The organism is Phaeobacter sp. JH20_02 (assembly GCF_048056915.1).
Taxonomy (GTDB): domain Bacteria; phylum Pseudomonadota; class Alphaproteobacteria; order Rhodobacterales; family Rhodobacteraceae; genus Phaeobacter; species Phaeobacter bryozoorum.
The window spans coordinates 113,482-169,859 of the sequence record NZ_JAYMVP010000023.1 but is presented as its reverse complement, the minus strand read 5'-3'; the positions used below and the strand labels follow the sequence as shown (position 1 = coordinate 169,859).

General features: G+C 60.2%; 57 protein-coding genes (2 of these 57 only partly in view). 27 read left to right on the top strand and 30 right to left on the bottom strand.

Annotated features, from left to right (window positions below; translation table 11 throughout):
• Nucleotides 1–227, top strand: the final stretch of a protein-coding gene (gene lysA, locus VWY34_RS13020; RefSeq protein ID WP_340544278.1) for a diaminopimelate decarboxylase. Its footprint begins 1,039 nt before the window's first position; the window shows 227 of its 1,266 coding nt (coding positions 1,040–1,266); its start codon lies beyond the left edge, outside the window; the stop codon is at nt 225–227.
• A 52-nt stretch (nt 228–279) separates the two neighbouring features.
• Nucleotides 280–3,108 (top strand): DUF4175 domain-containing protein, encoded by a 2,829-nt coding sequence (locus VWY34_RS13015; protein WP_416545573.1) that lies wholly within the window; start codon nt 280–282, stop codon nt 3,106–3,108.
• Nucleotides 3,109–3,176: 68 nt separating this feature from the next.
• On the opposite strand, the gene VWY34_RS13010 is transcribed toward VWY34_RS13015, so the two are convergent.
• Nucleotides 3,177–4,037 carry a zinc-ribbon domain-containing protein gene (locus VWY34_RS13010; protein WP_416540722.1) on the bottom strand — a complete coding sequence of 287 codons (861 nt, stop codon included), beginning with the start codon at nt 4,035–4,037 and terminating at the stop codon, nt 3,177–3,179.
• Nucleotides 4,038–4,253: 216 nt separating this feature from the next.
• Here VWY34_RS13010 and VWY34_RS13005 point away from each other — a divergent pair, with 216 nt between their 5' ends.
• The 4 genes from VWY34_RS13005 to VWY34_RS12990 are packed head-to-tail and all read left to right on the top strand — an operon-like array spanning nt 4,254 to nt 7,156.
• Nucleotides 4,254–4,931, top strand: a complete 678-nt coding sequence (locus tag VWY34_RS13005) for a cell division ATP-binding protein FtsE (protein ID WP_340544281.1) — start codon at nt 4,254–4,256, stop codon at nt 4,929–4,931.
• Complete coding sequence (locus tag VWY34_RS13000; RefSeq protein ID WP_416545571.1) at nt 4,928–5,827, top strand: cell division protein FtsX; 900 nt, start codon at nt 4,928–4,930, stop codon at nt 5,825–5,827. The genes VWY34_RS13005 and VWY34_RS13000 overlap by 4 nt, the downstream gene beginning before the upstream one ends.
• Complete coding sequence (locus VWY34_RS12995; protein WP_416537184.1) at nt 5,824–6,573, top strand: lysophospholipid acyltransferase family protein; 750 nt, start codon at nt 5,824–5,826, stop codon at nt 6,571–6,573. The genes VWY34_RS13000 and VWY34_RS12995 overlap by 4 nt, the downstream gene beginning before the upstream one ends.
• On the top strand, nt 6,551–7,156 hold the full coding sequence (locus tag VWY34_RS12990; protein ID WP_416536442.1) for a pyridoxamine 5'-phosphate oxidase family protein: 606 nt from the start codon (nt 6,551–6,553) through the stop codon (nt 7,154–7,156). The genes VWY34_RS12995 and VWY34_RS12990 overlap by 23 nt, the downstream gene beginning before the upstream one ends.
• A gap of 67 nt (nt 7,157–7,223) precedes the next feature.
• Here VWY34_RS12990 and VWY34_RS12985 read toward each other — a convergent pair whose 3' ends face one another.
• From VWY34_RS12985 to sucC, 9 genes are all read right to left on the bottom strand, one after another.
• Complete coding sequence (locus VWY34_RS12985; protein ID WP_416545569.1) at nt 7,224–7,538, bottom strand: EthD family reductase; 315 nt, start codon at nt 7,536–7,538, stop codon at nt 7,224–7,226.
• A gap of 116 nt (nt 7,539–7,654) precedes the next feature.
• Nucleotides 7,655–9,052, bottom strand: a complete 1,398-nt coding sequence (lpdA, locus tag VWY34_RS12980; protein ID WP_416545567.1) for a dihydrolipoyl dehydrogenase — start codon at nt 9,050–9,052, stop codon at nt 7,655–7,657.
• 107 nt (nt 9,053–9,159) lie between these two features.
• A complete protein-coding gene (locus VWY34_RS12975) occupies nt 9,160–9,570 on the bottom strand; it encodes an MAPEG family protein (RefSeq protein ID WP_416545565.1) in 411 nt (136 codons plus the stop codon).
• A gap of 7 nt (nt 9,571–9,577) precedes the next feature.
• Nucleotides 9,578–9,985: a hypothetical protein gene (locus VWY34_RS12970; protein ID WP_416537186.1), complete on the bottom strand. Its 408-nt coding sequence runs from the start codon at nt 9,983–9,985 to the stop codon at nt 9,578–9,580.
• 6 nt (nt 9,986–9,991) lie between these two features.
• Nucleotides 9,992–11,545: a 2-oxoglutarate dehydrogenase complex dihydrolipoyllysine-residue succinyltransferase gene (odhB, locus tag VWY34_RS12965; protein ID WP_416536445.1), complete on the bottom strand. Its 1,554-nt coding sequence runs from the start codon at nt 11,543–11,545 to the stop codon at nt 9,992–9,994.
• Nucleotides 11,546–11,551: 6 nt separating this feature from the next.
• Nucleotides 11,552–14,509 carry a 2-oxoglutarate dehydrogenase E1 component gene (locus VWY34_RS12960; protein ID WP_416537188.1) on the bottom strand — a complete coding sequence of 986 codons (2,958 nt, stop codon included), beginning with the start codon at nt 14,507–14,509 and terminating at the stop codon, nt 11,552–11,554.
• A 265-nt stretch (nt 14,510–14,774) separates the two neighbouring features.
• Nucleotides 14,775–15,659: a succinate--CoA ligase subunit alpha gene (gene sucD, locus VWY34_RS12955; RefSeq protein ID WP_008559701.1), complete on the bottom strand. Its 885-nt coding sequence runs from the start codon at nt 15,657–15,659 to the stop codon at nt 14,775–14,777.
• Between the two features lie 74 nt (nt 15,660–15,733).
• Nucleotides 15,734–16,252 carry a hypothetical protein gene (locus VWY34_RS12950; protein ID WP_416543360.1) on the bottom strand — a complete coding sequence of 173 codons (519 nt, stop codon included), beginning with the start codon at nt 16,250–16,252 and terminating at the stop codon, nt 15,734–15,736.
• Nucleotides 16,253–16,256: 4 nt separating this feature from the next.
• Nucleotides 16,257–17,450 (bottom strand): ADP-forming succinate--CoA ligase subunit beta, encoded by a 1,194-nt coding sequence (sucC, locus tag VWY34_RS12945; protein WP_340544296.1) that lies wholly within the window; start codon nt 17,448–17,450, stop codon nt 16,257–16,259.
• Between the two features lie 358 nt (nt 17,451–17,808).
• Between sucC and VWY34_RS12940 the strand changes: the two genes are divergently transcribed.
• Entirely contained in the window at nt 17,809–18,351 is a 543-nt protein-coding gene (locus VWY34_RS12940; protein WP_416545563.1) for an AAA family ATPase, read from the top strand.
• Between the two features lie 103 nt (nt 18,352–18,454).
• Here VWY34_RS12940 and mdh read toward each other — a convergent pair whose 3' ends face one another.
• Nucleotides 18,455–19,417, bottom strand: coding sequence for a malate dehydrogenase (gene mdh, locus VWY34_RS12935; RefSeq protein WP_340544298.1), 963 nt, complete (start codon nt 19,415–19,417; stop codon nt 18,455–18,457).
• Between the two features lie 163 nt (nt 19,418–19,580).
• Here mdh and VWY34_RS12930 point away from each other — a divergent pair, with 163 nt between their 5' ends.
• Nucleotides 19,581–20,336: a sulfite exporter TauE/SafE family protein gene (locus VWY34_RS12930; protein WP_340544299.1), complete on the top strand. Its 756-nt coding sequence runs from the start codon at nt 19,581–19,583 to the stop codon at nt 20,334–20,336.
• 176 nt (nt 20,337–20,512) lie between these two features.
• Here VWY34_RS12930 and VWY34_RS12925 read toward each other — a convergent pair whose 3' ends face one another.
• A complete protein-coding gene (locus tag VWY34_RS12925) occupies nt 20,513–20,842 on the bottom strand; it encodes a hypothetical protein (protein WP_340544300.1) in 330 nt (109 codons plus the stop codon).
• Nucleotides 20,843–21,225: 383 nt separating this feature from the next.
• On the opposite strand from VWY34_RS12925, the gene VWY34_RS12920 reads away from it, so the two are divergent.
• The 13 genes from VWY34_RS12920 to VWY34_RS12860 all read left to right on the top strand — a co-directional run bounded on the left by VWY34_RS12920 (nt 21,226) and on the right by VWY34_RS12860 (nt 32,703).
• Nucleotides 21,226–22,080: an HpcH/HpaI aldolase/citrate lyase family protein gene (locus VWY34_RS12920; protein WP_416545561.1), complete on the top strand. Its 855-nt coding sequence runs from the start codon at nt 21,226–21,228 to the stop codon at nt 22,078–22,080.
• 35 nt (nt 22,081–22,115) lie between these two features.
• A complete protein-coding gene (locus VWY34_RS12915; RefSeq protein WP_340544303.1) occupies nt 22,116–22,664 on the top strand; it encodes an NnrU family protein in 549 nt (182 codons plus the stop codon).
• A gap of 6 nt (nt 22,665–22,670) precedes the next feature.
• Nucleotides 22,671–22,874, top strand: coding sequence for a DUF1737 domain-containing protein (locus tag VWY34_RS12910; RefSeq protein WP_340544304.1), 204 nt, complete (start codon nt 22,671–22,673; stop codon nt 22,872–22,874).
• Nucleotides 22,874–23,905, top strand: a complete 1,032-nt coding sequence (locus VWY34_RS12905; RefSeq protein WP_416536452.1) for a MaoC family dehydratase — start codon at nt 22,874–22,876, stop codon at nt 23,903–23,905. The genes VWY34_RS12910 and VWY34_RS12905 overlap by 1 nt, the downstream gene beginning before the upstream one ends.
• Before the next feature lie 25 nt (nt 23,906–23,930).
• Nucleotides 23,931–24,563 (top strand): histidine phosphatase family protein, encoded by a 633-nt coding sequence (locus VWY34_RS12900; RefSeq protein WP_416545559.1) that lies wholly within the window; start codon nt 23,931–23,933, stop codon nt 24,561–24,563.
• A gap of 32 nt (nt 24,564–24,595) precedes the next feature.
• The gene (locus VWY34_RS12895) at nt 24,596–25,285 is read left to right on the top strand and encodes a DUF1194 domain-containing protein (protein WP_416540711.1); all 690 of its coding nucleotides are present in this window, start codon (nt 24,596–24,598) and stop codon (nt 25,283–25,285) included.
• 192 nt (nt 25,286–25,477) lie between these two features.
• Nucleotides 25,478–25,861, top strand: a complete 384-nt coding sequence (sdhC, locus tag VWY34_RS12890; protein WP_416536455.1) for a succinate dehydrogenase, cytochrome b556 subunit — start codon at nt 25,478–25,480, stop codon at nt 25,859–25,861.
• A gap of 18 nt (nt 25,862–25,879) precedes the next feature.
• Nucleotides 25,880–26,251: a succinate dehydrogenase, hydrophobic membrane anchor protein gene (gene sdhD / locus VWY34_RS12885; RefSeq protein ID WP_340544311.1), complete on the top strand. Its 372-nt coding sequence runs from the start codon at nt 25,880–25,882 to the stop codon at nt 26,249–26,251.
• A gap of 15 nt (nt 26,252–26,266) precedes the next feature.
• Nucleotides 26,267–28,072: a succinate dehydrogenase flavoprotein subunit gene (gene sdhA / locus VWY34_RS12880; RefSeq protein WP_340544312.1), complete on the top strand. Its 1,806-nt coding sequence runs from the start codon at nt 26,267–26,269 to the stop codon at nt 28,070–28,072.
• A 90-nt stretch (nt 28,073–28,162) separates the two neighbouring features.
• Nucleotides 28,163–29,074: a hypothetical protein gene (locus VWY34_RS12875; protein WP_416545557.1), complete on the top strand. Its 912-nt coding sequence runs from the start codon at nt 28,163–28,165 to the stop codon at nt 29,072–29,074.
• 150 nt (nt 29,075–29,224) lie between these two features.
• A complete protein-coding gene (locus tag VWY34_RS12870) occupies nt 29,225–30,004 on the top strand; it encodes a succinate dehydrogenase iron-sulfur subunit (RefSeq protein ID WP_340544315.1) in 780 nt (259 codons plus the stop codon).
• Nucleotides 30,005–30,543: 539 nt separating this feature from the next.
• The gene (locus tag VWY34_RS12865) at nt 30,544–31,725 is read left to right on the top strand and encodes a type III PLP-dependent enzyme (RefSeq protein ID WP_416545555.1); all 1,182 of its coding nucleotides are present in this window, start codon (nt 30,544–30,546) and stop codon (nt 31,723–31,725) included.
• A 102-nt stretch (nt 31,726–31,827) separates the two neighbouring features.
• Nucleotides 31,828–32,703 (top strand): urea carboxylase-associated family protein, encoded by an 876-nt coding sequence (locus VWY34_RS12860; RefSeq protein WP_416545553.1) that lies wholly within the window; start codon nt 31,828–31,830, stop codon nt 32,701–32,703.
• Between the two features lie 75 nt (nt 32,704–32,778).
• On the opposite strand, the gene deoD is transcribed toward VWY34_RS12860, so the two are convergent.
• From deoD to VWY34_RS12845, 3 genes are all read right to left on the bottom strand, one after another.
• On the bottom strand, nt 32,779–33,483 hold the full coding sequence (gene deoD, locus VWY34_RS12855; protein ID WP_340544319.1) for a purine-nucleoside phosphorylase: 705 nt from the start codon (nt 33,481–33,483) through the stop codon (nt 32,779–32,781).
• Nucleotides 33,484–33,506: 23 nt separating this feature from the next.
• Complete coding sequence (locus tag VWY34_RS12850; RefSeq protein ID WP_340544320.1) at nt 33,507–33,824, bottom strand: H-NS histone family protein; 318 nt, start codon at nt 33,822–33,824, stop codon at nt 33,507–33,509.
• Between the two features lie 119 nt (nt 33,825–33,943).
• Entirely contained in the window at nt 33,944–35,911 is a 1,968-nt protein-coding gene (locus VWY34_RS12845) for a protein meaA (RefSeq protein WP_416545551.1), read from the bottom strand.
• A 180-nt stretch (nt 35,912–36,091) separates the two neighbouring features.
• Between VWY34_RS12845 and VWY34_RS12840 the strand changes: the two genes are divergently transcribed.
• From VWY34_RS12840 to VWY34_RS12815, 6 genes are all read left to right on the top strand, one after another.
• Nucleotides 36,092–37,546 (top strand): 1-acyl-sn-glycerol-3-phosphate acyltransferase, encoded by a 1,455-nt coding sequence (locus tag VWY34_RS12840; protein ID WP_416545549.1) that lies wholly within the window; start codon nt 36,092–36,094, stop codon nt 37,544–37,546.
• Nucleotides 37,547–37,656: 110 nt separating this feature from the next.
• Nucleotides 37,657–38,937, top strand: coding sequence for a crotonyl-CoA carboxylase/reductase (gene ccrA / locus VWY34_RS12835; RefSeq protein WP_340544323.1), 1,281 nt, complete (start codon nt 37,657–37,659; stop codon nt 38,935–38,937).
• Between the two features lie 315 nt (nt 38,938–39,252).
• The gene (locus VWY34_RS12830; protein ID WP_340544325.1) at nt 39,253–39,972 is read left to right on the top strand and encodes a helix-turn-helix transcriptional regulator; all 720 of its coding nucleotides are present in this window, start codon (nt 39,253–39,255) and stop codon (nt 39,970–39,972) included.
• Between the two features lie 94 nt (nt 39,973–40,066).
• Nucleotides 40,067–40,708: an acyl-homoserine-lactone synthase gene (locus VWY34_RS12825; RefSeq protein ID WP_340544326.1), complete on the top strand. Its 642-nt coding sequence runs from the start codon at nt 40,067–40,069 to the stop codon at nt 40,706–40,708.
• Nucleotides 40,709–40,817: 109 nt separating this feature from the next.
• On the top strand, nt 40,818–42,356 hold the full coding sequence (locus tag VWY34_RS12820) for an ATP-dependent DNA helicase (RefSeq protein WP_340544328.1): 1,539 nt from the start codon (nt 40,818–40,820) through the stop codon (nt 42,354–42,356).
• Entirely contained in the window at nt 42,353–43,111 is a 759-nt protein-coding gene (locus VWY34_RS12815; protein WP_416545548.1) for an SDR family oxidoreductase, read from the top strand. Before VWY34_RS12820 ends, VWY34_RS12815 begins: the two co-directional genes overlap by 4 nt.
• Before the next feature lie 111 nt (nt 43,112–43,222).
• Here the strand turns inward: VWY34_RS12815 and VWY34_RS12810 are convergent, their stop codons facing one another.
• From VWY34_RS12810 to paaC, 15 genes are all read right to left on the bottom strand, one after another.
• Nucleotides 43,223–44,101, bottom strand: coding sequence for a TIGR02186 family protein (locus VWY34_RS12810; protein WP_416545546.1), 879 nt, complete (start codon nt 44,099–44,101; stop codon nt 43,223–43,225).
• Nucleotide 44,102: 1 nt separating this feature from the next.
• On the bottom strand, nt 44,103–45,026 hold the full coding sequence (locus tag VWY34_RS12805; RefSeq protein ID WP_340544330.1) for a sulfite exporter TauE/SafE family protein: 924 nt from the start codon (nt 45,024–45,026) through the stop codon (nt 44,103–44,105).
• 240 nt (nt 45,027–45,266) lie between these two features.
• Nucleotides 45,267–46,232, bottom strand: a complete 966-nt coding sequence (locus VWY34_RS12800; protein ID WP_340544331.1) for an ABC transporter permease — start codon at nt 46,230–46,232, stop codon at nt 45,267–45,269.
• Entirely contained in the window at nt 46,232–47,326 is a 1,095-nt protein-coding gene (locus VWY34_RS12795) for an ABC transporter permease (protein WP_340544332.1), read from the bottom strand. Before VWY34_RS12795 ends, VWY34_RS12800 begins: the two co-directional genes overlap by 1 nt.
• Complete coding sequence (locus VWY34_RS12790; protein WP_340544333.1) at nt 47,327–48,856, bottom strand: ABC transporter ATP-binding protein; 1,530 nt, start codon at nt 48,854–48,856, stop codon at nt 47,327–47,329.
• Between the two features lie 198 nt (nt 48,857–49,054).
• Nucleotides 49,055–50,050, bottom strand: a complete 996-nt coding sequence (locus VWY34_RS12785) for a BMP family lipoprotein (protein ID WP_340544334.1) — start codon at nt 50,048–50,050, stop codon at nt 49,055–49,057.
• A 129-nt stretch (nt 50,051–50,179) separates the two neighbouring features.
• On the bottom strand, nt 50,180–50,596 hold the full coding sequence (locus VWY34_RS12780) for a GNAT family N-acetyltransferase (RefSeq protein WP_416545544.1): 417 nt from the start codon (nt 50,594–50,596) through the stop codon (nt 50,180–50,182).
• 54 nt (nt 50,597–50,650) lie between these two features.
• Nucleotides 50,651–51,247 (bottom strand): tRNA (adenosine(37)-N6)-threonylcarbamoyltransferase complex dimerization subunit type 1 TsaB, encoded by a 597-nt coding sequence (gene tsaB / locus VWY34_RS12775; RefSeq protein ID WP_416536465.1) that lies wholly within the window; start codon nt 51,245–51,247, stop codon nt 50,651–50,653.
• A complete protein-coding gene (locus VWY34_RS12770) occupies nt 51,237–51,800 on the bottom strand; it encodes a NifU family protein (protein ID WP_340544337.1) in 564 nt (187 codons plus the stop codon). The genes tsaB and VWY34_RS12770 overlap by 11 nt, the downstream gene beginning before the upstream one ends.
• Nucleotides 51,801–51,968: 168 nt before the next feature.
• Nucleotides 51,969–52,424 (bottom strand): universal stress protein, encoded by a 456-nt coding sequence (locus tag VWY34_RS12765; protein WP_340544338.1) that lies wholly within the window; start codon nt 52,422–52,424, stop codon nt 51,969–51,971.
• 85 nt (nt 52,425–52,509) lie between these two features.
• Nucleotides 52,510–53,376: a branched-chain amino acid aminotransferase gene (locus VWY34_RS12760; protein WP_416536466.1), complete on the bottom strand. Its 867-nt coding sequence runs from the start codon at nt 53,374–53,376 to the stop codon at nt 52,510–52,512.
• Between the two features lie 129 nt (nt 53,377–53,505).
• On the bottom strand, nt 53,506–54,273 hold the full coding sequence (locus VWY34_RS12755) for a Phenylacetic acid catabolic protein (RefSeq protein ID WP_416536467.1): 768 nt from the start codon (nt 54,271–54,273) through the stop codon (nt 53,506–53,508).
• A 66-nt stretch (nt 54,274–54,339) separates the two neighbouring features.
• The gene (gene paaE / locus VWY34_RS12750; protein ID WP_416543346.1) at nt 54,340–55,413 is read right to left on the bottom strand and encodes a 1,2-phenylacetyl-CoA epoxidase subunit PaaE; all 1,074 of its coding nucleotides are present in this window, start codon (nt 55,411–55,413) and stop codon (nt 54,340–54,342) included.
• Between the two features lie 10 nt (nt 55,414–55,423).
• The gene (gene paaD / locus VWY34_RS12745) at nt 55,424–55,897 is read right to left on the bottom strand and encodes a 1,2-phenylacetyl-CoA epoxidase subunit PaaD (protein ID WP_416545542.1); all 474 of its coding nucleotides are present in this window, start codon (nt 55,895–55,897) and stop codon (nt 55,424–55,426) included.
• Between the two features lie 99 nt (nt 55,898–55,996).
• Nucleotides 55,997–56,378, bottom strand: partial view of a 1,2-phenylacetyl-CoA epoxidase subunit PaaC gene (paaC, locus tag VWY34_RS12740; RefSeq protein ID WP_416545540.1) — the 3' portion only. It continues 380 nt past the right edge of the window; the window shows 382 of its 762 coding nt (coding positions 381–762); its start codon lies beyond the right edge, outside the window; its stop codon occupies nt 55,997–55,999.

The window sequence follows — 56,378 nt, the reverse complement described above, 5'->3', positions numbered from 1 at the left end:
AAACTGGCGATACCTTTGCGCGCCATCGCGATATGCCGCCCCTGGAAGCGGGGGATCTGGTGGCTTTCCGCAGTGCTGGCGCCTATGGCGCAGTGATGTCGAGCGAATATAACTCGCGCCCGTTGATCCCTGAAGTGCTGGTCAATGGGGATCAATTCGCGGTTATCCGCCGACGTCCGGACTTTGACGAAATGATAAACCGCGATACCATCCCCGAGTGGCTCTGACGGGTACCGCGACATCTGACGCGGCGCAGGGCTGATCGGAGGCGCCGCCCGCATGGTCAACAACCCCAAGTTTCGCCGCAAGGCTGACGCGACATCTGCCGCCGCGCCGGGTTCACCGGCGCGCCCGCAGGCGGAGGGTGGGTACTCGCGGAAAGACGGCGGTTCCGATCTGCCGTCCGATCCGATCCCAACAGGTCGCGGCTCAGGCCCGAGGCTCTCAGATCCGCGCCTTGTGCGGCTTCGCTGGCCGTTGCGGCTGACCTGGGTGGGGCTGTTGTCGGAACGTCTGGTGCGCGCCTTCTGGCCGTTGGTTTCGCTGCTGATGCTGGCGCTTGCCGCTGTGATGTTGGGCCTGCACGAGCAGTTGCCGATCGAACTGGTCTGGGTGGGGGCCGTGCTGCTGGTGTTGGCTGCAGCAGTCGCGATTGGCTTTGGGGGCTGGCGGTTCAGAATGCCCAGTCTGTCCGACGCCCTGGCTCGTCTGGATATGACGCTGCCCGGACATCCTATTGCGGCGCTGCTGGACGCGCAGGCCATCGGGTCGGATGATCCGGCGTCGCAAGCCCTGTGGCAGGCGCATCAGCGGCGGATGCAGGCGCGTGCCGCCACCGCAGTTGCCCCTAAACCCAATCTGTCAGTCGCGCGCGCTGACCCCTTTGCTCTGCGCTATCTGGCACTTCTGGCGCTATCGGTTGCCATGCTCTTCGGTTCCATCTGGCGGGTTGGTAGCCTTGGCGAGATGGCCCCCGGCGCGGTGAATGCGGCAGCAGGGCCGACATGGGAGGGCTGGATCGAACCGCCGCGCTACACCGGTCTGCCGGTGCTTTATCTCAATGATCAGTCCGAGCCGGTTCTGACCCTGCCCGAAAACAGCCGCCTGACCCTGCGGTTTTACGGTGAGGTCGGAGATCTTACACTGGATGAAACCCTCTCGGGACGCACCGGAGACGTGCCCTCTGCCGCCGCGGCTGAGCAGAGTTTCGTGATCACCCGCGACGGGACATTGACCATCAATGGCACCGGTGGCCGCAGCTGGGATGTGACGCTGATTGAGGACCTGCCTCCGACGATTGCCATTGTGGGAGAGCCGACGCTGGAGTCCGATGATACGACCTCGCTTGCCTATACCGCCAGTGACGATTACGGCGTGGCGGCTGGTCAGGTCGAAATCTCGCTGGATATGGCCGAGATTGATCGGAGCCATGGGCTGGCAGCCGAACCAGATACGCGGGAGCCGATTGTTCTGGACCTGCCACTGCCGCTGACCGGTGATCGCCACAGCTTCGATGAGCAGGTGATCGAGGCCTTCGCCAAACACCCCTGGGCCAACATGCCTGTCAGCTACCGTATGGTCGCACAGGACGCCAAGGGGCAGGAGACCGAGGCAGAGGTGCTCAGGGCGCCGCTGGTGACCCGGCGTTTCTTTGATCCGATGGCCGCAGCGGTGGCAGAGCAGCGGCGCGATCTGCTCTGGGCGCGTGCCAATGCGCCACGGGTGGCCCAGGTCCTGCGCGCCCTGTCGACCTATCCGGCCGAAGTGTTCCACGACCATGGGGATTATCTGCGTCTGCGCACTATCCTGCGTCGTCTGGAACAGCACAGCAACGCAGGAACGCTTGGGCCAGAGCAGCAGGACGCGTTGGCTGAAGCGCTCTGGGATTTGGCAATCCAGCTGGAGGAAGGCGATGTCGGCGACGCTCTTGCCCGCATGCAGCGCGCTCAGGAGCAGCTGAGCCAAGCGATGCGCGATGGTGCCAGCGATGAAGAGATTGCCCGTCTGATGCAACAGCTGCGCGATGCCACGCAGGACTATCTGCGTCAGTTGCAGCGACAGGCGCAGGAGCAGGGCAATGACGGGCAGCCGCAAGGCGCTCCGGATGAGAACGCCATGCAGCTCACTCAGCAGGATCTTCAGGCGATGATGGATCGTATTCAGGAGCTGATGGAACAGGGCCGGATGGCCGAGGCCGAGCAGGCGCTGCGCGAGTTCCAGCAGATGATGGAAAACATGCGTGTCACCCAAGGGCAGGAAGGTCAGGATGGCAGCCCCGGAGAGCAGAGCATGGAGGGGTTGGCCGAAACCCTGCGTGAGCAGCAGGGCTTGTCGGATCAGGCATTTCGGGATTTGCAGGAGCAGTTCAATCCCGGTGCACGCCGCGGCGAAAGTCAGGGAAATGAAGGGCGCAATGGCGGCCTGGGACGTGGGGAGTCCCACGAGGGCGGTCAGGGCAATCAGGGTGGCCAAGGCGACAGGCCCGGCTCCGGCGACCCCAGCGGTGACCGGCAGCCCGGTCAGGGTGGTCAGGGACAGCGCGCGCCTGATAATGATGGGACCGGGCAGGGTGGCGGCGCCAACACTCCGCAGGGCGGCACACAGGGTCCTGCCGGGTCGCTGGCTGATCGCCAGCAAGCTCTTCGCGATCAGTTGCGGGCGCAGCGGGATGGCCTCCCGCTTGGCAATGGCGAAGGCGGTCAGGCGACGCGTGATGCGCTTGATGATGCCGGACGGGCCATGGATGGGGCGGAGGAGGCTTTGCGGCAGGGTGACCTCGCCGAGGCCATCGACCGCCAGTCCGACGCGATGGAAGCTCTGCGAGAGGGAATGCGCGCGCTGGGAGAGGCAATGGCCGAACAGCAGCAACCGGGTCAGGGACAGGGACAGGGGCGCACCAGCAGCTCAAGCCAAGGCAACCAAATGGATCCGCTTGGCCGACGCAATGGGGAACAGGGTGATGGTGGTGTTTCCGACGGGCAGTTCAGCGAAGGGCAGGCCTATCGCCGCGCCTGGGACCTTCTTGAAGAGATCCGCCGCCGCGCCGGAGAGCGCAGCCGTAGCGAGACTGAGCGAAGCTATCTTGAGCGTCTTCTGGATCGCTTCTGACGACGGCGGTGGACCTGCGGGACGACCGTTCGTGTCCGATCGGTCGCCGGTACCGTCTGGTTGCGGTTCTACTGCTGCACGGTGAATGCACGCACCTGCGTATCTAGCCACAGCCGCGCCGCGTCCACCTTGGCGACATAGGTGCTGAGGTAGGGATCCGCCTGTGGCAGCTTCTGGGCGATCAGGGGCGCGTTGTCATAGGCCATGGCAAGACCCAGCGCGATCAACAGTGCAAAGGCAAAGCCCCGTGCAAAGTTCCGCTTTTTCCTTGGGGTCGGTGCATCGACTGGTGGTGCGATCGGGGCCGCAGGCCCTTCACCGGATCGCAGGGTGGAGTTGATTTCGTCGATATTGGGCAGCAATCCGCGACGGGATTCGGTTTCCGAGGTGGAGAGCTGCTGGGGATCTTCGCCACGCATCCGGGCCATCTGCTCGCGGGCTTCGCGGGCACGGCGGGCGGATTCTTCTTCCGGCAGAGAATCCAGTCCCAAATCCGTCTGTGTTTGCAGGCTGTTGCTTTCAGCGGCGCGCAGCCGGGCTTCACGCTCAGCCTCCTCGCGCAGAATATCGCTGATCGTCGGGTCAAGACCTCGCGACGTGGCTGTGATCTCTGGCGGCTGATTCTGGATTTCATCCTGCTGATCAGGCTCTGCGGTCTCCTCCTCCGGCGCGTCTTCCACGATGTCATCGTCTTGTGTCGCCGTAAGGGAAGCGGGATCAGGGGTGCCGATTTCGTCCTCAACCGGGGCTATATCGTCGCCGGGTTCCGCAGCGGGGGAAATGCTCGGGTCATCCTCCGCCTCAATCGCACGGCCAGCCTGAAACCACGTTTGCCCGCAGTTGGAACATTGCACGTCGCGCCCCTCATCGGGGATCACATCATCCGGCACCTCATATTGGGCGGCACAGTTCGGACATGTCAGTCGCATGGGTCACTCCTTGGGACCTGAGGTGGCTCCCGGGGGGGCCGGGCGGCTGTCGGCGGGTGATTGTTGAATAATCATAGGCAGTTCCGTCTTTCCACGAAAGAGCCAATCGCTCTCATCCGAACGGACTGTTTCAGCCGGGGTGGCGTGGCAACAGCGCGGACCATTGAAACTGGGCGCACAGTCGGGCAAAACACCGGTGACCAAAAGGGGACCGCCGTGATCGAGCTGGACAATGTGGGGTACAACTACGGTGGCGGGGAACTGCTAAGCGACGTGTCGGTGCAGCTGGCACCGGGGTCGTTCCATTTCCTGACAGGCCCATCGGGCGCGGGCAAGACCACCCTGTTGAAACTTTGTTACGGCGCGCTGACACCAACGTCAGGCCGCGCACGTGCTTTCAACATGGATATCAAGGGGCTGGATCGTGACCAGATGGCCTATCTGCGCCGCCGCATCGGGGTGGTCCACCAGGATTGCCGGTTCCTCGATCACCTGCCGGTGCTGGAGAATATCGCGTTGCCGTTGACGGTCTCCGGGCGGGATATCACCCAGGAAGAGGCTAATCTGCGCGAGCTGTTGAACTGGGTTGGCCTGTCGGAGCGCGCCCATGCCACCCCACCGGAGCTCTCTGGTGGTGAGCGGCAGCGCGCGGCGCTGGCCAGATCGGTGATCCTCTCGCCTGAGGTGATCATCGCCGATGAACCAACTGGCAACGTGGATTGGGACATGTCGCAGCGGCTGCTGCAATTGTTGGTGGAATTGAATCACATGGGCAAAACCGTTCTGGTCGCGACACATGATCTGTCGTTGATCCGAGCCGCCAAGAAGCAGGTTCAGGCACGAGTCCTGCGGATTTCGAACCGCCAGCTTCAGCAGGCCGGAGCGGACCTATGAAACTGACCCGTTTGCGCAACCTGATTGTCGGGGATGCCCAGGCTGACCGTGTTGTTCCGCCCAGTGGATTTACCGCCCAGCTGACTTTGTTTGTCTCTGGTGCGATGGCGTTTCTGGCGGTTTTTGCCTTGGCGCTGTCGCTGGCCTCCGGCCGTTTGGCAGATCGCTGGGCAGAGGAACTGGCGCGCGCGGCCACGCTACGGATCAATGCACCGGCGGAGCAGCGTGCTGCCCAGACCGAGGCGGCAATGACCATTCTGGAACAGACGCCGGGTGTCGCCTCTGCTCGTGCGCTGAGCCGCGAGGAACAGGCGGCTCTGTTGGCGCCATGGTTTGGCACCAAACTGCCGCTGGATACGCTGCCGATCCCACAGCTGATCGAAGTGATCGAGGGCGATCCGGGCTATGATGAGACCGGTCTGCGCTTGCGCCTTCAGGCTGAGGTTCCGGGCGCGATCTTGGATGATCACACGCGCTGGCGGGCGCCGCTGGTGGATGCTGCCCAGGCGCTGCGGCGGTTGGCCTGGGTGTCCATCCTGTTGATCGGCGGGGCCACCGCGGCGATGATCACCCTTGCTGCGAATGCAGCGCTCGCGGCCAATGCCCAGGTGATTGAGGTGCTGCGTCTCGTCGGCGCGCTGGACACCTATATCGCTCAGGCCTTTATCCGGCGTTTCACCCTGCGCGCGCTATTTGGTGCCGGCGTTGGCATGGCGCTGGGAATGCTCGGGGTCTGGCTGATGCCCGAAGCCTCCCGCGAGGGCGGGTTCCTTACCGGGCTTGGCTTTCAAGGCTGGAGCTGGCTCCTGCCACTCTGCATCCCTCTGCTTGGCGCGCTTGTCGCCTTTGCCGCGACCACCCGTGCGGCCAACAAACGTCTTGGAGATTTGGCGTGATAACTGCGTTTAGATGGCTGCTCTCGGCCGTGTTCATGATTCAGATCTATGTGATGATGCTGATCTTTGGTCTGGTCTTTGCGCCATGGGCCCTGGTCTCGCCGCGCGGTGCCCGGGTGGCCTGTCGCAGCTATGCCGGTTATGTGCTGTGGTGCGCGCGTTGGATGCTGGGCCTGCGTACGGAGGTGCGTGGCGAGGTCCCGACCGATGAGGTGATCATTGCGGCCAAACATCAGAGTTTTCTGGATATTCTGATTATCTTTCACGCCACGCCAGCAGCCAAGTTCATCATGAAACGTGAGCTGTTGTGGACGCCGATTATCGGCATTTATGCCAAGCGCCTGGGCTGTGTGCCGGTCAACCGTGGCAAGAAAGGCAATGCCATTGCCCGCATGGTCAAGGACGTGGCAGCAGAATTCGCAGAACCCGGCCAGCTGGTGATCTATCCGCAAGGCACGCGGGTCGCGCCCGGGGTTGACCGGCCGTACAAGATCGGCACTGGCGTCCTTTATGCCGCGCTGGAGCAGCCCTGTGTGCCTGCGGCGACCAATGTGGGGTTGTTCTGGCCACGCACCGGGATCATGCGCAAACCGGGGTTGGGCGTTGTGGAATTTCTGCCTTCTATCGCCCCGGGACTGGACCGCGATGCCTTCATGGCCACGCTGGAGCGCGAAGTGGAGACACATTCAGACAAGTTGATGGAGGAAGCGGGGTTCAAGGTCGATGGAATTTCTCAGCACAGTTGATGAGTTGGAGGCGCTTTATGGCGCTCCGGGAACACCGTCCCTGCGCAAGGTGGCACGGCAGATGACGCCGCTGTACCGGCAGTGGATCATGGCATCGCGACTGTGCATGTTGGCCACCGTTGGGCCGGAGGGGACCGATGACAGCCCGCGCGGTGATGATGGTCCGGTGGTGCTGGAGCTGGATCCGGGAACGCTCGCGCTGCCGGATTGGCGCGGTAACAACCGTATCGACAGTTTGCGAAACATCCTGCGGGACCCCCGGGTTTCGCTGATGTTTCTGGTACCGGGGTCAAACAATGTGGTGCGGGTCAACGGGCGGGCACGGGTCACTGCGGATGCGGCGATGTTGGCCCGGTTCGACAAGAACGGCAAGCAGCCGCGCACAGTGATTGTGATCGAGATTGGCGAGATCTACAGCCAGTGCGCCCGCGCGCTGATGCGGGCGCGGACCTGGACCTCAGGCGACGAAAGCGCGGGGCTTCCTTCTATGGGCGAGATCCTGGCCGAGCAGACCGCAGGGCAAGAGGGCGGTGTAGCCTATGACGAGGCCTGGGCGCCCCGTGCAGCCAAGACCCTCTGGTAACCGGGAGCGGCTGTGAATGCCCCATCCGGGCTTTCACAGCAGGGTTCGCCCGGGTGGCAGAGCAGGGTCAGCTCATCAAGACCTCACCGACAAGGATCTGCGGACGCACATTGGTGAAATTGGCGACGTCGTCGATGATTGGTCCGCTTTTTTCGCCCATCGCGCGGTCCAATGTGTCCATATCTGGAAAGGTGATCGTGGCGATCAGCAGATAGGCCGGCGGAATATCCGGGCCGCTTGCAATCCCGCGCGATGCCTCGACGGTTTCCATCAGATCGCCAAAATGTTCTTCGACCAGCGGCAGGTGGGTGGTCTCATAATAATCATAGTCAAACGTCGCGTCGGCGCAGGCGGGGTAGATCACTTGCAGGCTGACAGTCATGGCAGAGGCTCCGGTTCATGAGAAAGCGGCCCACCATGGATGGGCCGCTCTGGTGTGGGTTAGATATCTAGCAGGCGGAGCCCGGGTAGGGCACCCGGTTTCCTGCGCTGCTCCATTTAGCTGTGGATCGGACCGTCACCGCAGGCCAGCGCCGCTTCGCGGACAGCTTCGGAATAGGTCGGATGTGCGTGGCAGGTCAGCGCCAGATCCTCGGCGGAGGCGCCGAACTCCATTGCTACACAGATTTCGTGGATCAGGTCACCGGCTGCCGGGCCAATGATCGAAGCGCCCAGGATGCGGTCGGTCTCCTTATCGGCGATCAGCTTGACGAAGCCGCCTTCTGCCTGATGCACCGCTTTGGCGCGGGCGTTGCCCATGAACATGAACTTACCCACCTTGATCTTGCGACCTTCGGCTTTCAGCGCATCTTCGGTCTGGCCGACGGTGGCCACCTCCGGTGTGGTGTAGACCACGCCAGGGATCACGCCGTAGTTGACGTGGCCATGTTTGCCCGCAATCACCTCGGCAACGGCCATGCCTTCGTCTTCGGCTTTATGGGCCAGCATAGGACCTTCGATGACGTCACCGATGGCATAGACGCCTTTGACATTGGTCGCCCAATGGGCGTCGGTGGCGATCTGACCCCGTTCGGTCATCTTGACGCCGAGGGCGTCCAGCCCCAGCCCCTCCGCAAAGGGTTTGCGACCCGTCGCTACCAGCACCACATCTGCGTCGATCACCTCTTCGTCGCCGCCTTTTTTCGGCTGGTAATTCACCTTTGCCTTGGTCTTGGCGGCGTCGACCCCTTGGACGGCCGCGCCCATCACAAAGGTCAGGCCCTGTTTTTCAAGGATCCGCTTGAAGCTGCGCTGAACGTCCTTGTCCATACCGGGGCAGACGGCGTCCATATATTCCACCACGGTGACTTCGCTGCCCAGGCGGGCATAGACCGAGCCCAGCTCCAGACCGATAACGCCAGCGCCGATTACCACCATTTTCTTTGGGATCTTCGGCAGGTCCAGTGCGCCGGTGGAATCCACCACGATGCCCTTGTCATTGTCGACCTCGACGCCCGGCAGAGCCGAGGGAACGGAGCCGGAGGCAATCACGATGTTCTTTGCCTCATGGGTGTCATCGCCCACCTTGACCTTGCCAGCCTCCGGGATGGAAGCCCAGCCCTTGATCCAGTCGATCTTGTTCTTCTTGAAGAGGAATTCGATGCCACCGGTGTTCTGGCCGATGACCTCTTCCTTGTAGGATTTCATCTGTGCCCAGTCGACTGAGGGGCTTTTGCCCTTGAGACCCATATGGGCGAAGTTGTGCTCGGCCTCATGCAGCAGATGGGTGGAGTGCAAGAGCGCCTTTGACGGGATACAGCCGACATTGAGGCAGGTGCCGCCGAGGGTTTCGCGGCCCTCGACCACTGCGGTCTTGAGGCCCAGCTGGGCGCAGCGGATAGCGCAGACATAGCCACCGGGGCCGGCGCCGATTACGATCACGTCATAGGATGCCATATTGATGTGCTCCTTGAGGGGTTAGCGATGAAGATCATGGGGAAGGGGGGCGCTGCCCCCGGCCCCTGGCGGGGCCTCCCCCGGAGTATTTTGGGAAAGATGACGGCTCATGTCAGGGCCGCAATCAGCATGAGGGTGGTTGCGAGGTAGCCCACAGACCAGATCAGCGAGCGCCACGGGACCCAGCCAAAGGCATAGGCGGGAATGTAGAGGACGCGCGCGCCGAGGTAGGCATAGGCGCAGGCCGCGGTGAACCCGGTTGACTTGCCCGCCAGTGACACCACCAGGCAGGCGATCCCGAAGAGGATCAGCCCCTCAAAGTGGTTTGACATCGCCCTGTGTAGACGCGCGGTGCGGGTCGAGAGCTGATCGCGCAGATCACTGCCCAGACGATCCCGGTCGCGCGGCCCAAGCGTTTTGCCCTGACCCAGCTCAAGGTTCGCAGGCACCGCCATCAGGGCGATCTGAAAGACCTGGAGCAGGGCGGCGAGGGTGAGAGCGGTGAGTTCAGGGGTCATCTAGACCTTACACAATGCTTGTAGAGGTTGCAGATCGGTTTCGCAGCCAGATCACGATGCCGCACAGAGTCACGAAGTTCAGGATACTGGAAACGATGGTGCCAAGAGCGTAAAGCAAGCCCAACCCGATAAGATTGCCGCCAACAAAAAATCCTAGCAGAAGGTATCCACCGTAAAGAATGCCCACTACCGCCCAATCGCGGGCGAGAGCATAGAGAAAAAAGATATAGAATATGCAAACCGCTACCATCGCTTGCGAGTAGGGCGCAATCTCATTCCCAGCAGCAATCTCCAGCGTGCCAATAACGGCGAACAGCCCCCAGACAACGGCGAGCTGAACAAGAGTTGCGCGCGCTGCGAGGCGGCGGCCATCAGCCGCCCGGCCCTTCTCCGTAATCTGGAACAGCGCGCGCATGCTATCCTACAGATCCATCAACAACCGGCGGGGATCTTCCAGCGCTTCTTTGACGCGCACGAGGAAGGTCACGGCACCTTTGCCGTCGACGATGCGGTGGTCGTAGGATAGCGCCAGATACATCATCGGGCGGATCTCGACCTTGCCATTGATCGCCATCGGGCGGTCCTGGATTTTGTGCATGCCGAGGATACCGGATTGCGGCGGGTTCAGGATCGGCGAGGACATTAGCGAGCCATAGACACCACCGTTGGAGATGGTGAAGGTGCCGCCCTGCATTTCCGCCATCGACAGCTTGCCGTCGCGGGCGCGCGCGCCTTTCTCGGCTATCGCTTTTTCGATGTCAGCAAAGGACATTGCATCGGCGTCGCGGATGACCGGAACCACCAGTCCCGTGGGCGTGCCTGCGGCGATGCCCATGTGGACAAAGTTCTTGTAGACGATGTCGGTGCCGTCGATCTCGGCATTGACCTCGGGCACTTCCTTCAGCGCGTGGCAGCAGGCCTTGGTGAAGAAGGACATGAAGCCCAGTTTCACACCGTGCTTCTTCAGGAACAGATCCTTGTACTCATTACGCAGGGCCATCACCTCGGTCATGTCGACCTCGTTGTAGGTGGTGAGCATGGCCGCGGTGTTCTGGCTGTCCTTCAGACGCTTGGCGATGGTCTGGCGCAGGCGGGTCATTTTCACCCGTTCTTCGCGCGCGGCGTCGTCGGCTGCCACAGGTGCGCGCACCGGAGCGGCAGCTGCGGGCGCCGAGGCAGTAGCCGCCGGTGCCGCTGCGGCCGCAGCCACAGCGCGGGCGACATCGTCCTTCATGATGCGGCCATCGCGACCGGTGCCCTGGACCTGATCTGCGGACAGACCGGCCTCGGCCATGGCTTTCTCTGCGGAGGGCGCATTGGCGACATCCTTTGCGGGACCGCCCTGACCTGCAGGAGGTGTGGTGTATTGCGCACCACCGGCGGTTTCTGCCTTTGTCGGCTCGGGGGTGACCGCGCCAGCGTCGCCACCGGAGATCACACCAAGTTTGGCCGTTGCATCCACGGTGCTGCCTTCTGCGGCGGTGATTTCGGTCAGAACGCCGGAGACCGGCGCGGGCACCTCGACCGAGACCTTGTCGGTTTCCAGCTCACAGAGCATTTCATCCTGCGCGACGGTATCGCCGACCTTCTTGAACCAGGTCGAGACGGTGGCTTCGCTGACCGATTCACCGAGAGTGGGGACCATCACATCGGTGCTGGCCCCCGCCTTGTCACCGGTGTCTGCGGCTGGCGTGGTATTGCTCTTGGGCGCATCCGAGGTTGCGGCGCCGGAGGACGCACCTTCGGAGATGGTGGCCAGAAGGGCGTCGACCCCTACGGTCTCGCCTTCGGCGGCGACGATTTCACCCAGGGTGCCTGCGGCAGGGGCGGGGACTTCGACGGTGACCTTGTCAGTCTCCAGCTCACAGAGCATTTCATCAGCCGCTACGGCATCACCGGGTTTCTTGAACCAGGTGGCAACGGTGGCTTCGGTCACGGATTCGCCCAGGGTGGGCACGCGAACTTCGGTGGTCATAGGGTGTTATCCTTCGATGCTCAGCGCTTCGTTGACGAGCGCAGCTTGTTGGGCTTTGTGTTCGCTGGCCAGACCCGTCGCGGGTGAGGCCGATGTGGCGCGACCGACATAAATCGGGCGGCTGTTCTTGGCGCCGATACGGGTCAGCACCCATTCGATATTCGGCTCGATGAACGTCCAGGCACCCTGGTTCTTGGGCTCTTCCTGGCACCAGACCATCTCGGCGCCCTTAAAGCGCTCCAGCTCTTTTACGAGGGAGATGGCAGGGAAGGGATAATACTGTTCGATCCGCATCAGGTAGATGTCGTCGATGCCGCGCGCGTCACGTTCTTCCAGCAAGTCATAGTAGACCTTGCCAGAGCAGAGCACCACGCGCTTGATTTTGTCGTCTGCCACCAGCTTGGTGTCGGAGTTGCCGTGCTGTGCATCATCCCACAGCACGCGGTGGAAGCTTGAGCCGGTGGTGAACTCCTCGGCCTTGCTGACCGCCAGCTTGTGACGCAGCAGCGATTTCGGCGTCATCATGATCAGCGGCTTGCGGAAGGTGCGGTGCAGCTGACGACGCAGAATGTGGAAGTAGTTTGCCGGTGTCGTGCAATTCGCCACAATCCAGTTGTCCTGGCCGCACATCTGCAGGAAGCGTTCCAGACGGGCGGAGGAATGCTCCGGGCCCTGACCTTCGAACCCGTGCGGCAGCAGGCAGACGAGGCCTGACATACGCAGCCATTTGGACTCGCCGGAGGAGATGAACTGGTCGAACATGATCTGGGCGCCGTTGGCGAAATCACCGAACTGGGCCTCCCACAGGGTCAGCGCATTGGGTTCCGCCAGCGAGTAGCCATACTCGAACCCGAGGACAGCATATTCCGACAGGGCGGAATCGATCACCTCATACTGCGACTGGCCGCTGCGGATGTTGTTCAGCGGATAGTAGCGCTCTTCGGTCTCCTGGTTCACGATGCCGGAATGGCGCTGCGAGAAGGTGCCGCGCGTGGCATCCTGACCGGCGAGGCGGACAGGGTAGCCTTCAGTCAGCAGCGAGCCAAAGGCGAGTGCTTCACCGGTCGCCCAGTCGATGCCTTCACCGGTCTCGAACATCTTGCCACGGGCTTCAAGGAAACGGCCGATGGTCTTGTGGATCGGGAAGCCCTCCGGCACGCGTGAAAGTGCGGTGCCGATTTCGTTCAGGGTGTCCGGCTTGATGGCAGTACGGCCGCGCTGATACTTGGCGCCGTGTTTGTCGAGGTGCGACCAGCGTCCGTCCAGCCAGTCCGCCTTGTTCGGCTTATAGTTCTTTCCGGCTTCGAATTCCTCGTTCAGGCGAGCCTGGAACGAGGCTTTCATATCCTCAATCTCGCCCTCGGGGATCAGCCCGTCCTTCACCAGACGTTCAGTATAAAGCGACAGCGTGGTCTTGTGGCCCTTGATCTTCTTGTACATCAGAGGGTTGGTGAACATGGGCTCGTCGCCCTCGTTGTGACCAAACCGGCGGTAGCAGAAGATATCCAGAACCACGTCCTTGTGGAACTTCTGCCGGAATTCGGTCGCGACCTTCGCGGCATGGACCACCGCTTCCGGGTCATCGCCGTTGACGTGGAAGATCGGCGCCTCAACCACCAGCGCGTTGTCGGTGGGATACGGAGAGGAGCGAGAGAAATGCGGTGCGGTGGTAAAGCCGATCTGGTTGTTCACCACGATATGCATGGTGCCGCCTGCCTTGTGGCCGCGCAGCCCTGACAGGGCGAAGCATTCCGCCACGACCCCCTGGCCGGCAAAGGCCGCATCACCGTGCAACAGGATCGGCAGAACCTTGCTGCGATCGCGGTCTTTCAGCTGATCCTGCTTGGCGCGCACCTTGCCCAGAACCACCGGGTTTACCGCTTCGAGGTGAGAGGGGTTCGCGGTCAGCGACAGGTGGACGGAATTGCCATCGAATTCACGATCTGACGACGCGCCAAGATGATATTTCACATCGCCCGATCCATCCACGTCTTCGGGTTTGAAGCTGCCACCCTGAAATTCGTTGAAGATCGCCTTGTAGGGTTTCTGCATCACATTGGCGAGCACCGACAGGCGGCCCCGGTGCGGCATCCCGATCACGATGTCTCTGATCCCCAGCGCGCCACCGCGCTTGATGATCTGTTCCATCGCCGGGATCAGGCTCTCGCCGCCATCAAGGCCAAAGCGTTTGGTGCCCATGTACTTGACGTGCAGGAATTTCTCGAAGCCCTCGGCCTCCACCATCTTGTTTAGGATCGCCTTGCGCCCTTCGCGGGTGAAGGTGATTTCCTTGTCGTAGCCCTCAATCCGCTCCTTCAGCCAGCTGGCCTGCTCGGGGTCCGAGATGTGCATGTACTGCAGGGCAAAGGTGCCGCAGTAAGTGCGTTTCACGATGTTCACGATCTGGCGCATCGAGGCGACCTGAAGACCCAGAACATTGTCGATGAAAATCGGGCGATCCATGTCGGCTTCGCTGAAGCCGTAAGTGCGCGGATCCAGCTCAGGGTGCTGGGCGTCCTCGCGCATCCCGAGCGGGTCGAGATTGGCCGCAAGATGACCGCGGATGCGGTAGGCCCGGATCAGCATCAAGGCCCGGATCGAATCCAGCACGGCGCGCTGGACCTGATCGTCGGTCACTTCGACACCCTTGGCTGCGGCCTTATCCTTGATCTTCTTGCCGGCGCTCTTGCTCTCTTCCGGGGCGGGCCATTCGCCGGTCAGCGCGGCCGTCAGGTCGTCATTGGGAGCAGGCGGCCAGTCGGAGCGCGCCCAGGAGGGGCCTGCGGCCTCGGCCTTCACGTCGAGCTCTGCATCCCCCATCTGCCGGAAAAACTCCGCCCAGGCGGCATCCACCGCGTTGGGGTCATTGGCATATTGGGCATAGAGCTGCTCCAGATACTCCGCGTTGTGCCCCTGCATGAAGGAGGAGGCATGGAAGAGATCGTTAGGGCTCTGGTCGGTCATGAGAGTACCTCTTGCGGGTTGGGACCGGTTTTGGTGCGACCTTGGGTCAATGCGTTGCAGCCTGATCAGAAGGCGTTTCGGAAGAGTAAAACGCCCTCGGAATCCTGCAGCAGATAAGAACGGCCTCTGGAGGTAACAATCTTATCTGCAAAAGGATCCCTGAAACGGGAAGACGAGCGGCCCGGACAGCCGCTCGGTTCCCGGACAGACAGGGTGTGCCCGTCCGGGATTTGGTCCTTGATGCCATATGAGGCAGCCTTCGGCATTATTTGCCGATAGCTTTCAGAACGGCCTCGCCCAGGGTGGCCGGGCTGTCAGCCACAACGATACCAGCGGATTTCATCGCTTCGATCTTGTCCTCTGCGCCACCTTTGCCGCCTGCGACGATCGCGCCGGCGTGGCCCATGCGACGGCCCGGAGGGGCAGTACGGCCTGCGATGAAGCCAGCGACCGGCTTCCAACGGCCTTTTTTCTTCTGCTCGGCGAGGAATTCTGCGGCTTCTTCTTCAGCGGAGCCACCGATCTCACCGATCATGATGATGGATTCGGTTTCCGGATCGTCCAGGAACATATCCAGCACGTCGATGTGCTCGGTGCCCTTGATCGGGTCGCCGCCGATGCCCACAGCGGTGGACTGGCCGAGACCGATATCGGCGGTCTGCTTAACAGCTTCATAGGTCAGGGTACCCGAGCGGGACACAACGCCGACCGAGCCACGCTTGTGGATGTGGCCGGGCATGATGCCGATCTTGCAGGCATCTGGAGTGATGACGCCGGGGCAGTTCGGGCCGATCAGACGCGATTTGCTGTCTTCCAGCGCGCGCTTCACCTTCATCATGTCCAGAACCGGGATGCCTTCGGTGATGCAGACAATCAGCTCCATTTCGGCGTCGATGGCCTCAAGGATGGAGTCAGCCGCGAAGGGCGGTGGCACGTAGATCACGGAGGCATTCGCCTCGGTGACGTGCTTGGCTTCGTGCACGGAGTTGAAAACCGGCAGGTTCAGGTGGGTCTGGCCACCTTTGCCGGGGGTCACGCCGCCGACCATCTTCGTGCCATAAGCGATGGCCTGTTCGGAGTGGAAGGTGCCCTGCGAGCCAGTAAAGCCCTGACAGATCACTTTGGTGTTTTCGTCGATAAGGACTGCCATTTTAGGAGTCTCCTTATTAGTGCGGCTTGGCCGCTGTTACAGCGCTGTGGAATCTAAGCTCTCCAGCAAATGCCTTAGTTCGCGAGGTGGACAGAAACGATAGTCCCCGAGGTTGAAGCCTGAAGGCTGATCTCATTCGTGCCCTTGATGAAATAGGTGAACTTTCTGCCTTTTCTGAACGTCCTTACTTCCTTGCGGTAGCCCTGCGCAGAAAGAACACGTTCAGCTCTCGCGAAATATGAAACCATTTCATTGCGGGTTTTCGGGGTGATTGTCACAAAACACTCATCTCCCCGAACCGTGGTAACGTATACTTTGGGGTCCTCGAAGCTTGAGGACGCTAGGAAAGGCTTAGTTGACCAAGCGTCCAAACTTTTCCTGAAGCCGACATTGCTCAAGGTCTCAATAGGAGTTCCTGACTGCAAATAACCAATGCAAAATTTGACACCATGGTCAAAGGCTGCATCTGCTGAAACAGATGTTTGGCTGGACCCCGCTGCCGCAGTTTGAGGCTGCGTGTCTTGCGTGGCTGAGCCAGTGGTCTGGCATGCAGCAAGCGCTAAAATCGGAAGGGAGAAGATGAGCTTCCGCAAAGAATTACCCTTTCACCGCTTTCACGATCTTCTCGGCGCCGTCGGACAGGTTGTCGGCTGCGATGACATCAAGACCGGAGTTGTTGATGATGTCTTTGCCGGCTTCCACGTTGGTGCCTTCGAGGCGAACAACCAGCGGAACCTTCAGGCCGACTTCTTTCACCGCGGCGACCACGCCTTCGGCGATGACGTCGCAGCGCATGATGCCGCCGAAGATGTTGACCAGGATGCCTTTGACGTTCGGGTCAGAGGTGATGATTTTGAACGCTTCGGTCACTTTCTCTTTGGTGGCGCCGCCGCCAACATCGAGGAAGTTCGCAGGCTCAGCGCCGTAGAGTTTGATGATGTCCATGGTGGCCATCGCCAGACCCGCACCGTTCACCATGCAGCCGATCTCACCGTCCAGAGCGATGTAGTTCAGATCGTATTTGGAGGCTTCCAGTTCCTTGGGGTCTTCCTCGGTGGTGTCGCGCAGCTCGGAGATATCGGCGTGGCGGTAAACCGCGTTGCCGTCGAAACCGACCTTGGCGTCCAGGACCTTCAGATCGCCACTGTCGGAGACGATCAGCGGGTTGATCTCCAGCATTTCCATGTCTTTTTCGACAAATGCCTTGTAGAGCTGGCCCATCAGTTTGACGCATTGCTTGATCTGCTGGCCCTCAAGACCCAGCGAGAAGGCGATGCGGCGGCCGTGGAACGGCTGGTAGCCGGTTGCCGGATCAACGGAAAAGGACAGGATCTTCTCGGGGGTGGCTTCCGCCACTTCCTCGATGTCCATGCCGCCCTCTGTGGAGCAGACAAAGGAAATGCGCGAGGTCTGGCGGTCCACCAGCAGCGCGAGGTAAAGTTCGGTCTGAATGCCGGAGCCTGCCTCGATGTAGATGCGGTTCACCTGTTTGCCGGCCGGGCCGGTCTGGTGGGTCACAAGCGTGCGGCCCAGCATTTTTTTGGCTTCGTCAGCGGCTTCTTCGACCGACTTGGTCAAGCGCACGCCGCCTTTTTCGCCCGCGTCGGCTTCCTTGAAGGAGCCTTTGCCGCGGCCACCTGCGTGGATCTGAGCTTTGACCACCCAGAGCGGGCCGTCCAGCTCACCAGCTGCGGTTTTGGCATCTTCTGCCTTGAGCACCACACGCCCGTCCGAAACCGGCGCGCCGTAGCTGCGGAGGAGGGCCTTGGCCTGATATTCGTGGATGTTCATCTGAAACTGTCCCGTCTGGCTGCAATTGTCTTGTCTAATACGCCGTCATGGCGCCAATGTTTAAAGGGTTTTCTCACAGCTGGTAAAGAATTCCCGAAGATTTATCGAATTTGTGATCACAGTTTTCCGGCGTGTGATCACAAATTTACAGAATGTGAATGCAGTTGATTCGATGGGAGAGGTTTGGATCCTGACCGACCGTAAGATGCCCGGATGCGGCATTCGACCGCCCGGACGCCGCGCGTGTGGCACGAACTGGGCATGTGGGGTCGCCGTCTCAGCGGGGCACGGCAGAGATTTCCAACACCCGAGCGCTGAGGCGACGGGCAGTTTCCATGATGCAAAAGGGGGGGGCTTCATGACCGAGGGGACAGCGCGGCATGTCATTCTTTCGGGATGTTCAGGGGGTGGAAAATCCACTCTACTGACTGAGTTGGGATGGCGCGGGTTTGCGACTGTGGCCGAGCCGGGGCGTCGGATCGTCGCCGAGGAAAAGCTGGGGAGCGGCGCTGCGCTGCCATGGGTGAATATGGAAGCGTTTTCGCGACGGGCGATGGATCTTGCGCGCGAAGATCGCCGCGGCGTTTCTTCTACCCGGGGATGGGTGTTCTTTGACCGGGGGATGGTGGATGCGGCGGTCGCGTTGTCGCATGTCACCGGACGGCCTGTTGGCGATTTTCTGGCCAAATCCGAACGCTACCACGATCTGGTGGTCCTAACGCCGCCCTGGGCGGAGATCTATTGCCAGGACGCCGAGCGGCAGCATGGTTTCGGACAGGCTGTTGAGGAGTATGACCGCCTGGTAATGGCTTATCGACGGCTCGGCTATCGTGTCGTTGTCCTGCCTAAAACGACTGTTGCGGCTCGAGCCGATATCGTGCTGCGCCTTCTTGGGATCTAACTGGGTACGGGAGGGGGCGGCTTCCTGCTGGAGGCCGTGCGGCAAGAAAAAGGCCCGCCAAGATGGCGGGCCTTCTAAAATGACGTGTTTCTTGCCGTCGAATTCAAGCCAATGAGCCGTCGATACCTTTGCAGGCTTCGACCAGGCCTTTGACTGCGTTGACTGAATTGTCGAACATTGCCTGCTCGTCTGCGGTCATCTTGATGTCGATGACGCGTTCGATACCTCCGGCACCAATCACCGTGGGCACGCCAACATACATGCCTTTAAGGCCCAGAGCACCATCAACATAAGCCGCGCAGGGCAGGACGCGCTTTTGATCTTTGAGGTAGGCTTCTGCCATTTCAATCGCCGAGGTGGCGGGCGCGTAGAAGGCCGACCCGGTTTTCAGAAGGCCGACAATCTCGGCGCCACCGTCACGGGTGCGCTGAACGATCGCGTCGAGTTTCTCCTGGCTGGTCCAACCCATTTTCACCAGGTCCGGCAGCGGGATGCCCGCGACGGTGGAGTAGCGTGTCAGCGGAACCATCGTGTCGCCATGTCCACCCAGCACAAAGGCGGTGACATCTCTCATGGAGACGTTGAATTCTTCAGCCAGGAAGTGACGGAAGCGGGCGCTGTCCAGAACACCGGCCATGCCGCAGACCTTCTCGTGGGGCAGGCCCGAGAACTCGCGCAGGGCCCAGACCATTGCGTCCAGCGGGTTGGTGATACAGATCACAAATGCGTCCGGCGCGTGGTCACGGATGCCTTCGCCGACGGATTTCATAACTTTGAGGTTGATGCCCAGAAGGTCATCGCGGCTCATGCCGGGCTTGCGCGGGACACCGGCCGTGACGATGCAGACGTCGGCGCCTGCAATGTCCTCATAGGACTGGGTGCCCTTCATTTTGGCATCGAAGCCCTCCGAAGGACCGGATTCTGCGATGTCGAGCGCCTTGCCTTCAGGGGTGCCTTCGGCAATGTCGAACAGGACGACATCGCCGAGTTCTTTCAGTGCTGCGAGGTGGGCAAGTGTGCCGCCGATCTGGCCTGCGCCGATCAGGGCGATTTTGGGTCGAGCCATTGGAATATCTCTCCGGTCCGGTTGTGATTGCCGGGAGGACTAAGCCCTTCTGTGTCTTGGCGCAAGATCCCTGCGTGGCTACGGCTGATCTGCCGCAGACTGTTCATTTCGGACGGATCTGTTTAAAAAATCGACATATGAGGCACTTAGAGGGATTTCTCAGATGCCCGAGATCACGGTTATGTTTTTTCTGGTGGCGGTTCTGGCAGTTACCTTCGCGGGTGTTTCCAAGGCGGGCTTTGGTTCTGGTGCTGCCTTTGCCTCATCCTCGATTCTTGCTCTGATTGTGGAGCCTGGTGTAGCACTAGCCTTTATGTTGCCGTTGCTGATGCTGATTGATGTGGCATCACTCCGACCGTACTGGGGGCGCTGGCGGATGCGCGAGTCGCTTTTGCTGATTGTCGGCGGTTTGCCCGGTGTGCTGTTGGGGGCTGTCTTCTACCGATCTGTCGACGCAGATGCCATGCGGATCCTCATCGGTGTCATCTCGGTGGGGTTTGTGGCTTGGCAGCTGTCGGGGCATCTGCGGGCGCGATTGGCAGAGCCGCGTGAGAACGCTGATGTGACCGGGCTGTTGGCCGGACTGGTTGCGGGGTTCACCAGCTTTGTAAGCCATGCCGGCGGGCCGCCGGCGGCGGTCTATCTGCTGGGGCGCAAAATGACCAAGACGGAATATCAGGCCTCTACCGTATTGGTGTTTGGCGTTCTGAATATGGCGAAGTTCGTGCCCTATGCGATGCTTGGGTTGGTGACCCCGGCATCGTTGACACTTGATCTGATGTTGGCGCCCTTTGCCTTGCTGGGGGCCTGGATCGGGGTGCGGCTGCACCACCGGGTATCTGAGCCGCTATTTTTTGGACTGACCTATGTTTTATTGCTGGCCACGGGGACCAAGCTGATCTGGGATGGGTTGACCTAATGATCGACCCCGCCCCAAAGGTTTAAAATGCCGGAGCCAGAGAAATCCAGGTGTCTTTATCCGTGCCCGTAGTCCCGGTCAGCCAGATTGGCAGAGGGCCGTTTGCTGCTCCCCTCCGCCGCTAGACGAACCGACCAATTAGGCAGGTGGTCCTCTGTCTTCGGGTGGGCCGTCTGTCAGGCGTCACTGTCGACGGCCGGGAGCGCCTCAGCCAGGAACTCAAAGGATTGGCCCGAGGCAACAAGGCATGTCACCCCACCCGGCGTTGTGATCGTGATTGTCCAGCTGCCAGTGTCGGCCGAGGCGAATGTTTCCATCACGACACCACGTTGGCCAATCCCAATGCTTTGGCGGCTTTCACCGTAGCGCTCAGCCAGCCGTTTCACGACCTGATCGCGGGGCGCGCAGTTATTGCTGGTTTGTGCCGCCGCCGGCAGGGCCATAAGACCAAGTGCCGCCAGCGTGGCGCCTTTGAGAACTGCAACTTCAAACGTCTTCTTCAACATGGGTTTTACCCTTTCCGGAAGATCCGGCAGCGGGGCGGTCCCTCGGGTCGTGTGATCCGACCCGGGCGGGTCATGCATCGCGCCGGTATCGCGTCATCGTCTGCGCGGATCTGTTTGCCCGCTCCCGGAAGGGTCATGCCGTTTTGGTTCGGTCCTCATCCGGTCTGAAAAGTGTTGCAAATAGATGCTGACATCCCATTAACGCAGAGTTCTCCTTGATTTTTCCTTAAAATAATAAATAGCTCCAAGTATTTAGGTTTCCACGGTGACTCGTTTCCAACCGGTGTGATGTCGGGAATTCTGCGCTGCGGCGTAATTTCACTTGAAAGCTTCCTTTCATTTGGGTACCCGTTTGCGCAACAAAATGTCTCAGGAGGTCGCTCATGGATCCGCGCACACGTCCCTATCGTTCGGTACTTTACATCCCCGGTTCCAAGCCTCGCGCGCTCGACAAAGCGCGCAGCCTGCCTGTGGATGCGATTATCTTCGACCTCGAGGACGCCGTTTCTGCCGATGAGAAGGAAAACGCCCGGGCGACGCTGGCGGCGGCACTGGACGAAGGGGGGTATGGCGGTCGGGTGAAAATCGTTCGGATCAACGGTCTGGACAGCCGCTGGGGCGCCGCGGATGCAGAGGCGGCGGCCGAGATGGATTGCGATGCAATACTGCTGCCCAAGGTGTCCTCTGCCGCTGACCTGGATCAGCTGTCCAAGGTCACAGGCGATACGCCGCTCTGGGCAATGATGGAAACGCCTCGCGGCATGTTGAACGCAGCAGAAATCGCCGCACACCCGCTGCTTCAGGGCATGGTGATGGGCACAAACGATCTCGCCAAGGAGCTACAGGTCCGTTTCCGCGCGGATCGGCTGCCGTTGATGGCCGGGCTCGGTCAATGTCTGCTCGCGGCAAAGGCGGAAGGGATCATTATTGTGGACGGGGTCTATAATGCCTTCAAGGATGGCGAGGGCCTTGCAGTGGAGTGTGCCCAGGGCCGCGACATGGGGTTTGACGGCAAGACGCTGATCCACCCGGCGCAGGTCGATGTGGCGAATACGGCCTTTGCTCCGTCAGAGGATGAGATTGACCTCGCCCGTCGTCAGATCGCGGCCTTTGATGCAGCCGAAGCAGAGGGGCAGGGGGTCGCGGTGGTCGATGGCAAGATCGTCGAAAACCTGCATGTCGCCACGGCCCGCGAAATTCTCGCAAAAGCGGATGCAATTGCGGCGTTTTCCGCCTAGGCGTTGGGTCAGTCATATTTCTTGGGGAGACTGACATGGCATTGTTGCTTCTAGGCATCCTGATCTGGTGGGGCGCGCATTTCTTCAAAAGGCTGGCGCCGGATGCGCGCGCCGCAATGGGGGGTCGTGGCAAGGGGATGATGGCGCTTGCGCTGCTTGCAAGCGTTGTCTTGATGGTGATCGGCTACCGCAGTGCCGAATCCTTCGATCTGGCGCTGCCGCCCCCGTTTCTTACCCATATCAACAACACTCTGGTGTTGCTTGGCCTCTACTTTACCAGTCCTGGCCCCAGCAAGGGGGCGCTGTTTTACAAGCTGCGTCACCCCATGCTGCTCGGCTTTGCGATGTGGGCCGTGGCGCATCTTCTGGTGAACTGGGATCCGGCCTCTTTTGTGCTCTTTGGCAGTATGCTCGTCTGGGCGCTGGCTGAAATGGTTGTGATCAACCGGTCCGAGCCGAACTGGACCCCGAACCCCAAAGGCAGCATCGCAAAAGATGGGATGTTCCTTGTCGCGTCGATCGTGCTGCTGGGGGTGATCGGCTATATCCACGGGCTGGTTGGCCCTTCGCCGTTTCCGGGGTGATCGCTGATGAAACTCTATCGTTTTCTGTCCGAGGACGACACCTCGGCCTTCTGCCACAAGGTGACCGATGCACTGAACAAAGGGTGGGAGCTTTATGGCAGTCCCACCCAGACCTTCGATCCGGTGAAGGGTATCATGCGCTGTGGTCAATCTGTGGTGAAAGAGGTGCCCGGCACCTATACCCCTGACACCAAATTGGGAGATCACTAATGGCCAAGACCAATCCGGGCCGGTTCTTTGAGGACTATGCCGTCGGCGACGTGCTGCATCATGCGGTGCCGCGGACGGTTTCAGGTGGGGAGCGCGCATTGTATCATGCGCTCTACCCGGCGCGACATGCGCTCTATTCCTCGGATGAATTTGCGCGCGGATGTGGTCTGGCTCAATCGCCGCTGGAGGATCTGGCGGCGTTTCACATGGTTTTTGGCAAAACCGTGCCGGATGTTTCGCTGAATGCGGTGGCGAACCTCGGTTATGCGGAGGGGCGCTGGCACCTGCCTGTTTACCCGGGCGACACCCTGCGCGCCGAGAGTGAGGTGATTGGGGTCAAGCAGAACTCAAACGGAAAGTCCGGCGTGGTCTACGTGCGGACGCGTGGCCTCAACCAACGTGATGACTGCGTGCTTGACTATGTTCGCTGGGTGATGGTGCGCAAAGGAGACCTGGACGTCCCTGCGCCGGAGACCTGCATTCCGGACCTGGCCCGGGTGATCTCTGCTGAGGAGCTGGTCATTCCTGCCGGGCTGGATTTTTCCAACTATGATTTCACGCTGGCAGGCGAGACGCATCGCTGGGGCGACTATGAGGTTGGCGAGCAGATAGACCATATTGACGGGGTCACTGTTGAAGAGGCTGAGCACATGCTGGCCACGCGCCTGTGGCAGAACACGGCCAAGGTGCATTTCGACACCACCGCGCGGCCTGATGGCTCACGATTGATTTATGGTGGTCATGTGATTTCCATGGCGCGGGCGCTGTCGTTCAACGGCCTTGCCAATGCACAGATGATCGTGGGGCTGAATGGAGGCGCCCACGCAAACCCCTGCACATCCGGCATGACCATTCGCGCCTGGTCGGAGGTTCTGGACAAGGCGGAAACCGCGGCTCCCGGGGTTGGGGCAATCCGGTTACGTCTGGTTGCGACGAGTGGCGGTGCTCCGTTCCAGCTGAAGGGGGATGACAACAAATATCGGCCCGAGGTCCTGCTGGATCTGGACTATTGGGCCCTGATGCCACGATGACCTACGCGGGATCAATGGGTGTGAAATGATCGAACTTGATCCCGCCACTGTTCTTTACATCACGCATCCGCAGGTGGAGATAGACGCGGCTGTCGCCCCGCCTGATTGGGGGCTGTCCGCGATCGGCTCAGCGCGGGTGGCGCACCTGGCGCAGCGTCTGACGATATTGAAGCCGACAGGCAAGGCGGCGGTGATCGCCAGCGCCGAACGCAAAGCGGTCGAGACCGCCGCGCCGCTGGCCGCCGCGCTTGGGGCGCTGGTCAGCTGTCGACCGAACACGCATGAGAACGATCGCTCCAGCACAGGGTATCTTTTGCCTGAGGCCTTTGAGGTGCAGGCTGATGCCTTCTTTGCGAAGCCGTCGCAGTCGGTACGCGGCTGGGAGAGAGCTGTGGATGCGCAGGCGCGGATCCAGCGGGAGGTTCAGGCGGTGGAGCAGGATTACCCGGATTCAGCGCTAGTTTTCTGTGGTCACGGGGCGGTCGGCACACTGCTATACTGCGCCTTGAGGGGCGTGGCGATTGATCGGCGCTGGGATCAGCCCGCTGGTGGCGGCAATTGGTTCGCCTATGATCGGCACAGCCGCCAGGTGCTGGGTCACTGGGCGCCGATCGAGACCCTGTTTGCGGGACAGCGGGCGGGCTGCGAAAAACGATAGGGCAACCGCCCGGTTTTCGCTAAGCTTGGAATATGCGGATCCTTCGACTGTGCGTTTTTATGCTTGTGACACTGGCGCCGATGCAGACGCGGGCGTGCGATCTTGCCTTGGTTCTGGCGGTTGACGTCTCCGGCAGCGTCGATGTCGAGGAATACCGCACGCAGATGGAGGGATTGGCTGCGGCGCTGCGCGATGGGATCGTCGCCGAGGCTCTGGTGCGGGCACAGGCGCGGGTAGCGCTAATTCAATGGTCGGGCAGCGGGCGCCAGGACCTGACGCTCAGCTGGCGCAGCGTCACAGATTTCCCGGCGGTCGACCGGCTGGCTGCGGAGATTGCCAGTGCTCCGCGCCCCTGGCGCAACTACGCAACCGGCATCGGTGAGGCACTGCAGCTGGCGTTGGAGCAGTTCCAGCTGGTGCCGAGCTGTCGCCGCCGGGTGATCGATGTTTCTGGTGACGGGCCGTCGAATGAGGGGATCGAGCCGACGGCGATGCGCGGTGCTCTCAGCGCGGCAGGGGTGACTGTCAATGCGCTTGCAATTGAGGAGAGCGAGCCGGATCTGACGGCGTATTTCTTTGAACAGCTCATTCACGGACCCGGCGCCTTTGTTCAGACTGCGGCCAGATTCGACGACTATCCAGATGCGATCCGCAAAAAACTGTTGCGGGAAGTGGCACAGCAAAATGCAGATTTGGGCAGCTTTGTCCCGTCAGTCCATTAAATTCGCGAACACCATGTGATTCTGTAAGGATTCACCTATATGCTGTTTTGTGATCACTTACCGGAACCGTGTGATCACATATTGTTGTTTTCGTAGCATTCCCAAAAATAACTGCGCATTTTTACCGCTCGTTTGCGTGACAGGACGCAAAAAACCGCTAAAACGTCGTCAGCTAACCGGAAAGGAGCCAACATGGCCGATGTAAATCGGGGCAACCGCCCGCTTTCGCCACATTTGCAGGTCTACCGCCCGCAGATCACTTCGATCACCTCGATCCTGACGCGGATTACGGGCAATGCCTTGCTTGTGAGCGCGCTATTGATCGCCTGGTGGTTTCTGGCGGCGGCAACTTCTGAAGATTATTTCCGCACCGCAAATGCGGTGATGACCAGCTGGCTCGGCGACATCGTGATGAGCCTGTCGGTGCTGGGCCTCTGGTACCACACGCTGGCCGGTGTGCGTCACCTGATTTGGGACAACGGCAAGATGTTGGATCTGGAACCCGCGCAGAAACTGGGCTGGGCCGTCATTATCGGATCGGTTGTTCTGACCGTCCTCACCCTTGTTATCGTCTGAGCTGAAGGAGTCGTCGCAATGCGCTATTTGACAGATCGCAAGCGTGCCGTTGGCATGGGTGCAGCAAAATCCGGTACAGCACATCACTGGTCGATGCAGGTCAGCTCCATCGGATTGCTGATCCTGGTTCCGCTGTTTGTCTTCACCTTTGGCTCCGCGCTGGGGGGATCCTACGAAGAGATCACAGCCTATTACGCGCGCCCGTTCCCGGCGCTGGTTGCTCTGCTGACCATCTGGGTGGGCATGATGCACTTCAAATCCGGCGCGCAGATTATGATCGAAGACTATGTTCACGGTTTTGCAGGTCGTCTGACGATTATTCTGATCACCTGCCTGTCCTATGCCGTGGCCGCTGTCAGCGCCTATGCGCTGATCCGCCTGGCCCTGTAAATTCCGAGGTTCTCAATGGCTGCTTACGAATACGAAACACATGATTATGACGTGGTCGTGGTTGGCGCCGGTGGTGCTGGCCTCCGTGCGACCCTCGGCATGGCAGAACAGGGCCTGCGCACAGCCTGTGTGACCAAGGTGTTCCCGACCCGCTCCCACACCGTCGCGGCGCAGGGCGGCATCGCGGCGTCGCTGTCAAATATGGGGCCTGATCACTGGCAGTGGCACATGTATGACACAGTCAAGGGGTCTGACTGGCTGGGTGACACCGACGCGATGGAATATCTGGCCCGTGAAGCGCCCAAGGCGGTTTATGAGCTGGAGCATTACGGCGTGCCGTTCTCGCGTACCGAGGAAGGCAAGATCTATCAGCGTCCCTTTGGCGGTCACACCACAGAGTTCGGCGAGGGTCCCGCCGTGCAGCGGACCTGCGCCGCTGCGGACCGGACCGGCCACGCCATTCTGCACACACTCTATGGTCAGTCGCTGAAGAACAATGCTGAGTTCTATGTCGAGTATTTCGCCATCGACCTGATCATGTCCGAGGACGGGCAGTGTCAGGGCGTTGTCTGCTGGAAGCTGGACGACGGCACCATGCATGTTTTCAACGCCAAGATGGTTGTTCTGGCGACCGGCGGTTACGGACGGGCGTACTTCTCTGCCACCTCCGCGCATACCTGCACCGGCGACGGCGGCGGCATGGTGGCGCGCGCAGGCCTGGCGCTGCAGGACATGGAGTTCGTGCAGTTCCACCCGACCGGCATCTACGGCTCCGGCTGTCTGATCACCGAGGGCGCGCGTGGCGAGGGTGGCTATCTTACCAACTCCGAAGGCGAGCGGTTCATGGAGCGCTATGCGCCCCAGTATAAGGACCTCGCACCGCGTGACTATGTTTCGCGTTCGATGACCATGGAAATCCGCGAAGGTCGCGGTGTTGGCGAGCATGGTGACCACATTCACCTGAACCTCAGCCACCTGCCGGCCGAGGCGCTCGCTGAGCGGCTGCCGGGCATTTCCGAAAGCGCCAAGATCTTTGCCGGTGTTGACGTGACCAAGGAACCGATCCCGGTTCTGCCCACGGTGCACTACAACATGGGCGGCATCCCGACCAACTATTGGGGCGAGGTGCTGAACCCGACCGCAGATAACCCGACCGCCGTTGTGCCGGGCCTCATGGCTGTGGGCGAGGCGGGCTGCGCCTCGGTGCATGGTGCCAACCGTTTGGGGTCGAACTCGCTGATCGACCTCGTGGTCTTTGGCCGCGCCGCAGCGATCCGTGCGGGCAAGGTTGTCGATGCGGATGCCCCGAACCCGGTGCTGAACCAGGCACAGGTCGACAAGGCCTTTGATCGGTTTGATGGTCTGCGCCACGCGAAGGGCGGTATACCGACCGCTGATCTGCGTCTTGAGATGCAGCGCACCATGCAAAGCGACGCTGCCGTGTTCCGCACCTCGGAGACCATGTCCGAAGGCGTAACCAAGATGACAGCGATCGCTGCCAAGCTTGATGATCTGGCTGTGACCGACCGGTCTCTGGTGTGGAACTCGGACCTGATGGAAACGCTGGAGCTGACCAACCTGATGCCAAACGCGCTGGCCACTATCGTTGGCGCCGAGGCGCGCAAGGAAAGCCGTGGCGCCCACGCGCATGAGGATTTCACCAACCGAGACGACGAAAACTGGCGGGTTCATACCGTCAGCCGCGTCGATGGCAACAAGGTGGATCTGTCCTATCGCCCGGTGATCGTCGAGCCGCTCACCACTGAGGCCGAAGGTGGCATCAGCGAGGCGAAGATCGCGCCCAAAGCACGGACCTTCTAAGAGCGTGATGCAGGCAGCCCCAGCATATCAGATTGCAACATTTCCCCGCATACGCGGGGGAGTGGCGACATCTGTGCAGGTGGTCGCGTGATGGCGACAGGCCGGACATCGTCGGTGACGCCGGTTGCAGGCGTTGTTGGCAATGCGGGCTGTTGGCCAGAACTCGGCTGGCGGCCCGATGCTGCGCTGCGGATGTTCGGGATGCGTCGTTCCGGCAATCATGCGGTTGCCAATTGGTTGCAGCGCAATGCGCCGCACGGACAGGCGTTGTTCTTCAACAATTGCAAATCGGGCCGGGGGCCGCTGGCGCATCATCAGGGGGTGGAGCGCAACGCTGTGCAGCTGGCGCGCCATGATACGCGCGATCTGGCAGGGTTGGGGGCAACGCTGGGGGCCGGTGGCCTTTTGCTCATCTCATATGAGGATACGGTGCCGTCGGACTTCGCTTTGGAACGGCCAGTTTCCGGTGATCTGGATGAGACTCTTCTGAGCGGTGATATCCTGTTGCTGCGTGGGTTTCTGAACTGGTCGGCCTCGCTTTTGAAGAAGCTACAACGGAACCCGGATTTCACGGTAGCGCATCGTAGCGCTTCGGTGCTGCGGGCGATCGACAGCTACCGCAAGATGCTGGAGTTGGTCGCGCAGGCGGATGATCTCGCTCTGACCGTGATTGACTATGATGTCTGGATACATGACGCGGAATACCGCTCCGCTCTGCTGGATCGACTGGGGCTGCCCTGCGTTGACAATACCCTTGGCAAGGTTCAGCGCTATGGCGGTGGTTCGTCCTTTGATACGCCAGAGGCTGGCGCCGATTTTGATTTGCGGACGGATCAGCGCTGGCAGCGCATGTCCGGTGACGCTGAGTATCAGGCGATCCTGCATATCGCAGCGCGTGACACGGCACTGCTTGCCGCGCTGAGCCGACACTACCCTGACGATGCCAAAAGGCTTGCGTCGCTTGCAGATCAGACGCCGATAGCGGCGGGAGGGCTGCGCTGATGCTGCCCTGCGCCTACCAGATTGCGACCGACCGGGTCGCTACACCGACAGATCTTCGTTCCGGCCCTGCCGGAGCGCGGACACCGATCTCCTGCCAGCGCAGCGCTTTGTGCCTGTGGCTGGCGGGCAGCTAAGCAAGGAGAACGATCTATGGTCGAATTCGCACTTCCGAAAAATTCCAAGATCACCACGGGTAAAACCTGGCCCAAGCCCGAAGGCGCAACCAATGTGCGCAAATTCAGCATCTACCGCTGGAATCCGGATGACGGCAAGAACCCGCAGGTGGATACCTATTTTGTCGATATGGACAAATGCGGTCCGATGGTTCTGGACGCGCTCATCAAGATCAAGAATGAGATCGATCCGACCCTGACATTCCGCCGGTCCTGCCGCGAAGGGATCTGCGGCTCCTGTGCGATGAACATCGATGGGATCAACACCCTGGCCTGTATCTACGGCCTCGATGAGATCAAGGGCGACGTAAAGATCTACCCGCTGCCGCATATGCCGGTGGTGAAGGATCTAATCCCAGATCTGACCCATTTCTACGCCCAGCATGCCTCGATCATGCCATGGCTGGAAACCAAGACCAACCGCCCCGCGAAAGAGTGGAAGCAGTCCATCGAGGATCGCAAGAAGCTGGACGGGCTGTATGAATGCGTCATGTGCGCCAGCTGCTCGACATCCTGCCCGAGCTACTGGTGGAACGGGGATCGTTACCTTGGGCCGGCCGCGCTGCTGCACGCCTACCGCTGGATCATCGACAGCCGCGATGAGGCAACACCTGAGCGTCTGGATGAGCTGGAGGATCCGTTTAAGCTCTATCGCTGCCACACCATCATGAACTGTGCGAAGACCTGCCCGAAGGGATTGAACCCGGCCAAGGCAATTTCGCATATCAAGCAGATGATGGTTGAACGCGCGGTTTAAGCCCTGCCAAGCTTTGATTAGGGAGAACGCCGCTCACCTGCTGTGGGCGGCGTTCTGCGTTGTCGAGCAGCCACTGCGCCCCGAAGTTGCGGCTGACAGTGGGGATCGGTAAACAGGCGATATGCCAGTGTTGATCCTCTTTCTGTTGCTCGGTGTCCTTGGATATTTCCTTTGGCGCCACAATACATCCACCCTCAGCCGGGATTGTCGCTGGCGTCAGGAAAAGTCGGCGAGCCAGTGGCGCTGTGCATCCTGTGGTGCCGTCCAACCAGGAGACGGTGCGCCGCGTGCATGCCTCAGACCCCGAAACACCGGGTAAGTGTTGCAATAGGTGCATGGCTGAAATCTGATCAAATTCCCCATGAAAATAAGGGCTTCAGTGGCCCAGAAAACTCTTGATCGACTCGTGTGTTTGGTAGATATGGCGGACAGACGCCAACGCACGCGCCTCTGTCCCAAGGGTTATCCCCCATGGTTACGTAGCGACGGTAACGTCTCTGATTGAAGTGAGCGGTCATAGATGGCCGGGTCTTTTGGAGATGACCATGAACGCAAACGTAACCGGGCAACTTGCCCGTCAAGATGCTATTGTCCCCGTTTCTCGCCACCTGTCCTATATCGCACAGACCGCGTTTGACCGCCCGACACTGGTGATTGACAGCCAAGCTGTTGCCCGGCAATACGCCGCCCTGGCCCAAGGCCTTGGGCGTGCCCGAATCCACTATGCGGTAAAAGCCAATCCAGAAGCGCAGATTCTGCGTCGGCTCACCACTATGGGGGCAAATTTCGATGCGGCCAGCCGCGCCGAGATTGAAATGTGTCTGGCTGCAGGCGCAAGGCCTGGCCAGATTTCCTTCGGCAACACCATCAAACGGCCGAGCGATATCGCCTTTGCTCATGAGATCGGGATCACCCATTTCGCGGTTGATGCCTTGGCCGAGCTGGACAAGCTGGCCGCCCATGCGCCTGGTGCCCATGTCTGCATCCGCCTGCTGGTCGAAGCCACCGGGGCGGATTGGCCGCTCAGCCGCAAGTTCGGCTGCTCCAGTGCGATGGCGCTTAGCCTGATGGACCGCGCCCGCGAGCTTGGGTTGATTGTCTCCGGCGTATCCTTCCACGTTGGCTCGCAAACCCGCGAGCCGCAGATGTGGGCTGGTACGCTTGATCAGGTTGCCCAGGTTTGGCAGGCCGCAAAATCCGCCGGTCATGAGCTGACCCTGCTGAACATCGGTGGCGGTTTCCCGGCGAGCTACGGCACCGAGGTGATGGCCCCTAATCGCTATGCGCAGGAGGTCATGGCGCTCGTGGAGGCACGTTTCCCCGACGCAATCGAGATCATGGCGGAACCCGGTCGTGGCCTGGTGGCTGAGGCTGGCGCGATCGCGGCCGAAGTGTTGCTGGTCTCGCGCAAGGATGCGCACGATCTGCACCGCTGGGTCTATCTGGATATCGGCAAATTTTCAGGCCTGGCGGAAACCATGGACGAGGCTATCCGCTACCGGATCACAACCGATCATGGGGATGAGCAGACCGGCCCCTGCATTCTGGCGGGCCCGTCCTGTGACAGTGCTGATGTGCTCTATGAAAAGCAGCTTTACCAGCTGCCGCTTGATCTGAAAGCAGGGGATCGCGTTGTGATCCATTCCTGTGGAGCCTATACGACGACCTACGCCTCTGTTGGCTTCAACGGCTTTCCACCGCTCGATGTGGTGGTGATCTGATCTCGGATCTTTGATCAGCAGGGCCTGAGCACCCTGCAATGTCGGCTTGTTTCCGGCGGCTGCATTGGATTTCATGGCGCAAACAACAGAGAGGTTTGCGCCATGTCCGCTACTGATTTTCCCGGCACCGAGGCACAGCCTCCCGAAGATGCAGAGCAAAGGCGTGCCGTGGCGCCAGTGATCTGCTACCCGAACGAGACATTGCCCAAGCCGGATCTGTCGCGATATGGGACTGCTCGTGAGACGGCGCAGAAAACCGCCGAAGTATTGGTCTCGCCGCGGGAGGCGGCCTGTTTCAGCGTCTCTGCTGGAAGCTTCTTTCGTATCACCTCGGTCGAGGGGCCGCAGGTCGGGGACCTAAATCTCTGGAACAGTGCTGATCTGACCGAGCGCTTTTTCTCCGGAAAAACGCGTGCGCTGCATGGAACTCATGTAACCACGGGGGAGAGGCTGTGGAGCAGCCTGCCGCATCTGCGTCCGATGGCGACCATTGTTGCGGATAGCCTGGGCTGGTACGGGATCGACGGCTATGGCGGCTCGGTTCATGACGTGATCGGCACCCGCTGCGACCCCTACACCGGTAATCTGCTGTCTGGCGGTCACTATCATCATTGCTGCCATTCCAACCTGACCCGGGCGCTGGCAGATCATCTGGATATGCCACTGGACGCAGCCGAGCCGCATATTCACGATGTCCTGAACGTATTCATGTGTACCGGATTTACTCGTGACACCGGGCAGTACTTCATGAAAGCGAGCCCAGTGCGCCCAGGCGACTATCTTGAGTTTTTTGCGGAAATTGACCTCTTGGGCGCATTGAGCGCCTGTCCGGGAGGCGATTGTGGTGACGAACACACCAGTGACACCGCGTCCTGTCATCCGTTGTTGATTGAGGTCTTCACCCCCGAAAGCGGTGCATTGGGAGATTGGCGGCCACCTGCGCGCAACGGGTATGACCGTAGTCACGGGCGCGGTTGAGCCTGTCTGCTGGCAGAACGAAAAAGGCAGCGCGATCGACGCTGCCTTTTCTATGGGTCTTTGCGATTTCTCAGTTCAGGCAAAGGCCGCTTCGAGAGCGATTTCCACCATGTCGCCGAAACTCCGCTCACGCTGATCGGACGGCAGCGCCTCGCCTGTCCCGAGGTGATCGGATACCGTCAGCACCGCCAGCGCGCGGCGTCCGTAGCGGGCCGCCAAGGTATAAAGCTCGGCTGCCTCCATCTCGACGCCCAGAATGCCATGACGCACCATCTGCTCGTTCAGGTCCGGTCGCTCGTCATAGAAAACATCGGATGAGTAGATGCCACCGATATGCGGCGTGAGCTTATGCGCCTCTGCGGCCTTCGCGGCAGCCTGAAGCAGGGACCAGTCGGCACAGGGGGCAAAATTGACCTCTTTGAAAATCCCACGCGAAGGGGAGCTGACAGTGGTTGCCGTCATGGCGAGGATCACGTCACGGATTTTCACCTTGTCCTGCATTCCGCCACAGGACCCAATGCGGATCAAGGTTTTGGCGTCGTAGTCACGGATCAGCTCATTCACATAAATAGACAGGGAAGGCATGCCCATTCCGCTGCCTTGAATGGTGACCGGATGCCCATTCCAGGTGCCGGTGAAGCCCAGCATTCCGCGCACTTCATTCACGAGGCGGGCATCTTTCAAAAATGTTTCGGCGGCCCATTTCGCGCGATAGGGATCGCCGGGCAGCAATACCGTTTCGGCAATCTCGCCCTTGGCGGCTCCGATATGAACAGTCATACTTTGTCCTCAACTTCTGGAAATCAGATTTCCAGATCGGAAATATCAACGCCCGATGTCAGCGCTGCATGGACCCAATGAGGTTTGCGACCGCGACCGGTCCAGGTTTCTTCCGGGTTCTGCGGGTTGCGGTATTTCGGAGCTGCCTTGGTTTTCTTGGCAGTGCCCCGGTTGTTGCCTGCAATCTCGTCAAGCGAGAAACCATATTTTGCGGCAGCTTCTTCGGCGGCTTTCAATGCTTCGATGCGCTCGCGCTGCTCGGCTTCTTTCAGTGCCTTTTCGACATTCGCCTGCAATTCCAAAAGCTCTTTTCGTGACATCGTTGTGAGGTCAACGGCCATTTTCTTCTCCATAAATGAATGCGCATCGTGATGCTACGAGGCGCATTCATTTATGACCCTATTCCCAAGGTGATTTCACCAAGAAAATTGTGTCGATTAAATTGATTTGCGAAAATCCGCTAATGTGAAGTCGTTTGCGGTTGTTTTGCAAGTTCAACAATATCACCCATGATTGCGTTGAGTTCGAAATCCTTGGGGGTATAAACACGGGCCACACCCATCTTTTTAAGGCGGGCAGCGTCGTCGTCGGGAATGATTCCACCAACGACAACCGGAATATGCGACAGGCCCGCGTCATTCATCCGACCCATCAGCTCCTCAATCAGGGGCAGATGGCTGCCGGAGAGGATGGACATGCCGACCACATGTGCATCGTCCGCCAGTGCCGATGCTACCAGTTCTTCGGGTGTCATGCGGATCCCATCGTAGGTGATATCCATACCGCAGTCGCGTGCGCGAAAGGCGATTTGTTCGGCGCCGTTGGAGTGGCCGTCTAGGCCGGGCTTGCCGACGAGGAATTTCAGGCGGCGTCCCAGTTGGTCGCTTACGGCATTGACCTTTTCGCGCAGCTCATCCAGCCCCTCTGTCTTGTTGGAGGCGGACCCGGACACGCCGGTCGGGCCGCGATATGTGCCGTAGACCTTGCGCATTTCCTCGGCCCATTCGCCGGTGGTGACGCCGACCTTGGCCGCGGCAATCGACGGCTCCATGACATTGGCGCCGCTTTGCGCTGCTGCGCGCAGCGCGGCCAGGGCCGATTGCACAGCGTCATTGTCACGCTCGCCGCGCCAGTGGTTCAGGCGGCTGATCTGCTCCTGCTCCACCGCGGGGTCGACCACCATGATGCCGCCGTCCTCGGTCTGCAGCGGCGATGGCTCGCCCTCGGTCCATTTGTTGACGCCCACCACGATCGTCTCGTTCTTCTCGATCCGGTTCAGCCGGTCGGCATTGGACTCGACCAGCCGGCCCTTCATGTACTCGATCGAGGCGACAGCGCCGCCCATGGATTCGAGGTTGGCCAGCTCGGCGCGAGCGCCTGCCTTCAGTTCCTCGACCTTGGCATCGACCGTCGGGTTGCCGTCGAACAGGTCGCCGTATTCCAGCAGGTCGGTCTCATAGGCCAGGATCTGCTGCATCCGCATCGACCATTGCTGGTCCCAGGGGCGGGGCAGGCCAAGCGCTTCGTTCCAGGCGGGCAGCTGCACCGCGCGGGCGCGGGCTTTCTTGGAGAGCGTCACTGCCAGCATCTCGATCAGGATGCGGTAGACGTTGTTTTCCGGCTGCTGTTCGGTCAGGCCGAGCGAGTTCACCTGCACGCCATAGCGGAAGCGGCGGAACTTGGGGTCCTCGACGCCATAGCGGTCGCGGCAGATCTCGTCCCACAGATCGACAAAGGCGCGCATCTTGCACATCTCGGTCACGAACCGGATGCCCGCGTTCACAAAGAAGGAGATGCGTCCGACCATGGCCGGGAAATCCTCCGGCGCGATGCGCGGTTTCAGCTCGTCCAGCACCGCCTGCGCGGTCGCCAGGGCAAAGGCCAGCTCCTGCTCCGGTGTCGCGCCGGCCTCCTGCAAGTGATAAGAACACACGTTCATGGGGTTCCACTTGGGCACGTTGGTGTAGCAGTACTCCGCCACATCCGCGATCATCTTGAGGCTGGGCTTAGGCGGGCAGACATAGGTGCCGCGGCTGAGGTATTCCTTGATCAGGTCGTTCTGAACCGTGCCCTGCAGCTTGGACACATCCGCGCCCTGTTCCTCTGCCACCGCGATATACAGCGCCAAGAGCCACGGCGCTGTTGCGTTGATGGTCATCGAGGTGTTCATCTGCTCCAGCGGGATCTCATTGAACAGGGTCCGCATGTCGCCCAGATGGCAAACCGGCACGCCGACTTTGCCCACTTCGCCGCGGGCCAGCACGTGGTCGCTGTCATAGCCAGTCTGGGTCGGCAGGTCGAAGGCGACCGAGAGGCCGGTCTGCCCCTTGGCCAGGTTGGCGCGGTACAGCGCGTTGGATGCCGATGCCGTGGAATGGCCGGCATAGGTGCGGATCAGCCAGGGGCGGTCTTTTTGCATCTGCGGCATGTCGGGCCTCGCGAGTCAGTGTTGCGGTAATTTTATTTCGTCAAGCTGATGTAGACTGCAATTTTAAACCCATGTCAATTCGCTGCGTTGCGGCATTTCATGCCAACTGCTAAATATAGGTGCCTCTGCCGATCCGGCAAAGTGCTTGTAATGACAGCAAGCATAGGGAAGGGTCTCAGGATGACGCAGACCGTGGAACTCCCGCTTTGGCTTTTTGTGCTTATCGTGCTGTTTGCCGCGATCACCTTTGCCTCGCATTTCCTGTTTCCGTCGGTGCGGTGGTTCTTCCGTCGTCGTTTGGAGCGGGCTGTGGCGCGGTTGAACCGCCGCCTGGAACGACCAATTCAACCGTTCAAACTGGCACGCCGTTACGACATGATACAGCGGCTGATCTATGACCCGCAGGTGGCCCAGGCGATTGCAGACCATGCACGTGCGCAGGGCATTCCCGAAAACGTCGCCTTCGAGGAGGCCCGGCGTTATGCCCGCGAGATCGTCCCGTCGTTTTCCGCAGTTGCCTATTTCAGCATCGCGATCCGTCTCGCGCGGTTTTTGTCCAATGCGATCTATCGTGTTCGCCTCGGTCATCTGGATGAAGCTGCAGTGAAGGCAATAGACCCTGAGGCGACGGTGGTTTTTGTCATGAATCATCGCTCGAACATGGATTATGTCCTGATCACCTATCTGGTGGCGGACCGGTCGGCCTTGTCCTATGCGGTGGGTGAATGGGCGCGGGTATGGCCGTTGTCGCGATTGATCCGGGCCATGGGTGCCTATTTTATCCGCCGTAAGTCACGCAATGACCTCTATCGTCGCGTTCTGGCGACCTATGTGAGGCTGGCGACGCAGGGCGGGGTGACCCAGGCGATTTTTCCCGAAGGCGGGTTGAGCCTAGATGGCGCTTTGGCACAGCCGAAGGTGGGGCTGCTGAAATACATCGTCGACGGTCAGTCGGCACAGGGCGAGGGCGGGCGTGATGTGGTGTTTGTGCCTGTTGCGCTGAACTACGACCGCGTGCTGGAAGACAAGATCCTGACATCGGCTGCGAAATCCGGTGATCGACGATTCCGCGCACGCATCCATGTGGTGGCGGTTCGTATGCTGCGTCAGCTGTGGCTATGGGCGACGAGGCGCTACCAGCGATCCGGGTATGCGGCAGTCAGTTTTGGGCGCCCTCTCAGCCTGCGCGACTTTGTTCTTTGCAGCGGAGGAGAGGACACGCCGACGAGTCTTGCGCAGGAGCTGATGGGTCGTATCGGCGAATGTGTTCCGGTATTGCCGGTGGCCTTGGTCGCCGCCACTGTGGAGTACCTCCCAAAGGGTCAACAGCCGCTCAGCCGTGCGGACATTGAAGCTGGGATGGACGCGCTGCTGTCGCGATTGCCCTATGCTTATATCCATACATCGCGCAACGACCGCGGTTCCGCCGCCGAGTTGGGGCTACGTCAACTGACGATGAGAGGCATCCTGCGACAGACAGCGGGCGGCTACGAGGTGGTGGCCGACCAACACGATCTGCTTGTCTACTACGCAAATTCAATCCGTCATCTGATCCCGGAGCCTGACACTGACGGGCCAAAAGAGGCTGGTATTGCTGCAGGTGCAAAAGGTTATTCTGCATCCGCTGGGTCATAAAATTACCCAAATTAAATAAATGATGTTGCATTGTTGCTTGGCGGATCTTATTCCCTAGGTAGCAGCTGCGATTCTGCATTGCGGCAAACAGCGGAAAAAAGGAGGCCAGCATGGCTTTGGACACGCAGAACGGCGCCCTCTCCTACGAGGCCCCTGAAAAAGAGCTTTATGAGATCGGTGAACTGCCGCCGATGGGCTATGTGCCACAGAAGATGTATGCTTGGACCATCCGCAAAGAGCGCCATGGCACCCCCGATACTGCGATGGTGCAGGAAGTGGTCGATGTGCCCGAACTGGACAGCCACGACGTGCTTGTGCTCGTGATGGCGGCGGGTGTGAACTATAACGGTGTGTGGGCGGCTCTCGGCACACCTATCAGCCCCTTTGATGGTCACGGTGCGCCGTTCCATATTGCCGGTTCCGACGCCTCGGGCATCGTTTGGGCCGTGGGCGACAAGGTTAAGCGCTGGAAAGTCGGCGACGAGGTGGTCATTCACTGCAATCAGGATGATGGCGACGACGAGGAATGCAACGGTGGCGATCCGATGTACTCTCCCAGCCAGCGCATCTGGGGGTATGAGACGCCCGACGGCTCCTTTGCGCAGTTCACCAATGTTCAGTCGCAGCAGCTTATGCCCCGCCCCAAGCACCTGACCTGGGAAGAAAGCGCCTGCTATACGCTGACCCTTGCGACCGCCTACCGGATGCTGTTCGGCCACGAGCCGCACGATCTGAAGCCGGGCCAGAACGTGCTGGTCTGGGGCGCTTCGGGCGGCCTCGGCTCCTACGCGATCCAGTTGATCAATACGGCTGGTGCAAATGCCATCGGCGTGATCTCGGACGAAAGCAAACGTGATTTTGTCATGGGGCTGGGCGCCAAGGGTGTGATCAACCGCAAAGACTTTGACTGCTGGGGGCAGTTGCCGACAGTGAACACGCCCGAATATGCCAATTGGTTCAAGGAAGCCCGTAAGTTCGGAAAGGCAATCTGGGACATCACCGGCAAAGGCGTGAATGTCGACATGGTGTTTGAACATCCGGGCGAAAGCACGTTCCCGGTTTCGACCTTTGTCTGTAAAAAAGGCGGCATGGTTGTGATCTGCGCAGGCACCACTGGCTATAACCTGACGTTCGATGTGCGTTACATGTGGATGCACCAGAAGCGTTTGCAGGGCTCGCACTTTGCGCATCTGAAGCAGGCCGCCGCTGCCAACAAGCTGATGGTCGAGCGCCGCCTAGACCCCTGCATGTCGGAGGTGTTCTCCTGGAACGATCTGCCGGAGGCGCATATGAAGATGCTCCGCAACGAGCACAAGCCGGGTAATATGTCTGTTCTGGTTCAGGCGCCCCGGACCGGTCTGCGCACACTGGAGGATGTTCTGGCAGGGTAAACACCCTCGAGAGACACATTATTTCACCCGTCAGTCGCTCCTGTGACTGGCGGGTTATTGTTTTGCTGGTGCGAACGTGGTTGTCGAACATTTGTGCGGAATGACCAGCGGTCATGCGCTGATGGTGAAGACATTTTGTGGCCGCGCCCTAGATAATCGCTTATGAAATAAAAACCTGATCATTATGCGGGCTTACCGTTGACGCTGCATCGATGATCGCGGCACAAAGGCCAGAGCTGCGGCAATTTGGATCTGCCGACAGCCAAATAGGTGCAGAGGTTCTGCGCTGAGACCAAGTGAGAATTCAGGCATTTCATGGCAACCAAAGTTAATCTTGATCTTATCCTTGAGGTTTTGGACGCCACGACAACGGTCGATGGTCTGCAAGAGATCATTGAGCGGGTCTGTGAGACCTTTGAGGTTGATCACGCCATGTATCACTGGGTCGACAGCGCTGGCGATCACTATCACTTTGGCACCTATTCGCGGGAATGGGTCGAGCGCTATCAGGAAAAAGCCTATGTGCGTGTCGATCCGGTCATTATCGGCTGCTATCAGCGGTTTCACCCGGTTGACTGGCGCCGCCTTGATTGGTCGTCTAAGCCTGCGCGCGAGTTTCTGCAGGACGCCCTTGCACATGACGTAGGCAATCAGGGGTACTCAATCCCGATCCGTGGGCCAAACGGGCAATTCGCTTTGTTCACGGTCAGCCACAACTGCAACGATGAGACCTGGACGAAATTCACGGACAGACACAGCCGTGACCTGATCCTGATCGGGCATTACTTCAACCGCAAGGCGCTGGAATTTGAACCGGATCGCAGCCCGGAGCACGTCCAACCCCTGTCCCCACGTGAGATTGACGCGTTAACCTTGCTTGCGATGGGATACAGCAGAGCCCAGGTGGCCAAGACGCTGACCATTTCGGAGCACACATTGCGGGTCTATATTGAGAGCGCGCGATTCAAACTGGGGGCGATCAACACCACGCATGCCATCGCACGGGCACTGAGTCTCGGGTTGATCATCATCTAACACGTTGAAGCTGTTGATGTTCATTAACCCTATAGTTGAAAATATCTTCTGATCGTAATCTGGTCCCACTTTGCTATCTAAAGGGGACTAAGTTATGCTTCGTTACGTATATGCACACGACCTGTATAAGCACCGTGAGCTTGCCCATTCGATGTTCGTGGATCGCGCGGATCAGTTCAAGACTCGGCTGGGTTGGGAGGTCTCGGTAGATGCCTGCGGGGAAGAACGCGATGAATACGATGCGCTTGATCCGCTATATGTGATCTGGCAGCAGCCCGATGGCAGCCACGGTGGGTCAATGCGTTTCCTGCCCTCCACGGGTCCAATTATGGTGAATGATGTCTTTCCCGAGCTGACCGGCGGGGAGGCGATCCGCAGCCCTCTGATCTGGGAATGCACCCGGTTCTGCCTGTCCCGACATGTCAGCGGCAATGTGGCCGGGGCGCTGACCCTGGCCGGGCTTGAGATCATGCGGAACTTCAATATCGCGCATTTTGCCGGGGTGTTTGATCGGCGGATGGTGCGGATCTACCGCTCTCTTGGGTTTAGCCCGGAAATTGTCGGCACCATGGGCGCGGGGCGGGACCGGATCTGCCTTGGCCTGTGGGACTATTCTACCGAGGCGTATCACCGGGTCGCGCAGAAGGCAGGCATTCAGCCGGAATTGTCGACACTCTGGTTCGACCGGTCCTTTGGCGGTGCAGGCGCGCCAGGACCCGTTGCGCTGACGGGGTGAGCAGGGTGTCGATGGGCATAGCGCTGAAGGAGGGCGAGCTGCGCTGAAACGATATGATGTGGGGCCGTCTGCTCTGGTGCAGCCGGCCCGGCGGCTGTAGTGTCGCCGAATGAGCGCAGCACCCATTAAATTCTCCGACGATCAGGCCGTCGCTTTTGATCGTGTCAGCAGTCTTCTTCGTGACGCAGGGGTCGATCTCGAAGACGATCTGCTACACCCGCCCCGCGGTGACGGTGGCGCAATGGCGGTTATTGGCAAGGCCGGATCTGGTAAGACGCTGTTGTTGGCGGAACTCTATAAGGCGTTGGAAAAGGCCGGTGTCGAGGTTGTTTCCGGCGACTATGAAAGCCGCAAGAAGAATGAGGACCGGCGCACACTCGCAATCCTCGCGCCCACAAACAAGGCCGCCAGCGTGCTGCGCCTTCGTGGTGTTCCCGCAACCACGATCCACCGGATCCTCTATACGCCTGTCTATGATCCGGAATATGAGCGGATAGCGGAATGGCTGGCGGGTAGTGGCGATGAACCCGAAATTGAGGGGTTAACCGAAGAAGCCCTGGCGCGGGCGAAGGCGTTTTATGAACGCAACAAGTCGATCCCTGGTGCGTTGGCTGCTGCCGGTCTGCGCGGATCTGACTTCATCACCGGTTGGAAACGGCGGGAGGAGCCGCTGGATATCGGCTTTATAGATGAAGCTTCGATGCTGGATGACCGCCAGTTCCAGGACCTTCAGGAAATTTTCCCGACATTATTGCTGTTTGGCGATCCCGCACAGCTCGCCCCGGTGAACCAATCCGGTGCCATGGTTTTTGAAACGCTGCCAGAAGAGCGCAAACTGATCCTCAACCGCATTCACCGCCAAGAGGCAGGCAATCCCATTCTGGACCTCGCTCATGCTCTGGCTGATCCGAACATCGGGTTTGAGGATTTTGAGCGCATGGTTGAGGACCTCTCTCGCCAGGATGATCGCGTCGTCTGGGGGCAACGGGTCGAGGTGGATCTGATGGCACGTTCTCCGGTTCTGGTCTGGCGCAACAACACCCGGATTCGGCTGATCAATGCGTTTCGTAACGTGCACGGTGCTCCGGAGGACAGTTTGCTGGCTGGCGAGCCGCTGATCTGCGACGGAATCGAATTGCCGATGAAACATCGCAAGAAAAGGCTGGATCTGGAAGCCCGCGGCCTGATCAAGGGGGCCCAGGTCATCTACCTCGGACCGGGTCGCAAGCCTGGATTTTCGCGCCTTCACGTCATGGGGGCAGAGGACCCGCAGGTCTCTGCGGCCTCTATCGTGAAGATCGAAAAACCGGATGAAGAAGAGCCCTTCATTCCATTTGCTGCGCGTATGGGGGCGGCGTTTCTGCACGGGGCGGCCGTCACTATTCACAAGGCGCAGGGCTCACAATGGCCCACGGCGCAGGTTTTTGCGCCTGATATCTATGCCGCGGCGCGCATGGGCCGGGTGGAGGCCGGGCAACCGCTCTGGAAGCGGCTTGCTTATGTGGCCATTACGCGGGCGCAGGAGCGCCTGATCTGGGTGGTGCGCAATCGTCTGGCAAAGCCGACAGGCCCTCTGCAGGTGGACGACCTGCGGGCCGCGCCGGTAGGCGCCCTGACCCTGGAACTGCAAGAGGACAGCCCACTATGACGATCCAAGCTCCAGATTCTAGACGCACGATCCTGATCACCGGAGCCAGCTCCGGTATCGGCCGTGCCGTGGCGGAGCTGTTTCTGGATGAAGGTTGGCAGGTGGGCCTGCTTGCCCGCCGCGCAGAGGCGCTGGAGGCCGTGGCGCAGGGGCGCGACATGGCTCATGTCGTGCCGGCGGATGTCACCGATGCCGAGGCTGTCGATCGTGCCGTGGAGACCTTTGCAAAGCGGGCCGGGCGGTTAGATGTGTTGTTCAACAATGCAGGCATCTTTACCCCTTCCGGCACGATTGATGAGATTGCGCTGGAGGATTGGTTTGCAGCCGTCAATGTGAACTTGAACGGCATGTTCCTTTCGGCCCGAGCGGCCTTTCGCCAGATGCGCCAGCAGGCCCCGCAGGGCGGGCGGATCATCAATAACGGATCAATTGCGGCCCATGTTCCGCGCCCACATTCGGCCCCCTATGCGGCGACCAAAGCCGCGATCACCGGGCTGACCCGTAGCCTGTCGCTGGATGGGCGCCCGTTTGATATTGCCTGCGGACAAATTGACATCGGCAACGCACGCACGCCGATGGTTGCGGATTTGAGCGCCCGGCAGGCCGAGACGGATCCGGCAGCGGGCGCGATGGAGACCTTCGCCGTTGAGGATGCTGCACGGTCGGTGCTGCATATGGCAAATCTTCCGCCTGAGGCAAATGTGCAATTCATGACCGTGATGGCAACCAAGATGCCTTACATCGGGCGTGGATAGTCACTGCAGAGGTCTCCCGCCCGTTGTGACACCAGCAAGCCGGCACCACGCCCGTTAGGCGTAGCGCCGCGCTTTGCGCGGCGGTCTGGGTCTGGATCTGGTTCGTGGTCGTCAGCTGTTGCGCAGCAGGCGGAAGGCGGCAGAGGCACCCCAACCTGCGGCAATTGCAATGGCCAGTGACATAAGGCCGTAGAGAAACGGCTGTTCGCGTGAAAGTGTGTAAAGAAACCGTTCCAGCCCGACTTTGCGCACGTCGATGCTGGTTTCGTACTGCGCGACAACCGACCCGCCTCGTGTGAGCAGGATGCGGGTCCGATAGGCCCCTTCGGTCAGGTCGGCGGGCATCTCGATCGCAGTGCGAAACAGCGTTTGCTGATCGACGGCGACAGTGTTCTCCCGCAGAGAATAGAGATTGTTCTCGGACCGGATGCGGATCACGGCTTCGGCGAATTTCTGTGCCCCGCGGATGTGCATTCCGGCACCGACCGAGCGGATGGCCCGCCCCACGGAGACTCGATACCGCAGGTCTTCAGTATCGCTCAGCACCTGAGAGAGCGGCGCGCTTGTCGCAACTGCGTAGAAGCTCGGTGCCGAGTCTACCAGCACGCTGTCGGTGTTGACCCAGATCCCAAGCTTTTTCTCCTTGCGGCGTACCATCACGGGCGAGGCCGGACCGGATACGGCGACGATCACCTGAAGAGGGTCGTCCTGCGGGATAGGGGCTTCCCGCTTCACGGCCCCAAAGACGAGGATTTCCGATCCGTCGAAGTCGGCGGTGATGGCAACACGGTCTTGGCTCAGACCGAGCACGACTTCCTCGCGCGGGCCAGCGGGAGGGTCGCTATCTGCCGGATCGGTGGAGGTCTGAGCGGTGGCAATCGACCCGAGTGGCAGGACCAGGAGGAATGCAATCCAGAGCCGCGCGGAGCCGCGGGTCGGCTGGGATTGCGGCGCGCGGCGGAGGCGTTGACTGATGACGCGATGGAGCATCTCAGTGCCCTCCATCGCTGCCGAGCGAGTAAAGCTCAGATGGCATCAGCAACAGGTCCAGCCCGAGTTTGACGCAGACAATAATTACCATCAGCGCCAACAGGATGCGGAGCTGTTCAGCCTTGAGATAGACGCCGATCCGGGTGCCGATCTGGGCACCGATCACCCCGCCGATCAGCAATAGAACCGCCAGAACAATATCCACGGTATAGTTCGTGGTCGCGTGCAGCATCGTGGTAAAGGCAGTGACCAGAATGATCTGAAACAGCGATGTGCCAACCACAACCTTGGTTGGCATCCCGAGGATGTAGATCATGGCTGGCACCATGATGAAGCCACCACCAACACCCATGATTGCCGCGAGGATGCCGACGACGACACCGACCAGCAAGGGAGGAATCACGGAGATATAGAGGCCGGATGTGCGGAACCGCATCTTGAAGGGCAGGGCATGGACCCAGCCACGCTGCCGACGCGGCGCGGGGGCGCCACCTGCGGAGGCTTTGGATTTGCGGATCGCATTCAGGCTTTCGATGAACATCAGCCCGCCGACAACGCCAAGAAAGACGACGTAACAGAGTTTTACCAGCAGATCGACCTGGCCCAATGCTTTGAGATAGTTGAAGACCACAACCCCAAGCGCCGCACCGAAAAGACCGCCCGCTTGAAGAACCAGGCCCATCTTGATGTCGACGGTTCGGCGCCTGAAATGAGCAAGAACACCGGAGAATGAGGAGGCCACGATCTGATTGGCTTCGGTGGCAACGGCCACTGCCGGCGGGATGCCGATGAAGAACAGGAGCGGTGTCATCAGGAAGCCGCCACCGACACCAAACATGCCGGAAAGGATGCCGACCATGCCGCCAAGCCCCAGCAGCAGGAATGCGTTGACCGAGACTTCGGCGATGGGAAGATAAATCTGCATATCAGTGTTAGAGCGCAGCAATTGGCTAAAATCAACTGCCGATGCCGCTCCGCAGAAAACAGGACTGACGCTAGGGCAAAAACTGGACCTATGAAAGTTGGCCGGAAATCGGATGGCGAGAACTGGTTTCCGAAAAGTCTGACTCTGGCTGTGTCAAAACGGCAAGCGCCCGGCCGGAGCCGGGCGCTTGCAGATGCCTTTGGTACAGCCCCTGCGGGCTGTACCAAATTGATTGCTCTATCAGCGCTCCTTGACGTAGGGCTCTCCACCGGCTTTGGGCGGAACCGCCTTGCCGACGAAGCCTGCCAGGATCACCACAGTCAGGATGTAAGGCAGGGCGTCCATCATCTGCACCGGAATTACAAAGTTGCCGATTTCGATGTTCTGAAAACGCAGGGCCACCGCTTGAAGCAGGCCGAACAGAAGGCAGGCACCAAGCGCGTGCCAGGGGCGCCATTTCGCGAAAATGAGCGCTGCCAGGGCGATAAAGCCGCGACCGGCTGTCATGTCCTTTACGAACCCGGCTTGTAGCGCTGTTGCAAGATAGGCGCCGGCAATGCCGCAGAGCAGGCCACAGATCATTACCGCCGCATAGCGCAGACCGACCACGGACACACCGGCGGTATCGACAGCTGCGGGGTTTTCCCCGACCGCGCGCAGGCGTAGGCCAAAGCGCGTACCAAAGAGGATCCAGGCGGTAGCAGGCACCGCGAGGAACGCCAGGTAGACCAGCACGGAGTGACCGGAAAGCAGCTCGCTATAGATCGGGCCCAACACAGGGACATCCGCCAGCGCATCTGCAAACGGCAGGCTGAGAGGCTCAAACCGGCCGCCCGAGAACAGCGAGGGTGTGCGTCCACCCTGCTGGAACCAGTCCTGCGCGATCAGTACGGTCATACCTGCGGCCAGGAAGTTGATCGCCACACCGGAGATCAGCTGGTTGCCTCGGAAGGTGATCGAGGCAAGCCCGTGCAGGCCACTGAGAACCAGCGATGATGCGATACCGGCCAGGAGGCCGAGCCAGACATTGCCAGTGGTCGCAGCCACCGCCGCCGAGAAGAAAGCGGCCATCAGCATTTTGCCTTCAAGGCCGATATCGAAGATCCCCGCCCGTTCGGAAAACAGTCCAGCCAGACAGGCCAGCAGCAGCGGTGTTGCGAGGCGAACGGTGCTGTCGAGCACCTGGATCAGAGTCAGAAAATCCATCACGCTTTCCCCCGGCGCAGAGCAAGGAAGATCCGTTCAAGCGGTCCTCGTACCATATTGTCCAGCGCGCCTGTGAACAGGATCACCAGTGCCTGAATGACGACGATCAGTTCCCGCGGGATGCTGGTCCATAGCGCCAGCTCCGCGCCGCCCTGATAGAGGAACCCGAACAGGATCGCGGCCAGAAACACGCCAAAGGGATGGCTGCGCCCCATGAGTGCCACGGCGATGCCGATGAAACCGGCGCCCTCGGTTGAGTTCAATACCAGGCGCTCGGCCTCGCCCATCACATTGTTGGTGGCCATCATGCCCGCCAGACCGCCAGAGATCAGCATCGCAATCATGGTGATCTTGACCGGCGAGATTCCGGCGTAAAGTGCGCCATATTCGGAGTTGCCATAGGCCCGGATCTCGTAGCCCAGTTTGGTACGCCAGATCAGCAACCAGACCGCAACGCAAGCAGCAAGCGCGACGAGGAAGCTCACGTTGGCAGGTGCCGCCTTGGAAAACTCGATCCCGATAGGTGCGAGGAGCTCATGCAAGGACGGTAGGTGGACAGCTTCGGCAAAACGGGCTGTCGCCGGGTCCATCGAGCCTTCTGGACGCAGGAGATTGACCAGCACGTAGTTCAGAACGGCCGCCGCAATAAAGTTGAACATGATTGTGGTGATCACGATATGGCTGCCGCGCTTCGCCTGAAGATAGGCGGGGATCGCGGCCCAGGCCGCACCGAAAAGGGCAGCACCCAGACTGGCAAAGATCAGTGCCAGCGACCAATGCGGCCAGGGAATATAAAGGCATACGAGGGCCACACCCAAACCACCGAGCATCGCCTGACCTTCACCACCGATGTTGAAAAGCCGGGCGTGGAAGGCCACGGAAACGGCCAGACCCGTGAACAGGAAGTTGGTGGCATAATAGAGCGTATAGCCCCAGCCATAAGTGGATCCAAGCGCGCCCGAAACCATCAGCTTCACGGCGGCAATCGGGTCTTCGCCAATGCCAAGAATCACCAAGGCAGACAGAATAGCGGCCAATACGAGGCTGATCAGCGGGATCAGTACGACATCGGCCCATTTAGGCATTTTATCCATTTACGCGGCCTCCCCCGCGACACCGGCCATCAACAGGCCCAGCTCTTTCTCATCGGTCTGATCGGCCGGGCGCTCGCCCATGATCATTCCGTCAAACATCACTGCAACACGGTCGGCGAGTGACAGGATTTCCTCCAGTTCAACCGAGACCAGCAGGATCGCCTTGCCCTGATCGCGCAATTCGACGATTTGCTTGTGAATAAACTCAATGGCGCCGATATCGACGCCCCGTGTCGGCTGCCCAATCAGCAACAGGTCAGGGTTGCGCTCGATTTCGCGGGCAACAACGATTTTCTGCTGATTGCCGCCGGAGAAATTCTTGGCCGCAAGCCAGGGGTCCGGGGGGCGTACGTCAAACTTGGCCATCTTGGCCTCGGTATCGGCGCGCAGTGCAGCATTGTTCATTAACAGGCCGCGTTGGTATTCGGGCGCGTGATGATAGCCGAACGCCACGTTTTCCCAAGCGTGGAAGTCCATGATCAGACCTTCGCGCTGACGGTCTTCGGGAACGTGGGCCACATGTGCTGCGCGACGGGCGCGGGCATCGGATCCGGCACCTGACAGGGGCAGCGGCGATCCATTGAGACGAATGGTGCCCTGACCTTCGCGCATGCCACCGAGCACCTCCATCAGTTCGGACTGACCGTTGCCGGCCACCCCGGCGATGCCAAGGATCTCTCCCGCACGCACGGTCAGGTCGATATTCTTCACCCGCGCAACGCCCGCCTCATCGACAACACTGAGGTTCTCGATCTCAAGGATCGGCTTGCCGGGAGTGGCGGGAACCTTGTCCACACGCAGCAGCACCTTGCGTCCCACCATCAGTTCGGCCAGATGTTCGGGGCTGGTTTCAGCGGTTTTCACGGTCGCGGTCATCTGGCCGCGGCGCATCACCGACACTGTATCGGTATACTCCATGATTTCGCGCAGTTTGTGAGTGATCAGGATGATCGTTTTGCCCTCGGCACGCAGCCTGTCCAGAATGCGGAACAGCTGGTCGGCCTCTGCGGGGGTCAGAACCCCTGTCGGCTCGTCCAGAATCAGAATGTCGGCCTGGCGGTATAGCGCCTTCAGGATCTCGACACGCTGCTGCATGCCGACACCGATTTCGTCGATACGGGCATCGGGATCAACGTTCAGCTCATATTCTGCTGCCAGGTCTTTCAGCGAATTTCGGGCCTTGCTGAGAGAGGGCTTCAACAGTTTGCCATCTTCGGCGCCGAGGATGATGTTCTCCAGTACCGTGAAATTCTCAACCAGCTTGAAGTGCTGGAACACCATGCCGATCCCTGCCGAGATCGCCGCCTGACTGTCGGGAATCTCGGTACGTTTCCCGTGAATCCAGACCTCCCCCTTATCGGCTTTGTAAAAACCGTACAGGATACTCATCAGCGTTGATTTGCCTGCGCCATTCTCGCCGATGATCCCATGGATCGTGCCGGGGGAAACACGGATTGAGATATCCTTATTGGCCTGAACGGGGCCAAAGGCCTTGGAGATGCCTTTTAGTTCAATTGCTGGTGCCGTCATTCGGGCTCCCCTTATTCATCCTGGATCGGTTGGCACAGATCCACGCCGAAGCGAGCGGCGGTTAACATGTGCAATTTGGCCAACCTAGGAAAAACCAAACCCGGAGGCGGCAAAGGCGCAGCCTCCGGGCAATATGAAACCCCCGGTCACCACCATAATCATCAAGAGATCACGGTGGGCCGGGGGGCAGTTCAGTACTTAGAAGGACAGAGCCGGGCAGCTGTCATCCGACATGTAGTCATGCACGGTGATTTCGCCGGTTGCGATCTTGGCTGCGGCTTCATCAGCGGCAGCCTGCATCTCTTCGGTGATCAGCGATGCGTTGTTATCGTCAACCGCAAAGCCGACGCCGCCGTTCGACAGGCCCATGACGGAGAAGCCGGTTTCCAGGTCAGGACCGTCGGAGAAGGCTTCAAACACAGCGTTGTCGACGCGCTTCATCATGGACGTCAGAACTTTGCCCGGGTGCAGGTGGTTCTGGTTGCTGTCCACACCGATTGACAGGATGCCTTCGTCGGCGGCGGTCTGCAGTACGCCAACACCAGTGCCGCCCGCAGCTGCATAGACAACATCAGCGCCCTGGCTGATCTGCGCCTTCGTCAGTTCGGAGCCCTTGACCGGGTCATTCCAGGCCGCAGGGGTGGTGCCGGTCATATTGGCGATCACAGTTGCGTCCGGGTTTGCGGCCTTCACGCCCTCGGCGTAGCCGCAGGCAAATTTGCGGATCAGCGGGATATCCATACCGCCGATGAAGCCCACTGTGCCCGATTTGGACGCTTTGGCCGCCAGCATGCCGACAAGGTAGGAGCCTTCATGTTCGTTGAAGACAACAGAACGCACATTCGGCGCATCAACAACCATGTCGATGATCACGAATTTGGTGTCGGGGTAGTCGGCTGCAACCTGGCCCAGAGCGTCGGCAAAAGCAAAACCGGCCATGACGATCGGGTTCGCGCCCGCTTCGGCAAAGCGACGCAGGGCCTGCTCACGCTGAGCTTCGGATTGCAGTTCGATTTCGCGAAAGCTTTCGCCGGTTTCCTCAGCCCAACGCTGCGCGCCGGTGAAGGCGGCTTCGTTGAACGACTTGTCGAATTTGCCGCCCAGATCAAAGATCAGTGCAGGCTCTGCCAATGCGGCACCCGCTGTCAGCGCCACGGCCGCCGCGGCGCTCATCAGGGATTTCATCAGGGTCATAGGGGTACTCCCAATTTGTTGTTCTTGTTGCGGCCAGTTTGACCGCCCCAACCCATGTGTTTTTAAAAAGGTGCGACAATTTAGGCCGTAGCCTGCGGAAAGGGTCAACCGTTTTTTGACCTTTTGGTGTTATTCTGCGGTTTCGGCCTTGCGTAAACTGACGCACATGAGCACTGCGTCCACTGAAGACGCGCCTTCGCGCGGGTAGTAGCCGACCCGCCGCCCGGTTTCGGCGAATCCATAGGAGTGATACAGGGCACGCGCCGATCGGTTGTCTGCGGCAACTTCCAGAAAGCCATCGGTTGCATCTCTGGCCAGCGCGGCTTCCTGCCAGCTGTCCAAGACCATACGCGCAAACCCCTGACGCCGGTAGTCAGGGTGGGTCGCTATGGTCAGCAGTTCGGCCTCTCCAGCGACAACGCGTCCCAAGGCAAAGCATCGTGTATCGCCGACAGCATAGCTGAACGAGCTGTCGAGCAGGGCAGAAAATTCATCCGAAGACCACGGGCGCCCCTGCACAAAGGCAGCCCGATGGGTGTGGGCCATGTCCTGTGGTGTCAGATTTGAGGGACAGTTTCGTAGCATGGTCGACCGAAGGTATCAGCCATCAATCAGCGTTGGTGGGGCGTCTCTTGCCGGCGCGGCATCAGCAGCCCGCAGGTACAGCGGGGCAGGGGCAACTGCTTCTGTTTGGTAACGGTCGGCGGCGTTGCGGGCGATGGCTTCGGCGATATTCGGCGGAGTTGCCTCGGCCAGCAACTCTAGATCATGCGCGGCGGCAACCGCCTGCGCTTCAACAAGTGGCATCAGCCGGGGCTCGCCTCCGGGAGGCAGTGCATAGACATGATCGCGAGGTGCGGGCACCGCAGCGAGAGTGCCGGGGTGATGGCGTGCGTCAAATCCGTTTACACCGACTGCCGGAATATCCAGCCCCAGCGCCAAACCGCGTGCAGCGGACACGGCGATGCGAATGCCTGTGAAGTTTCCGGGTCCGATACCGACACCAATGGCATCAAGATCCGCCCAAGCTGCGCCACCTTCGGCGAGCACCTCGTCCAGCAACGGCATCAATCGTTCGGCCTGGCCGCGAGTCATCTCCTCCAATCGGGAGGCCAGCACCGTGTCCCCACGCAACAAAGCGGCCGCGCAATGCGCGGCCGATGTATCAAAGCCAAGGACGAGAGCGTCAGACGGCAACGGGGCGAACCTCGGTCACTTCGGGGATGTAGTGGCGCAGCAGGTTTTCGATGCCCATCTTCAGCGTCAGTGTCGACGAAGGGCAGCCTGCGCAGGCGCCCTGCATATGCAGGTAGACCACTCCACGGTCAAAGCCGTGGAAGGTGATATCGCCGCCATCCTGAGCCACAGCAGGGCGCACGCGGCTGTCCAGGAGCTCTTTGATCTGGTTGACGATTTCGCCATCCTCACCGGTGTGTTCCGCATGGCCAGAGGTCTGTTCGCCACCTTCGGAAATCACCGGCTGACCGGACTGGAAATGTTCCATCACCGCGCCGAGGATCGCCGGTTTGATGTGGTCCCATTCAACTGTCTCTGCCTTGGTCACGGTTACGAAATCGTTGCCGAAGAACACGCCAGTCACGCCTGCAACAGCAAAAATGCGCTGCGCCAAAGGCGATGAGCCTGCGGCCTCTGCGCTGGGAAAATCAGCTGTGCCCATTTCCAGTACGGTCTGGCCCGGCAGGAATTTCAGCGTCGCCGGGTTGGGCGTGGATTCTGTCTGAATGAACATGTCGGGCCTCCTTAAAGCGTGGCAGAGATATGCGCCTCCGGTGGGCTTAAGTCAAGATTTGGAACGGTTCTAAAATTGCGGAACCTTGTGGCGCGCGCTGGGGCCTTTCGCTTCGGATCCACTCGCGGCGAGTTCGTGCAACCCGCAGATCGGTCAGCTTGGCAGCGATCAGGTGATCGCTTCCAGTTTTTCTTTAGACAGATCGCCGGGTACGATTGTGATCGGCACCGGCAGGCTGCCGGATGAGCGACTTAGCTGGGTGACGAGGGGACCAGGGCCTTTGCGGTCGTCACCGGCGCCCAGTACCAATACGCCGATTTCGGGATCAGATTCGATCTGGGCGATAATCTCTGGCACCGCTTCGCCTTCGCGGATCACGAGTTTGGGTTCGATACCTTGCCGGTCGCGCATCCACTTCGCGAATACTTCAAAATGGGCGTGTATGCGTTCGCGGGCCTCTTCGCGCATCACTTCGCCGACGCCAATCCAATGATTGAATTCGTCGGGTGGAATCACCGAAAGGATTTCTACTCCGCCGCCAGTCTTGGCGGCACGCATGGCGGCGAACCGCATGGCGTTCAGGCATTCGCGGCTGTCATCCAATACCACAAGAAATTTGCGCATATTGATCCTCTGGTTGTTCCGTCTGGATCATGGCGCAAGCCATCCCCCGGCGCAATAGATGAGCACAAATGCTAGTCGCACGCAGCTATCCACGGCTGCTTGTTGCCCAATCCCAATAGAGATCCCGTGTGCGCTTGGCGATTGGTCCGATCTGGTATTGCCGATCGTCAAAGGCGGCAACTGGCGTGACCTTGCTCATATTGCCGGACATGAACACTTCGTCGGCGTCTTCAAAGTCTTTATAGCCAAGCACCGTTTCATGAACGGTGACACCATCTGAGCGCAGGTTTGCGATGTGACGGGCACGGGTGATCCCTGCAAGGAAGGTGCCATTTGCAATCGGAGTAAAGACCTCTCCGTCACGCACCATGAAAATATTGGCCGTGGCGGTCTCAGCGACATTCCCCATGGCATCGAGGGCGAGCGCGTTGCTGAATCCTTTTGCGCGCGCTTCACGCAGCATGCGGGCGTTGTTCGGATAGAGGCAACCGGCCTTTGCATTGACCACAGAACTCTCCAGCACGGGCCGGCGGAAGGAGGTGCGTGTCAGAGTCGCTACAGCTGTCGGGGCAGCCATAGGGATTTCTTCCAGACAAAGAGCAAACTGGGTGCTTGCGGGTTCCGGCGCGATCATCGTGGAATCGCCCTCGGTCGCCCAGTACATAGGGCGGATGTAGACCGCGGCATCTGGTGCAAAGAGAGCGAGACCCTCTTTGGCGATGGCGACCATATCGTCGACGCTGACGGTTGGAGCCATCATCAGCGCGTGGGCCGATGCGTTGGCTCTGGCGCAGTGCAGATCAAGGTCGGGCGTGACACCATCGAACAGCCGCGCACCGTCGAAAACCGACGATCCAAGCCAAGCCGCATGGTCAGCGGCCTTCATGATTGCCACATCGCCCTCATGCCAGCTGCCGTTGAAATAGGTGCGAATGGTCTTGCTGATCGCCATGTCGGGCCTCGTTTTTGGGGTGCTGGAACAGGCTGACCCTAGGACGCGATGGGTCAGTCGTCCAGACCTTTTCCGCTGGGTTCTTCCGCCATATGGGTGGGTGTCGGGCGGTGCCTTGATGTCGCCGCTTCAGGCCGGTTCGGGGGCCTCCAGCCCCAGCTCTCGCAACACGCCACGCATCTCGCTTTGCCACCGTGCGCGCAGCTCTGCGTTGCTGCGATGGCGCAACCCCAGTGTGCGAAGGGCTTCGAATTTGTCGGAGTCATCGACCCCAAAGCTGATGGCGACACGTGGCCACCAGTAACCGATGGACTCCTGCAACATGCCGATGTCGCCTTCCTGGACGAGACGCGACAGGCCTTCATGGGCAAGCCGCGCGTGATGCGCCTCAATCGGTTGAATGGCGCGGAAGGCCTCGGCCAAAGGCTGGTAGGAGATCATGGACAGTTCTGCCAATTGCACGGCAACGGCGCGTCCCATCAAAAGGTTCATCACCACTGCATCGGCCCAGCCTTCGAGCGGGTAATTGAACACAGCAAGGCGCCGGTCATGTTTGGATCTGGCCTGGTCCAGTCCAGCCTCGCGGTCCAGTCGGGCTGTCCAGGGGTGGTGGTCGACATAGCGCTCCGTGTCGGCCCCGAAATCGCCCATGACCTGCAAGACCCGGTCTGCATTGGCGGTTTTTTCCAATACGATCCGGGCGGCAGCCATGCGCGATTTGATCCCCGGGCCTTCGTTTATGATATCGACAAACCCCGCCGCTCCCGCCAGCGCGCTATCCACGAAACTGGCCATGATGGTCATCAGCTCAGCGCGATAGCGTGGCGGTACGTTGGAAGGATTGCTGAGGACGCCACCGGCCGCCAGATAGCTCTCAATGCTCATCTCGTCACTCATGCGATTGTCCTCTTGAGTCTGTTGCTGTGTGTTTCGTCCTGATCGCTCGGGCTCTAACCTAGTGGGCTATTGATCGTAGTCCACCACCACCTGATCACTCAGCGGATAGGCCTGACAGGACAGCACATAGCCTTTTTCGACCTCGTAATCCTCCAGCGCGTGGTTGGCGACCATTTCGACCTCGCCCTCCAGCACCTTGCAGCGGCAGGTGGAGCATACACCTGCCTTGCAGGCATAGGGCGCGTCCATGGCGTTCTCCAGCGCCGCGTCCAGCAGGGTCATGTCCTTGCCCATTTCGATGGTCTGGGTGGCGCCGTCCAGCGTAATCGCGGCCTTGGTCTGGTTGGCGCTGCTGGCCGCATCCGTTGCGGTGGCCTTGCGCTTGGCGCGGCCCGGCTGAGCAGATGCGAACAGTTCGAACTTGATCTGGCTATCGCCTAGACCGGCGGTGCGCAGGGCACTGGCAATACCCAGCATCATCGGCTCCGGGCCGCAGATAAAGGCGGTGTCGACCGACTGGATGTCGATCCAGTGCTCGAACAGCTGGGCGCATTTCTCCTCAGTCACCAGACCGGTGAACAAGTCGATTTCCTGAGCGTCGGATTCCAGTACATGGATCACATTGAAGCGGCCCATGTAGAGGTTTTTCAGATCCTCCAGTTCCTCGCGGAACATGATCGTGTTCACGCCCTTGTTGGCGTAGACCAGCGTGAAGGAGGATTTGGGCTCCGCCGCCAGCGTGGTCTTGAGGATCGACAGCACAGGGGTAATGCCGGAGCCGCCGGCAAAGCCCAGGTAGTGCTTTTCGGCGGTACCATCGAGCGGGGTGAAGAAGGTCCCCATCGGCGCCATCGCCTGCAGGGTATCACCCGCCTTCAGCTCGGTGTTGGCCCAGGTCGAGAACGCGCCGCCGTTGACGCGCTTGATGCCGACCTGCAGGATGCCTTCGTCCTTGCCGGCGCAGATCGAGTAGCTGCGGCGCAGTTCCTCGCCGTCGAAGTCGCGGCGGAAGGTCAGGTACTGGCCTTGGGTGAAATCGAATTCCTCAGCCGCGCCACCCGCGGGCTTCAGGGTGACAACCACCGCATCGCGGATGGTCTTGCGGACGTCGGTGACTTCAAGGTCGTGAAAGCGCGCCATCAGGGTCTCCTCAGATGCACTTGAAATAATCAAAGGGTTCGAGGCAGTCCTGGCAGCGCCAGTGGGCCTTGCAGGGGGTCGAGCCGAACTGGCTGACCTTGGTGACATGTGTGCTGCCGCAGTGCGGGCATTTCTCGGGGCCGCCTGCGGGCTGGGGCGGGGCGATGCCGTAAGCCTCCAGCTTGGTGCGGCCTTTTTCCGACAGCCAATCGGTGGTCCAGGCCGGCGAAATCTGCGTTTTGAGCCGCAGATCAGTGATGCCGCGGCCGCGCAGGGCGGTCTCAATATCCATGGCGATCACCGCTGTGGCCGGGCAGCCTGAGTAGGTCGGGGTTACGGTGACCACCAAAGTCTCACCCTCCCAGGCCACATCGCGGATGATGCCGAGATCCACCAGCGAGATCACCGGGATCTCCGGGTCCGGCACGGCGTCGAGCCAGTCCCAGATTTGGGTGATGCTTGGCTGAGTTGTCACTTGGCTCATGCGGTTACCCTCATTGGCTGTTCCGCCCGAACTTCCCAGCGGAAGCGGGCCTCACCCCCGTTTGACGCCGGGGATGCCCTCAGTTCCTTGGCCGAGGCCTTACCACTTGGCGCCGGGATAGGCGCGCTGCAGCCATTGCATCTGGGTCAGCAGGTGGCCCAGATGCTCTGTGTGCATCGCACCGGTGCGCCCGCCTTTGTGGGCGAAGCGGCTTTCGGGAATGGTCAGCGTCGCATCACCCAGGATGCGGGAGATCAGCGCGTCGTATTCTTCGCGCAGGGCCGCGGGATCGGGGGCGATGCCAGCCTTCACCATTTCGGCGTCCACATCGTCGGACTGGAACATCTCGCCCACATAGGGCCAGAGGTAATCCAGCGCTTCCTGCATCCGGCGGTGGCTTTCCCCGGTGCCGTCGCCCAGGCCCACCACCGTGTCGGCAGAGCGTTCCAGGTGATAGGCCACCTCTTTCGAAGCTTTTTCG

Bases quoted from the DNA above. Each gene is read 5' to 3' on its own strand.
- lpdA (WP_416545567.1), bottom strand. From the start codon at position 9,052: ATGGCATCCTATGACGTGATCGTAATCGGCGCCGGCCCCGGTGGCTAT.
- paaE (WP_416543346.1), bottom strand. From the start codon at position 55,413: ATGGCGCGCTTTCACGACCTTGAAGTCACCGACGTCCGCAAGACCATC.
- VWY34_RS13010 (WP_416540722.1), bottom strand. From the start codon at position 4,037: ATGCGACTGACATGTCCGAACTGTGCCGCCCAATATGAGGTGCCGGAT.
- paaD (WP_416545542.1), bottom strand. From the start codon at position 55,897: ATGAGCCAAGTGACAACTCAGCCAAGCATCACCCAAATCTGGGACTGG.
- sucC (WP_340544296.1), bottom strand. From the start codon at position 17,450: ATGAACATCCACGAATATCAGGCCAAGGCCCTCCTCCGCAGCTACGGC.
- VWY34_RS13015 (WP_416545573.1), top strand. From the start codon at position 280: ATGGTCAACAACCCCAAGTTTCGCCGCAAGGCTGACGCGACATCTGCC.
- VWY34_RS12910 (WP_340544304.1), top strand. From the start codon at position 22,671: ATGAAACTCTATCGTTTTCTGTCCGAGGACGACACCTCGGCCTTCTGC.
- VWY34_RS12920 (WP_416545561.1), top strand. From the start codon at position 21,226: ATGGATCCGCGCACACGTCCCTATCGTTCGGTACTTTACATCCCCGGT.
- VWY34_RS12780 (WP_416545544.1), bottom strand. From the start codon at position 50,596: ATGGCCCACACCCATCGGGCTGCCTTTGTGCAGGGGCGCCCGTGGTCT.
- VWY34_RS12895 (WP_416540711.1), top strand. From the start codon at position 24,596: ATGCGGATCCTTCGACTGTGCGTTTTTATGCTTGTGACACTGGCGCCG.
- VWY34_RS12875 (WP_416545557.1), top strand. From the start codon at position 28,163: ATGGCGACAGGCCGGACATCGTCGGTGACGCCGGTTGCAGGCGTTGTT.
- odhB (WP_416536445.1), bottom strand. From the start codon at position 11,545: ATGACCACCGAAGTTCGCGTGCCCACCCTGGGCGAATCCGTGACCGAA.
- VWY34_RS12860 (WP_416545553.1), top strand. From the start codon at position 31,828: ATGTCCGCTACTGATTTTCCCGGCACCGAGGCACAGCCTCCCGAAGAT.
- VWY34_RS12785 (WP_340544334.1), bottom strand. From the start codon at position 50,050: ATGACCCTGATGAAATCCCTGATGAGCGCCGCGGCGGCCGTGGCGCTG.
- VWY34_RS12765 (WP_340544338.1), bottom strand. From the start codon at position 52,424: ATGCGCAAATTTCTTGTGGTATTGGATGACAGCCGCGAATGCCTGAAC.
- VWY34_RS12825 (WP_340544326.1), top strand. From the start codon at position 40,067: ATGCTTCGTTACGTATATGCACACGACCTGTATAAGCACCGTGAGCTT.
- VWY34_RS12930 (WP_340544299.1), top strand. From the start codon at position 19,581: ATGCCCGAGATCACGGTTATGTTTTTTCTGGTGGCGGTTCTGGCAGTT.
- VWY34_RS13000 (WP_416545571.1), top strand. From the start codon at position 4,928: ATGAAACTGACCCGTTTGCGCAACCTGATTGTCGGGGATGCCCAGGCT.
- VWY34_RS12865 (WP_416545555.1), top strand. From the start codon at position 30,544: ATGACCATGAACGCAAACGTAACCGGGCAACTTGCCCGTCAAGATGCT.
- VWY34_RS12900 (WP_416545559.1), top strand. From the start codon at position 23,931: ATGATCGAACTTGATCCCGCCACTGTTCTTTACATCACGCATCCGCAG.
- VWY34_RS12800 (WP_340544331.1), bottom strand. From the start codon at position 46,232: ATGGATTTTCTGACTCTGATCCAGGTGCTCGACAGCACCGTTCGCCTC.
- VWY34_RS12990 (WP_416536442.1), top strand. From the start codon at position 6,551: ATGGAATTTCTCAGCACAGTTGATGAGTTGGAGGCGCTTTATGGCGCT.
- sdhA (WP_340544312.1), top strand. From the start codon at position 26,267: ATGGCTGCTTACGAATACGAAACACATGATTATGACGTGGTCGTGGTT.
- VWY34_RS12840 (WP_416545549.1), top strand. From the start codon at position 36,092: ATGACGCAGACCGTGGAACTCCCGCTTTGGCTTTTTGTGCTTATCGTG.
- VWY34_RS12770 (WP_340544337.1), bottom strand. From the start codon at position 51,800: ATGTTCATTCAGACAGAATCCACGCCCAACCCGGCGACGCTGAAATTC.
- VWY34_RS12805 (WP_340544330.1), bottom strand. From the start codon at position 45,026: ATGCAGATTTATCTTCCCATCGCCGAAGTCTCGGTCAACGCATTCCTG.
- VWY34_RS12815 (WP_416545548.1), top strand. From the start codon at position 42,353: ATGACGATCCAAGCTCCAGATTCTAGACGCACGATCCTGATCACCGGA.
- VWY34_RS12985 (WP_416545569.1), bottom strand. From the start codon at position 7,538: ATGACTGTCAGCCTGCAAGTGATCTACCCCGCCTGCGCCGACGCGACG.
- VWY34_RS12755 (WP_416536467.1), bottom strand. From the start codon at position 54,273: ATGAGTGACGAGATGAGCATTGAGAGCTATCTGGCGGCCGGTGGCGTC.
- ccrA (WP_340544323.1), top strand. From the start codon at position 37,657: ATGGCTTTGGACACGCAGAACGGCGCCCTCTCCTACGAGGCCCCTGAA.
- VWY34_RS12850 (WP_340544320.1), bottom strand. From the start codon at position 33,824: ATGGCCGTTGACCTCACAACGATGTCACGAAAAGAGCTTTTGGAATTG.
- sdhD (WP_340544311.1), top strand. From the start codon at position 25,880: ATGCGCTATTTGACAGATCGCAAGCGTGCCGTTGGCATGGGTGCAGCA.
- sucD (WP_008559701.1), bottom strand. From the start codon at position 15,659: ATGGCAGTCCTTATCGACGAAAACACCAAAGTGATCTGTCAGGGCTTT.
- VWY34_RS12970 (WP_416537186.1), bottom strand. From the start codon at position 9,985: ATGCGCGCGCTGTTCCAGATTACGGAGAAGGGCCGGGCGGCTGATGGC.
- VWY34_RS12830 (WP_340544325.1), top strand. From the start codon at position 39,253: ATGGCAACCAAAGTTAATCTTGATCTTATCCTTGAGGTTTTGGACGCC.
- VWY34_RS12790 (WP_340544333.1), bottom strand. From the start codon at position 48,856: ATGACGGCACCAGCAATTGAACTAAAAGGCATCTCCAAGGCCTTTGGC.
- VWY34_RS12925 (WP_340544300.1), bottom strand. From the start codon at position 20,842: ATGTTGAAGAAGACGTTTGAAGTTGCAGTTCTCAAAGGCGCCACGCTG.
- VWY34_RS12810 (WP_416545546.1), bottom strand. From the start codon at position 44,101: ATGCTCCATCGCGTCATCAGTCAACGCCTCCGCCGCGCGCCGCAATCC.
- VWY34_RS12760 (WP_416536466.1), bottom strand. From the start codon at position 53,376: ATGGCGATCAGCAAGACCATTCGCACCTATTTCAACGGCAGCTGGCAT.
- sdhC (WP_416536455.1), top strand. From the start codon at position 25,478: ATGGCCGATGTAAATCGGGGCAACCGCCCGCTTTCGCCACATTTGCAG.
- deoD (WP_340544319.1), bottom strand. From the start codon at position 33,483: ATGACTGTTCATATCGGAGCCGCCAAGGGCGAGATTGCCGAAACGGTA.
- VWY34_RS12940 (WP_416545563.1), top strand. From the start codon at position 17,809: ATGACCGAGGGGACAGCGCGGCATGTCATTCTTTCGGGATGTTCAGGG.
- VWY34_RS12820 (WP_340544328.1), top strand. From the start codon at position 40,818: ATGAGCGCAGCACCCATTAAATTCTCCGACGATCAGGCCGTCGCTTTT.
- VWY34_RS12870 (WP_340544315.1), top strand. From the start codon at position 29,225: ATGGTCGAATTCGCACTTCCGAAAAATTCCAAGATCACCACGGGTAAA.
- VWY34_RS12845 (WP_416545551.1), bottom strand. From the start codon at position 35,911: ATGCCGCAGATGCAAAAAGACCGCCCCTGGCTGATCCGCACCTATGCC.
- VWY34_RS12975 (WP_416545565.1), bottom strand. From the start codon at position 9,570: ATGACCCCTGAACTCACCGCTCTCACCCTCGCCGCCCTGCTCCAGGTC.
- VWY34_RS12905 (WP_416536452.1), top strand. From the start codon at position 22,874: ATGGCCAAGACCAATCCGGGCCGGTTCTTTGAGGACTATGCCGTCGGC.
- VWY34_RS12795 (WP_340544332.1), bottom strand. From the start codon at position 47,326: ATGGATAAAATGCCTAAATGGGCCGATGTCGTACTGATCCCGCTGATC.
- mdh (WP_340544298.1), bottom strand. From the start codon at position 19,417: ATGGCTCGACCCAAAATCGCCCTGATCGGCGCAGGCCAGATCGGCGGC.
- VWY34_RS12960 (WP_416537188.1), bottom strand. From the start codon at position 14,509: ATGACCGACCAGAGCCCTAACGATCTCTTCCATGCCTCCTCCTTCATG.
- VWY34_RS12915 (WP_340544303.1), top strand. From the start codon at position 22,116: ATGGCATTGTTGCTTCTAGGCATCCTGATCTGGTGGGGCGCGCATTTC.